General features: G+C 54.3%; 56 protein-coding genes, 1 tRNA gene and 1 other RNA gene (2 of these 58 running past the window's edge). 20 read left to right on the plus strand and 38 right to left on the minus strand.

Going from position 1 to position 57671, the window contains the following annotated elements; translation table 11 throughout:
- The 3 genes in view from ACQG22_RS19105 to ACQG22_RS19115 are tightly spaced (at most 13 nt apart) and all read left to right on the plus strand, a layout consistent with a single transcriptional unit that may run on beyond the window.
- Nucleotides 1-797, plus strand: the 3' portion of a protein-coding gene (locus ACQG22_RS19105) for a carbohydrate ABC transporter permease (protein WP_023620436.1). 106 nt of this gene lie to the left of the window's left edge; 797 of the gene's 903 nt are visible here — the last part of the coding sequence; the start codon falls outside the window, past its left edge; it ends in the stop codon at nt 795-797.
- 12 nt (nt 798-809) lie between these two features.
- Nucleotides 810-1934 carry an ABC transporter ATP-binding protein gene (locus tag ACQG22_RS19110; RefSeq protein WP_058679598.1) on the plus strand — a complete coding sequence of 375 codons (1125 nt, stop codon included), beginning with the start codon at nt 810-812 and terminating at the stop codon, nt 1932-1934.
- Between the two features lie 13 nt (nt 1935-1947).
- On the plus strand, nt 1948-3234 hold the full coding sequence (locus ACQG22_RS19115) for an ABC transporter substrate-binding protein (protein WP_148791271.1): 1287 nt from the start codon (nt 1948-1950) through the stop codon (nt 3232-3234).
- 69 nt (nt 3235-3303) lie between these two features.
- Here ACQG22_RS19115 and araE read toward each other — a convergent pair whose 3' ends face one another.
- The 3 genes from araE to kduI form a co-directional block, all read right to left on the minus strand.
- Complete coding sequence (gene araE / locus ACQG22_RS19120) at nt 3304-4737, minus strand: arabinose-proton symporter AraE (protein WP_286012102.1); 1434 nt, start codon at nt 4735-4737, stop codon at nt 3304-3306.
- 294 nt (nt 4738-5031) lie between these two features.
- The gene (kduD, locus tag ACQG22_RS19125; protein WP_013098575.1) at nt 5032-5793 is read right to left on the minus strand and encodes a 2-dehydro-3-deoxy-D-gluconate 5-dehydrogenase KduD; all 762 of its coding nucleotides are present in this window, start codon (nt 5791-5793) and stop codon (nt 5032-5034) included.
- A 63-nt stretch (nt 5794-5856) separates the two neighbouring features.
- Complete coding sequence (gene kduI, locus ACQG22_RS19130) at nt 5857-6693, minus strand: 5-dehydro-4-deoxy-D-glucuronate isomerase (protein ID WP_062730105.1); 837 nt, start codon at nt 6691-6693, stop codon at nt 5857-5859.
- Nucleotides 6694-6991: 298 nt separating this feature from the next.
- Here kduI and ACQG22_RS19135 point away from each other — a divergent pair, with 298 nt between their 5' ends.
- Entirely contained in the window at nt 6992-8167 is a 1176-nt protein-coding gene (locus tag ACQG22_RS19135; RefSeq protein WP_029883167.1) for an oligogalacturonate lyase family protein, read from the plus strand.
- Nucleotides 8168-8274: 107 nt separating this feature from the next.
- On the opposite strand, the gene ACQG22_RS19140 is transcribed toward ACQG22_RS19135, so the two are convergent.
- From ACQG22_RS19140 to ACQG22_RS19150, 3 genes are all read right to left on the minus strand, one after another.
- Nucleotides 8275-8958, minus strand: coding sequence for a porin (locus ACQG22_RS19140; protein ID WP_194500310.1), 684 nt, complete (start codon nt 8956-8958; stop codon nt 8275-8277).
- Nucleotides 8959-9201: 243 nt separating this feature from the next.
- On the minus strand, nt 9202-10380 hold the full coding sequence (locus tag ACQG22_RS19145) for an acetyl-CoA C-acetyltransferase (RefSeq protein ID WP_023620438.1): 1179 nt from the start codon (nt 10378-10380) through the stop codon (nt 9202-9204).
- A 93-nt stretch (nt 10381-10473) separates the two neighbouring features.
- Complete coding sequence (locus ACQG22_RS19150) at nt 10474-11340, minus strand: LysR family transcriptional regulator (protein WP_013098580.1); 867 nt, start codon at nt 11338-11340, stop codon at nt 10474-10476.
- A 105-nt stretch (nt 11341-11445) separates the two neighbouring features.
- On the opposite strand from ACQG22_RS19150, the gene ACQG22_RS19155 reads away from it, so the two are divergent.
- Nucleotides 11446-11907, plus strand: a complete 462-nt coding sequence (locus tag ACQG22_RS19155; protein ID WP_029883166.1) for a multidrug/biocide efflux PACE transporter — start codon at nt 11446-11448, stop codon at nt 11905-11907.
- Between the two features lie 120 nt (nt 11908-12027).
- Complete coding sequence (locus ACQG22_RS19160; protein WP_044157536.1) at nt 12028-13257, plus strand: amino acid permease; 1230 nt, start codon at nt 12028-12030, stop codon at nt 13255-13257.
- A 39-nt stretch (nt 13258-13296) separates the two neighbouring features.
- Here ACQG22_RS19160 and ACQG22_RS19165 read toward each other — a convergent pair whose 3' ends face one another.
- A complete protein-coding gene (locus ACQG22_RS19165; protein WP_013098583.1) occupies nt 13297-13749 on the minus strand; it encodes an Lrp/AsnC family transcriptional regulator in 453 nt (150 codons plus the stop codon).
- A 114-nt stretch (nt 13750-13863) separates the two neighbouring features.
- Here ACQG22_RS19165 and ACQG22_RS19170 point away from each other — a divergent pair, with 114 nt between their 5' ends.
- On the plus strand, nt 13864-14475 hold the full coding sequence (locus ACQG22_RS19170) for a LysE family translocator (RefSeq protein WP_029883164.1): 612 nt from the start codon (nt 13864-13866) through the stop codon (nt 14473-14475).
- Nucleotides 14476-14502: 27 nt separating this feature from the next.
- Here ACQG22_RS19170 and ACQG22_RS19175 read toward each other — a convergent pair whose 3' ends face one another.
- Complete coding sequence (locus ACQG22_RS19175; protein WP_013098585.1) at nt 14503-14775, minus strand: GNAT family N-acetyltransferase; 273 nt, start codon at nt 14773-14775, stop codon at nt 14503-14505.
- Nucleotides 14776-14785: 10 nt separating this feature from the next.
- Nucleotides 14786-15016, minus strand: a complete 231-nt coding sequence (gene yjdI / locus ACQG22_RS19180; protein WP_013098586.1) for a 4Fe-4S mono-cluster protein YjdI — start codon at nt 15014-15016, stop codon at nt 14786-14788.
- Nucleotides 15017-15261: 245 nt separating this feature from the next.
- Here yjdI and ACQG22_RS19185 point away from each other — a divergent pair, with 245 nt between their 5' ends.
- Entirely contained in the window at nt 15262-15660 is a 399-nt protein-coding gene (locus ACQG22_RS19185) for a hypothetical protein (protein WP_058683456.1), read from the plus strand.
- Between the two features lie 58 nt (nt 15661-15718).
- On the opposite strand, the gene ACQG22_RS19190 is transcribed toward ACQG22_RS19185, so the two are convergent.
- Together ACQG22_RS19190 and ACQG22_RS19195 are read right to left on the minus strand one after the other, a co-directional pair.
- Nucleotides 15719-16333, minus strand: coding sequence for an outer membrane beta-barrel protein (locus ACQG22_RS19190; RefSeq protein ID WP_029883162.1), 615 nt, complete (start codon nt 16331-16333; stop codon nt 15719-15721).
- A gap of 93 nt (nt 16334-16426) precedes the next feature.
- Nucleotides 16427-17056, minus strand: coding sequence for a helix-turn-helix domain-containing protein (locus ACQG22_RS19195; protein ID WP_013098589.1), 630 nt, complete (start codon nt 17054-17056; stop codon nt 16427-16429).
- Nucleotides 17057-17589: 533 nt separating this feature from the next.
- On the opposite strand from ACQG22_RS19195, the gene ACQG22_RS19200 reads away from it, so the two are divergent.
- On the plus strand, nt 17590-18402 hold the full coding sequence (locus ACQG22_RS19200) for a LecA/PA-IL family lectin (protein WP_230210013.1): 813 nt from the start codon (nt 17590-17592) through the stop codon (nt 18400-18402).
- 132 nt (nt 18403-18534) lie between these two features.
- Here the strand turns inward: ACQG22_RS19200 and ACQG22_RS19205 are convergent.
- Both ACQG22_RS19205 and actS read right to left on the minus strand, forming a co-directional pair.
- Nucleotides 18535-18608 (minus strand) — tRNA-Gly (locus ACQG22_RS19205).
- Between the two features lie 80 nt (nt 18609-18688).
- On the minus strand, nt 18689-19432 hold the full coding sequence (gene actS / locus ACQG22_RS19210) for an amidase activator ActS (protein ID WP_013098606.1): 744 nt from the start codon (nt 19430-19432) through the stop codon (nt 18689-18691).
- Nucleotides 19433-19594: 162 nt separating this feature from the next.
- Here actS and idi point away from each other — a divergent pair, with 162 nt between their 5' ends.
- Complete coding sequence (gene idi / locus ACQG22_RS19215) at nt 19595-20137, plus strand: isopentenyl-diphosphate Delta-isomerase (RefSeq protein ID WP_346720807.1); 543 nt, start codon at nt 19595-19597, stop codon at nt 20135-20137.
- 47 nt (nt 20138-20184) lie between these two features.
- On the opposite strand, the gene lysS is transcribed toward idi, so the two are convergent.
- The 5 genes from lysS to xerD all read right to left on the minus strand — a co-directional run bounded on the left by lysS (nt 20185) and on the right by xerD (nt 26278).
- Entirely contained in the window at nt 20185-21702 is a 1518-nt protein-coding gene (lysS, locus tag ACQG22_RS19220) for a lysine--tRNA ligase (protein ID WP_013098608.1), read from the minus strand.
- A gap of 9 nt (nt 21703-21711) precedes the next feature.
- A protein-coding gene (prfB, locus tag ACQG22_RS19225) for a peptide chain release factor 2 (RefSeq protein ID WP_095908218.1) occupies nt 21712-22810 on the minus strand; the annotation gives its coding sequence in 2 pieces (ribosomal slippage) (nt 21712-22734 and nt 22736-22810; 1098 coding nt in all).
- Nucleotides 22811-22900: 90 nt separating this feature from the next.
- Nucleotides 22901-24634: a single-stranded-DNA-specific exonuclease RecJ gene (recJ, locus tag ACQG22_RS19230; protein WP_029883158.1), complete on the minus strand. Its 1734-nt coding sequence runs from the start codon at nt 24632-24634 to the stop codon at nt 22901-22903.
- Between the two features lie 5 nt (nt 24635-24639).
- Nucleotides 24640-25353, minus strand: a complete 714-nt coding sequence (gene dsbC / locus ACQG22_RS19235; protein ID WP_013098611.1) for a bifunctional protein-disulfide isomerase/oxidoreductase DsbC — start codon at nt 25351-25353, stop codon at nt 24640-24642.
- 28 nt (nt 25354-25381) lie between these two features.
- Nucleotides 25382-26278 carry a site-specific tyrosine recombinase XerD gene (gene xerD / locus ACQG22_RS19240; RefSeq protein ID WP_040021689.1) on the minus strand — a complete coding sequence of 299 codons (897 nt, stop codon included), beginning with the start codon at nt 26276-26278 and terminating at the stop codon, nt 25382-25384.
- A gap of 101 nt (nt 26279-26379) precedes the next feature.
- Here xerD and fldB point away from each other — a divergent pair, with 101 nt between their 5' ends.
- Nucleotides 26380-26901, plus strand: a complete 522-nt coding sequence (fldB, locus tag ACQG22_RS19245) for a flavodoxin FldB (RefSeq protein ID WP_013098613.1) — start codon at nt 26380-26382, stop codon at nt 26899-26901.
- A 6-nt stretch (nt 26902-26907) separates the two neighbouring features.
- Here the strand turns inward: fldB and ACQG22_RS19250 are convergent, their stop codons facing one another.
- Together ACQG22_RS19250 and sdhE are read right to left on the minus strand one after the other, a co-directional pair.
- Nucleotides 26908-27321: a protein YgfX gene (locus ACQG22_RS19250; RefSeq protein WP_020687087.1), complete on the minus strand. Its 414-nt coding sequence runs from the start codon at nt 27319-27321 to the stop codon at nt 26908-26910.
- On the minus strand, nt 27302-27568 hold the full coding sequence (sdhE, locus tag ACQG22_RS19255; RefSeq protein ID WP_013098615.1) for an FAD assembly factor SdhE: 267 nt from the start codon (nt 27566-27568) through the stop codon (nt 27302-27304). The genes ACQG22_RS19250 and sdhE overlap by 20 nt, the downstream gene beginning before the upstream one ends.
- A gap of 294 nt (nt 27569-27862) precedes the next feature.
- On the opposite strand from sdhE, the gene ygfZ reads away from it, so the two are divergent.
- The gene (gene ygfZ, locus ACQG22_RS19260) at nt 27863-28843 is read left to right on the plus strand and encodes a tRNA-modifying protein YgfZ (RefSeq protein WP_114519398.1); all 981 of its coding nucleotides are present in this window, start codon (nt 27863-27865) and stop codon (nt 28841-28843) included.
- Nucleotides 28844-28952: 109 nt separating this feature from the next.
- Here the strand turns inward: ygfZ and trhA are convergent, their stop codons facing one another.
- Nucleotides 28953-29612: a PAQR family membrane homeostasis protein TrhA gene (gene trhA, locus ACQG22_RS19265; RefSeq protein WP_003863433.1), complete on the minus strand. Its 660-nt coding sequence runs from the start codon at nt 29610-29612 to the stop codon at nt 28953-28955.
- Between the two features lie 265 nt (nt 29613-29877).
- Here trhA and ACQG22_RS19270 point away from each other — a divergent pair, with 265 nt between their 5' ends.
- Together ACQG22_RS19270 and ACQG22_RS19275 are read left to right on the plus strand one after the other, a co-directional pair.
- Nucleotides 29878-30609 carry a MurR/RpiR family transcriptional regulator gene (locus ACQG22_RS19270; RefSeq protein WP_020687085.1) on the plus strand — a complete coding sequence of 244 codons (732 nt, stop codon included), beginning with the start codon at nt 29878-29880 and terminating at the stop codon, nt 30607-30609.
- A 116-nt stretch (nt 30610-30725) separates the two neighbouring features.
- A complete protein-coding gene (locus ACQG22_RS19275; protein WP_020687084.1) occupies nt 30726-32159 on the plus strand; it encodes a 6-phospho-beta-glucosidase in 1434 nt (477 codons plus the stop codon).
- A 69-nt stretch (nt 32160-32228) separates the two neighbouring features.
- On the opposite strand, the gene ACQG22_RS19280 is transcribed toward ACQG22_RS19275, so the two are convergent.
- From ACQG22_RS19280 to ACQG22_RS19315, 8 genes are all read right to left on the minus strand, one after another.
- The gene (locus ACQG22_RS19280; RefSeq protein ID WP_013098620.1) at nt 32229-32972 is read right to left on the minus strand and encodes an SDR family oxidoreductase; all 744 of its coding nucleotides are present in this window, start codon (nt 32970-32972) and stop codon (nt 32229-32231) included.
- Between the two features lie 72 nt (nt 32973-33044).
- Nucleotides 33045-35918, minus strand: coding sequence for an aminomethyl-transferring glycine dehydrogenase (gene gcvP, locus ACQG22_RS19285; protein WP_038420536.1), 2874 nt, complete (start codon nt 35916-35918; stop codon nt 33045-33047).
- Between the two features lie 122 nt (nt 35919-36040).
- Nucleotides 36041-36430: a glycine cleavage system protein GcvH gene (gene gcvH, locus ACQG22_RS19290; protein WP_013098622.1), complete on the minus strand. Its 390-nt coding sequence runs from the start codon at nt 36428-36430 to the stop codon at nt 36041-36043.
- A gap of 23 nt (nt 36431-36453) precedes the next feature.
- The gene (gene gcvT / locus ACQG22_RS19295; RefSeq protein ID WP_028028158.1) at nt 36454-37548 is read right to left on the minus strand and encodes a glycine cleavage system aminomethyltransferase GcvT; all 1095 of its coding nucleotides are present in this window, start codon (nt 37546-37548) and stop codon (nt 36454-36456) included.
- A 397-nt stretch (nt 37549-37945) separates the two neighbouring features.
- Nucleotides 37946-39148 carry an FAD-dependent 2-octaprenylphenol hydroxylase gene (ubiI, locus tag ACQG22_RS19300; protein ID WP_013098624.1) on the minus strand — a complete coding sequence of 401 codons (1203 nt, stop codon included), beginning with the start codon at nt 39146-39148 and terminating at the stop codon, nt 37946-37948.
- Nucleotides 39149-39160: 12 nt separating this feature from the next.
- Nucleotides 39161-40339: a 2-octaprenyl-6-methoxyphenyl hydroxylase gene (ubiH, locus tag ACQG22_RS19305; protein WP_020687080.1), complete on the minus strand. Its 1179-nt coding sequence runs from the start codon at nt 40337-40339 to the stop codon at nt 39161-39163.
- Entirely contained in the window at nt 40336-41649 is a 1314-nt protein-coding gene (pepP, locus tag ACQG22_RS19310) for a Xaa-Pro aminopeptidase (RefSeq protein ID WP_194500366.1), read from the minus strand. Before pepP ends, ubiH begins: the two co-directional genes overlap by 4 nt.
- A 31-nt stretch (nt 41650-41680) precedes the next feature.
- Nucleotides 41681-42259, minus strand: a complete 579-nt coding sequence (locus ACQG22_RS19315) for a YecA family protein (RefSeq protein ID WP_369706548.1) — start codon at nt 42257-42259, stop codon at nt 41681-41683.
- Between the two features lie 168 nt (nt 42260-42427).
- Here ACQG22_RS19315 and zapA point away from each other — a divergent pair, with 168 nt between their 5' ends.
- The 3 genes from zapA to ACQG22_RS19330 all read left to right on the plus strand — a co-directional run bounded on the left by zapA (nt 42428) and on the right by ACQG22_RS19330 (nt 43602).
- Nucleotides 42428-42757 (plus strand): cell division protein ZapA, encoded by a 330-nt coding sequence (gene zapA, locus ACQG22_RS19320; protein WP_006811891.1) that lies wholly within the window; start codon nt 42428-42430, stop codon nt 42755-42757.
- 41 nt (nt 42758-42798) lie between these two features.
- A non-coding RNA gene (gene ssrS / locus ACQG22_RS19325) (6S RNA) lies at nt 42799-42982 on the plus strand.
- Nucleotides 42983-43005: 23 nt separating this feature from the next.
- Nucleotides 43006-43602 carry a 5-formyltetrahydrofolate cyclo-ligase gene (locus ACQG22_RS19330; protein ID WP_057071752.1) on the plus strand — a complete coding sequence of 199 codons (597 nt, stop codon included), beginning with the start codon at nt 43006-43008 and terminating at the stop codon, nt 43600-43602.
- A gap of 66 nt (nt 43603-43668) precedes the next feature.
- Here ACQG22_RS19330 and serA read toward each other — a convergent pair whose 3' ends face one another.
- A complete protein-coding gene (gene serA / locus ACQG22_RS19335; protein ID WP_013098629.1) occupies nt 43669-44901 on the minus strand; it encodes a phosphoglycerate dehydrogenase in 1233 nt (410 codons plus the stop codon).
- A 268-nt stretch (nt 44902-45169) separates the two neighbouring features.
- Nucleotides 45170-45829 carry a ribose-5-phosphate isomerase RpiA gene (gene rpiA / locus ACQG22_RS19340; protein WP_013098630.1) on the minus strand — a complete coding sequence of 220 codons (660 nt, stop codon included), beginning with the start codon at nt 45827-45829 and terminating at the stop codon, nt 45170-45172.
- 127 nt (nt 45830-45956) lie between these two features.
- On the opposite strand from rpiA, the gene argP reads away from it, so the two are divergent.
- Nucleotides 45957-46850: a DNA-binding transcriptional regulator ArgP gene (gene argP, locus ACQG22_RS19345; RefSeq protein ID WP_008499727.1), complete on the plus strand. Its 894-nt coding sequence runs from the start codon at nt 45957-45959 to the stop codon at nt 46848-46850.
- 48 nt (nt 46851-46898) lie between these two features.
- Here the strand turns inward: argP and ACQG22_RS19350 are convergent, their stop codons facing one another.
- The 7 genes from ACQG22_RS19350 to tkt all read right to left on the minus strand — a co-directional run bounded on the left by ACQG22_RS19350 (nt 46899) and on the right by tkt (nt 55305).
- Nucleotides 46899-47639 carry an oxidative stress defense protein gene (locus ACQG22_RS19350; protein WP_013098631.1) on the minus strand — a complete coding sequence of 247 codons (741 nt, stop codon included), beginning with the start codon at nt 47637-47639 and terminating at the stop codon, nt 46899-46901.
- A 92-nt stretch (nt 47640-47731) separates the two neighbouring features.
- A complete protein-coding gene (gene argO, locus ACQG22_RS19355) occupies nt 47732-48367 on the minus strand; it encodes an arginine exporter ArgO (protein WP_045902713.1) in 636 nt (211 codons plus the stop codon).
- 145 nt (nt 48368-48512) lie between these two features.
- Nucleotides 48513-49367 (minus strand): small-conductance mechanosensitive channel MscS, encoded by an 855-nt coding sequence (locus ACQG22_RS19360; protein ID WP_013098633.1) that lies wholly within the window; start codon nt 49365-49367, stop codon nt 48513-48515.
- A 185-nt stretch (nt 49368-49552) separates the two neighbouring features.
- On the minus strand, nt 49553-50632 hold the full coding sequence (gene fbaA, locus ACQG22_RS19365; protein WP_013098634.1) for a class II fructose-bisphosphate aldolase: 1080 nt from the start codon (nt 50630-50632) through the stop codon (nt 49553-49555).
- 91 nt (nt 50633-50723) lie between these two features.
- Complete coding sequence (pgk, locus tag ACQG22_RS19370) at nt 50724-51887, minus strand: phosphoglycerate kinase (RefSeq protein WP_013098635.1); 1164 nt, start codon at nt 51885-51887, stop codon at nt 50724-50726.
- A 49-nt stretch (nt 51888-51936) separates the two neighbouring features.
- Nucleotides 51937-52956 carry an erythrose-4-phosphate dehydrogenase gene (gene epd, locus ACQG22_RS19375; protein WP_248725297.1) on the minus strand — a complete coding sequence of 340 codons (1020 nt, stop codon included), beginning with the start codon at nt 52954-52956 and terminating at the stop codon, nt 51937-51939.
- Nucleotides 52957-53313: 357 nt separating this feature from the next.
- On the minus strand, nt 53314-55305 hold the full coding sequence (gene tkt, locus ACQG22_RS19380) for a transketolase (RefSeq protein ID WP_038420542.1): 1992 nt from the start codon (nt 55303-55305) through the stop codon (nt 53314-53316).
- Between the two features lie 272 nt (nt 55306-55577).
- Here tkt and ACQG22_RS19385 point away from each other — a divergent pair, with 272 nt between their 5' ends.
- Both ACQG22_RS19385 and ACQG22_RS19390 read left to right on the plus strand, forming a co-directional pair.
- Complete coding sequence (locus tag ACQG22_RS19385) at nt 55578-56336, plus strand: M48 family metallopeptidase (protein ID WP_013098638.1); 759 nt, start codon at nt 55578-55580, stop codon at nt 56334-56336.
- 210 nt (nt 56337-56546) lie between these two features.
- A protein-coding gene (locus tag ACQG22_RS19390) for an OprD family outer membrane porin (RefSeq protein WP_062856364.1) crosses the window boundary here: on the plus strand, nt 56547-57671 show its 5' portion. 144 nt of this gene lie beyond the right edge of the window; the window shows 1125 of its 1269 coding nt (coding positions 1-1125); the start codon lies at nt 56547-56549; its stop codon lies beyond the right edge, outside the window.

The following is a 57671-nucleotide window of genomic DNA, read 5'->3' on the forward strand; positions in this document are numbered from 1 at the left end:
TGCTGTTTGTCGGCCTGCTGATGCTCTACCCGCTGGTGTGGATGTTCTCAGCGTCGTTCAAACCGAACCACGAGATCTTCACTACCCTGAGCCTGTGGCCGGCGCATGCCACCTGGGACGGGTTTATCAACGGCTGGAAGACCGGGACCGAGTACACCTTCGGCCATTACATGCTGAACACCTTTAAGTATGTGATCCCCAAAGTGATCCTGACCATTATCTCCTCCACCATTGTGGCGTATGGTTTTGCCCGCTTTGAGATCCCGTGGAAAAAATTCTGGTTCGCCACGCTCATCACTACCATGCTGCTGCCCAGCACCGTGCTGTTGATTCCGCAGTACCTGATGTTCCGTGAAATGGGCATGTTGAACAGCTACATGCCGCTGTACCTGCCGCTGGCCTTCGCCACGCAGGGGTTCTTCGTCTTTATGCTGATCCAGTTCCTGCGCGGCGTGCCGCGTGACATGGAAGAGGCGGCGCAAATCGACGGCTGTAACTCCCTTCAGGTGCTGTGGTACGTGGTGGTGCCGATCCTGAAACCGGCCATTATCTCCGTCGCCCTGTTCCAGTTCATGTGGTCAATGAATGACTTTATCGGGCCGCTGATTTACGTCTACAGCGTGGATAAATACCCGATTGCATTAGCGCTGAAAATGTCCATCGACGTTACCGAAGGTGCGCCGTGGAACGAAATTCTGGCGATGGCGAGCATCTCCATTCTGCCATCCATCATTGTGTTCTTCCTGGCCCAACGCTACTTCGTGCAGGGCGTCTCCAGCAGCGGAATTAAAGGTTAAGAGGGAAATATCATGGCTGAAGTTGTCTTCAATAAACTGGAAAAGGTTTACTCCAACGGCTTCAAAGCCGTACATGCTATCGACCTGAAGATCGCCGAGGGGGAGTTTATGGTGATCGTCGGTCCATCCGGCTGTGCCAAGTCCACCACCCTTCGCATGCTGGCGGGGCTGGAAACCATCAGCGGCGGTGAAGTGCGGATCGGCGATAAGATCGTGAACAACCTCGCACCGAAGGAGCGCGGCATTGCGATGGTGTTCCAGAACTACGCGCTCTACCCGCACATGACGGTGCGCGAAAATCTGGCCTTTGGTCTGAAGCTGAGCAAACTGCCGAAAGAGCAAATTGAGTCGCAGGTAAACGAAGCGGCCAAAATCCTGGAGCTGGAGTCGCTGCTTGACCGCCTGCCGCGTCAGCTTTCCGGTGGACAGGCCCAGCGCGTCGCGGTTGGCCGCGCGATTGTGAAAAAGCCGGACGTGTTTCTCTTTGACGAACCGCTGTCAAACCTTGATGCCAAGCTCCGTGCCTCGATGCGTATTCGTATTTCAGATCTGCATAAGCAGCTGAAGCAGTCCGGTAAACCGGCCACCACCGTCTACGTCACGCATGACCAGACCGAAGCGATGACCATGGGCGACCGTATCTGTGTAATGAAGCTGGGCCACATCATGCAGGTCGATACCCCGGATAATCTTTACCACAAGCCCAACAACATGTTCGTCGCAGGATTCATCGGTGCACCGGAGATGAACATTCGTAAAAGCCAGTTGGTGGAAAAAGCCGGGCAACTGCACATCACCCTCGGCAATGAAACCATGCCGCTCAATGCGCAAACGCAGGAAAAAGTCGCTGCTTACGCCGGTCAGGACGTGTTCTACGGCGTGCGTCCGGAATTTGTGTCGATCTCAGACTCGCCTTTCCCGGATGGGTGCAGCGGCGAAATGGTGCGCGTGGAGAACATGGGCCACGAATTCTTTGTGTACCTCAAGGTAGCAGACAACGAACTGACCGCCAGAATCCCTTCGGAAGAGGCTAAGCCGATGATCGCTAAAGGGCTTAACCGCAAAGTCTATTTCCGCTTCGACATGAATAAGTGCCATATTTTTGACGCAAAAACTGAACTGAACCTCTCTCTCTGATGGAGCAAGAAAAATGAAAAATGTGCTTTTAAGCGCAGCAATCTCCGCGACCCTGGGCCTTACTGCTTTGCCATCGATGGCGCAAAATACCGATTTACGTATGTCCTGGTGGGGCGGTAATGGCCGTCACCAGGTGACGCTGAAAGCGTTAGAAGAGTTCCATAAACAGAACCCGGACATTAACGTTAAGGCGGAATACACCGGCTGGGACGGCCATCTTTCCCGTCTGACCACCCAGATCGCAGGCGGCACAGAGCCGGATGTGATGCAAACCAACTGGAACTGGCTGCCGATCTTCTCGAAAACCGGCGACGGCTTTTACGATCTGAACAAAATGAAGGACGTGATAGATCTAAGCCAGTTTGATGCCAAAGAGCTCCAGTCCACAACGGTCAACGGCAAGCTGAACGGGATCCCAATCTCCGTGACCGCGCGCGTCTTCTACTTTAACGACGAAACGTGGAAAAAAGCGGGCATCAAGTACCCAAAAACCTGGGACGAACTGATGGCCGCCGGTAAAACCTTCGAAAGCAAGCTCGGCAAGCAGTATTATCCTGTCATACTGGAACACCAGGACACGCTGGCGCTGCTGAATTCTTACATGGTTCAGAAATACAACATCCCTGCCGTGGACGAGAAAACCAAAAAATTCACCTACAGCAAGGCGCAATGGGTGGAGTTCTTCCAGACCTACAAAAAACTGATTGATAGCCATGTGATGCCGGACACCAAATACTATGCGTCGTTTGGCAAGAGCAACATGTATGAGATGAAGCCGTGGATCCAGGGGGAATGGGGCGGCACCTATATGTGGAACTCCACCATCAATAAATACTCCGATAACCTCAAGCCACCGGCAAAACTGGTGCTGGGCAGTTACCCGATGCTGCCGGGTGCCACGGATGCGGGCCTGTTCTTCAAACCGGCACAGATGCTGTCGATCGGTAAATCGACCAAAAACCCGGAAGCGGCGGCAAAGCTGATTAACTTCCTGCTGAACAGTAAAGAGGGCGTGGAGACGCTGGGCCTGGAGCGTGGCGTACCGCTGAGCAAAGTGGCGGTTCAGTACCTGACTGAAGCCGGTACCATTAAAGAAAACGACCCGTCGGTTGCAGGCCTGCGTCTGGCGCAGTCGCTGCCTGCAAAACTCAGCGTGTCCCCTTACTTTGACGATCCGCAGATTGTGGCGCAGTTCGGCACCTCGCTGCAGTATATCGACTATGGTCAGAAATCGGTGGAAGAGACCGCTGCAGATTTCCAGCGTCAGGCTGAGCGTATTTTGAAGCGGGCGATGCGTTAAAAGTCGACGCCTTACCGGGCCGACAAGGTATTGTAGGCCCGGTAAGCGAAGCGCCACCGGGCAATAACATTACACGCCAATATTACGTAATTTCTCCCCGCTCATCAGCTTGCGTTCAATATGCTCCAGCGTCACGCCTTTGGTTTCAGGAATCAGCCAGAAGGTCACCCCGATAAACACCACGTTCAGTACCGTGTAGAGCCAGAACGTCCCTGCTGCGCCAATGGCATCCAGCAGCGTCAGGAAGGTTGCGCCGATGATCATGTTCGACACCCAGTTGGTGGTTGTGGAACAGGTGATGCCAAAGTCGCGGCACTTCAGCGGCTGAATTTCAGAGCACAGGATCCACACCACCGGTGCGGCGCTCATGGCATATCCGGCGATACACATCATGGTCATCCCGACAGAGAGCCAGGAGAGACCGCTCGAGGCGGTGCCATTATCAAACTGCATCAGACAGTAACCGAGGATCAGCGTACCGAGCGCCATTACGCTAAAGCCAATCTTCAGCGCCGGTTTACGACCGGCTTTATCCACGGTAAATACCGCGATAAACGTGGCAAACATAAAGGTCAGCCCGACCACCAGCGTTGCAATCATCTGCTGTTCAGTGGTGGTGAATCCGGCCATTTTGAAGATACGCGGCGCGTAATACATGATGATGTTCATCCCGGTGAACTGCTGCATCGCCTGCAGCAGCATGCCAAGGAACACCGCGCGACGCACGTTGCGGTTGGCTTTAAACAGCGACCAGCCGCCCTGCTTCAGCTTCAGGCTTTCGCGGATCTCGTTCAGCTCTTCACGCGCTTTCTCTGAGGTATCACGCAGCATGCGCAGCACCTCTTCCGCTTCCACGTGACGACCTTTCTGCGCCAGCCAGCGCGGGCTGTTCGGCAGGAAAATCACCAGCACAATCAGCAACAGCGCGGGCAGCGCCAGCACGCCCAGCATGGCGCGCCAGTTACCGCTGTAGCTGAAGTAAGTATCTGACAGAAACGCCAGTACGATACCCAACGTGACCATCAGCTGGTACATACTGATCATCTTGCCGCGCACGTTCTCGCTCGCCATCTCCGAGAGATACAGCGGCGCGGTGTAGGAGGCAATCCCGACCGCCACGCCCAGCAGGACGCGGGAGAGCAGCAGCACTTCCACGTTGGTGGCGAACGCAGAGCCAATGGAGCCTGCCACAAACAGAATTGCCCCGACCATCAGGCTATATTTGCGCCCGAGACGGAACGAGAGCCAGCCGTTGAATAGCGCGCCGATGGCCGCGCCAAGCATCATGCTGCTCACCACCCACTCCTGCAGGCGACTGCTCAGCGTAAAGTGATCGGTAATAAACGGTAATGCGCCAGCAATGACGCCGATATCCAGTCCAAATAACAAGCCAGCCACTGCCGCCGCAATGGAGACAAACTGGTTCATGCGGCGAGTATCGCGCAGCGCCGCGGGCATGAGGGTAGAGTCATTTATAGATGTCATAGTTTCCTGCCTGAACAGAGAAATTCGTTAAGTGAAATTACGAGATAGCGAAGAAAAGTGTCAGGCCGGAATTCGCGAAGATATGGATTATTTCGCTATGGCATGGCGATCTGTGATGGACATTACAATTTCAACTCACGGTGAAATATCGCCATTTTTTACTAATTGATTAATATTTAAGTAATAAAACTGTGATGCGCGTCATTTATGATTTTTTAGTATGGATTTTTCATCTTTGTCGATATGGATAATGACAATTTTTGAGCAAAAAAAACCTCCACCCGCAGGCAGAGGCTCTTTCGTCAGCGCGAATTAACGCGCCAGCCAGCCGCCATCAACCGCTACGGTATAACCGTTGATGTAGTCCGACGCCTTCGATGCCAGGAACACCACAGGTCCTTTCAGATCGTCCGGCAGCCCCCAACGCCCTGCCGGGATTCGGTCAAGGATTTCCGCGCTACGCTGCTCGTCCGCACGCAGCTGCTGGGTGTTGTTGGTCGCCATGTAGCCCGGGGCAATGGCGTTAACGTTGATATTGTGCTTCGCCCATTCGTTCGCCAACAGACGGGTGACCCCCATCACTGCGCTTTTTGACGCGGTGTAAGACGGCACCCGGATGCCCCCCTGGAAGGAGAGCATGGAGGCGATATTGATAATCTTGCCGCCATTCCCCTGAGCGATGAAGTGTTTCGCCGCCGCCTGAGACATAAAGAACACGCTTTTGATATTCAGGTTCATCACGTCGTCCCAGTCGCGCTCGCTGAAGTTAATCGCGTCTTCACGGCGGATCAGCCCGGCATTATTGACCAGAATATCGATATGACCGAATTCCGCCACGGCGCGATCCAGCAGGTCAGGAATGGCGTCGATTTTACGCAGATCCGCGGTCAGGCTCAGGAAACGGCGGCCCAGCGCGGTCACGCGCTCGATGGTTTCCGTAGGCTCGACGATGTTGATGCCCACGATATCGCAGCCCGCTTCTGCCAGCCCCAACGCCATGCCCTGGCCCAGACCGGTGTCACAACCGGAAACCACAGCCACTTTACCTTGCAGAGAGAATGCATCCAGAATCATGTTTGTTCCTTACTCTTTCGATGCCTGTCAGCAACAGGCAGATTTATACTTAACTGCCCGCGACTAGCGCAGATCTTTTACCGCGACGTGGTCCATGTCATCAAAGACCTGGTTTTCACCGACCATACCCCAGATGAAGGTATACGCCTTCGTCCCCACACCGGAGTGAATTGACCAGCTTGGAGAGATAACCGCCTGCTCGTTATGCATCACGATATGGCGTGTTTCCTGCGGTTGACCCATCATGTGGAATACGCAGGCATCCTCATCCATGTTGAAGTAGAAATAGACCTCCATGCGGCGCTCGTGGGTATGGCACGGCATGGTATTCCACAGGTTGCCCGGCGCCAGCTCGGTCAGCCCCATGCTGAGCTGGCAGGTCTCCAGCACATCCGGAACGAAGTATTTGTTGATGGTACGACGGTTGCTGGTGAGGTTATCGCCCAGCGTCACCGGGGCTACGTCTGCCGGGGTAACTTTTTTGGTAGGACAGGTGGTGTGAGCCGGGGCGCAGTTGTAGTAAAACTTCGCTGGCGTGCTGCCATCGGCGCTGGCAAAGACCACCTCTTTCGCGCCCTTGCCGACATACAGCGCGTCGCGGTGACCAATTTCGTAGCACTGGCCGTCAACCGTAATGGTGCCCGGCCCGCCAATGTTAATCACGCCCAGTTCACGCCGTTCCAGGAAATAGCTCACGCCGAGCTGCTTACCCACTTCCCCACCCACGGAGACAGTTTTGGTCACCGGCATAATTCCACCCACAATAATGCGGTCAATGTGGCTGTAGACCATGGTGTAGCGATCGGCTTCGAACACCTGCTCAACTAAAAATTCACTGCGCAGCCCCTGCGTGTCGAGGGTTTTGGCGTGCGCGCTGTGGATGCTTTGTCTGACGTCCACGATAACCTCCAGAATGGATCGTGCCCGAAGGCAGAAAATTAACGAAACGACGTTCCGTTTTAAGGATAAGCACAGTGTAAACGCCCATAATGGGGTTTTCAATTACATTTAAAACATCGTTTCATTTTTTGTGATTCTTTATACCAGAAATGGTGTTCCGATCACGGAAGCGTCAGGATTCGCCGCTTCATCTCCCTCAAACTGACAAACTGCGCGATAAGTCACACTTAATAAAACAGTGTTTTGATAATTTAACACCTACTTTTTAATCTTATTTTATTGCCGAAAGGAGCGCATTATGGCTAAAGGTATGCGGGTCAAGCTGAACTACGAGATCGGCCGGGATCCGGATACAGGCGTCGAAGTCACGCGTCTGACCCCGCCTGAAGTAACCTGTCATCGCAACTACTTTTACCAGAAGTGCTTCTTTAATGACGGCAGTCATCTGCTGTTCGCCGGAGCGTTCGATGGTCACTGGAACTATTACCTGCTGGATCTGCAGAACGCCGAAGCCGTACAGCTGACGGAGGGCGCAGGCGATAACACCTTTGGCGGATTTCTCTCCCCGGACGATCGCGCCTTCTACTATGTGAAGAACGATCGCACGCTTATGGAGGTCTCTCTTGAGACACGGGCAGAGCGTGAAGTATACCGCGTCCCGGATGACTGGGTCGGTTACGGCACCTGGGTGGCGAACAGCGACTGCACCAGCCTTGTGGGCATTGAAATTGCGAAACGCGACTGGACACCGCTGAACGACTGGCAAATTTTCCACGACTTCTTCCATAAAGGGCCACACTGCCGGCTGCTGCGCGTGGATCTGAAAACCGGCGAGAGCTCAATCATTCATGAAGAGAAGAAGTGGCTGGGGCATCCTATCTATCGTCCGTTTGATGACCATACGGTGGCGTTTTGTCACGAGGGACCACACGATCTGGTCGATGCCCGGATGTGGCTGGTCAACGAAGATGGCACCGACATACGTAAAGTCAAAACGCATGCACAAGGTGAAAGCTGTACCCACGAATTCTGGGTCCCGGATGGCTCCGCGCTGGTATACGTCTCGTATCTGAAAGGCCAGCAGGGTCGTTCCATCTGCCGCTTCGATCCACAAACCGGCGTGAATGAGACGATAATGCAGATGCCATCCTGTTCACATTTGATGAGTAATTTCGACGGCACGTTACTGGTGGGCGACGGTTCCGGCACACCGGTGGATGTGAAAGACACCCACGGTTACACCATCGATAACGATCCCTATCTCTACGCCTTTGACGTGGCCAAAAAGCGCTACTATCGCATCGCCCGTCATGACACCTCCTGGGCGACGGTAGAAAATAGCCGCCAGGTCACCCATCCGCATCCCTCCTTTACACCGGACGAGAAAGCGGTGCTATTCAGTTCCGATAAAGACGGTAAACCTGCCCTCTATATTGCGAAACTCCCCGCGCAACCGGATATGTTGTCTGCATGATTTAAAAATGTGTTTCTGTAACTGGCCTTGCCCTCCTTACGGAGGGCTTTTTTTGCTCTGAACGTTTTGCCCGGTGACGCTGCGCTCACCGGGCCTGGAGGGAAATATCAGAAGGAATACGCCACGCCTAAACGGAAGCGGGTCTGACGTTCATCGCTCTCTTTCACACCCACGTTACCCACCTCAACATACGGCGCCCAGTTTTTATCCCATTTATACGCCAGCTTCGCGTTATATTCGGTGGAATAATCTTTATTATTATTACGGACCATCCCTTCCGTACTTTTTGCATAAACATAATTCAGTTCGGTACGCCAGTCTCCCATGACCCAGCCGACCCAGGCATCACCACGGTTAACTTTGTCATCGTCTTTATTAGAGCTCGACGGATAACGGGTATATTCATAACGGTAACGCGCGGCCACGTAAAAGCCATTATCGAAACTGTATTGCATGTGCAGGTTCGGTTTATAAATGGTACGGCTGTCGTTACTCTCAAGCGTGAACGCGGGAGTCAGCGCAATATTCTCTGTCGCTTTCCAGCGCCAGCTAATTTGATCTTCATGACCGTTACCCACCACATCCGCAAACGGCTGGTCGGCCTTATCGCCACCCGATTTCCATTTCGCTTCTACAGAAAAACCGACGCCATTCGCAAAGCGATGCGAGACTGAAACACGGTCTGCATTTGCGCCGTTGTCGATGTATTCATGACGCAGATCGACGGTCACCGCCTGCGCGGCGAAAGAAGTACCAATAAGAGAAGCTACAACCAGAGATTTGTTAAACATGACAAAAACCCTCAATTAAAATAACGTTTCATTTTTATGAAATGGCAGTTTATTTTTTAATAAATGCTATTTTAGTGAGCAAGATCGTAATTATTTGTTTCATTTTTTTCGGTACAAATCGGCGTGATACACGTCAACAAACAAGTGGGATTTAGGCGAAATTAATGGAGGGAGATCACGTCAGGCAGGAATAACGCGCATAAAAAAACCTCCCATCGGGAGGTTTTTTTATGAAGGAAGGGATTAACGTTCGATAGCCAGCGCTACTCCTTGCCCACCGCCGATACAGAGCGTGGCAATGCCTTTACGGGCGTTACGCTTTTTCATCTCGTGAACCAGCGATACCAGAATGCGGCAGCCGGAAGCACCGATGGGATGACCGAGCGCAATCGCACCGCCGTTGACATTCACCCGCAGCGGATCCCACTCCAGCATTTTGCCCACTGAGATCGCCTGCGCGGCAAAGGCCTCGTTGACTTCAATCAGATCCACATCGGAAAGCTGCCAGCCCGCGCGATCCAGGCAGCGGCGGGTCGCATACACCGGCGCGATCCCCATTAATGCCGGATCAACCCCCACGCTGGCAAACGCCTTAATCCGGGCCAGCACGGGGAGATCCAGTTCCTGCGCTTTGCTTTCGCTCATCATCATCACCGCCGCCGCACCGTCGTTAATCGAAGAGGCATTTCCCGCCGTGACCGACCCTTGCGTTTCAAAAGCAGGATTGAGCATGGCCAGCCCTTCTGCGCTGGCATCGGTTCGCGGCTGCTCATCGGTGTCGACGACAATCGTCTGACCGTTCTGACGCTGGGTGCACACCGGGACAATTTCATCGCGAAAACGCCCGGAATCAATCGCGGCACGCGCTTTCTGCTGCGAGCTCAACGCGTAAGCATCCTGCAGCTCACGGCTTATACCGTACTCACGCGCCAGGTTTTCCGCCGTCACGCCCATATGATAATCATTAAACGCGTCCCACAGCCCGTCATGCACCAGGCTGTCGAGCAACTGGCTGTTACCCAGCTGCGCGCCGGTGCGGCTGTCGGTGAGGACATGCGGCGCGCGGCTCATGTTCTCCTGCCCACCGGCAATGACCACATCCGCTTCACCACACTGGATGGCCTGCGTGGCAAGATGCAGCGCCTTTAACCCTGAGCCACAGACGTCGTTGATGGTGATTGCCGAGACGGTGTTGGGCAGGCCGCCTTTTAGCGCCGCCTGACGGGCAGGGTTTTGCCCGGCGCCGGCCGTCAGGACCTGTCCGAGGATCACCTCATCGACTTCATGTGCCGGGATCCCGCTGCGCTCCACCAGCGCTTTAACCACTACGCTACCCAGTTCAACAGCCGAGTGACGCGCCAGCGCTCCCTGAAAACAGCCGATAGCTGTACGCAACGCACCCACTATAACGACATCTTTCATCACCACCTCTGCGTTAAAGGACATGACGATAGTAGAGGATTGTTACTGGCATTTATCTTAATTGTTTAAAAATAGTGAGTTTAATCACAAGGATCAGCGTGCGTCCTGCAGATACTGCCGCAGCCAGCTTCCGGCGACGCCGGGAGGGGATCGTTTATTCCACAGCAAATCAATACCGATCGCGCGAGGCCAGCCAGGGACATTCAACTGCACCAGCGATTTCGCGGCGGCAAATTCTTCCACCAGCGCACACGGCAACACGCACCAGCCAAATCCCTGCACCGCCATACTCAGCAGTAACAGGTAATTCGGTGCCGACCAGACCGGCCCCCGGGCGAGCGTTGCCTCACGCTCAAGGTAGGTGCTGAGCCGCAGTTCCCGCCAGCCGTGCAGCTCATCGGCCTGCACTTCATGTTGCCCGGCCAGAGGATGCGTGGTCGCGACATAAATCGCCATCCGGGTTTGCATCGGCAGCCGGGTGACGCCGATATCGGTCGGGTAAGCGTCACGCGCCTCCGTCAGGCCAACCTGCGCCCTCTCCTTTTGCAGCAGATCGATGACATCCTCTTCCTCGCCAATCAGGCACTCAAATTCCGTATGGGGAAAACGCTGGTCAAACTGGTTCATCAGATCTTCCAGCACGTCCGGGTTAAGCGTATCAGAGAGGACAAACGTCAGGCGCGCCTCCGTTTGCGCGGTCAACGATACCGCCAGTTCGTCCAGCCGCGTGCTGGCGGCGAGGATCGCCTGGACATAGCCCAGCACCTGCTCTCCCTGAGCGGTTAACACCGGCTGGCGCGCCGAACGGTCGAACAGATCAAAGCCGAGGTCAGCTTCAAGATTGGCAATCGAGGTGCTGATTGTTGACTGGCTTTTACGCAGCCGCCGTGCGGCAGCAGAGAAAGAGCCCGCTGCCACGGTTTCAACAAACGCGGTAAGGGCTTCAGGTGAGTAGCGCATAACCTATCTACTTTATCGATGGATACCATCTTTAATATATCACCTTTAGCGATAAAAATAGGCGCCATCAACGCCCATACCGGCGAATTAATGAGGTCGAAAGCTATGCAACATCAGGATGCACTCCAACGTAAACTGCCGGAGCGGATCTTCCACGCGGTCTGCTTTGAGGGGATTGCCACGGCGATCCTCGCCCCAACAGCAGCGTGGCTGATGCAGCGTTCCGTGGTGGAGATGGGTGGGTTGACCATTATCCTCGCCACTACGGCCATGCTCTGGAACATTATCTATAACTTCGGTTTCGACCGTTTCTGGCCTGTCCAGCGCGTAAAACGCACGGCAAAAGTCCGCGCGCTGCATGCCCTGGGGTTCGAATGTGGGTTTATCGTGATTGGCGTGTCGATTGTCGCTGCGGTTCTTGGCGTCACGCTGGTGCAGGCATTCACGCTGGAAATAGGTTTCTTCCTGTTCTTCCTGCCCTACACCATGTTCTACAACTGGGCGTATGACACGTTACGTGAGAAATTCCTGAAGCGCCGTCAGCAGCGACGCGCTCTGGCGGGCTAACTCCCCCCTGGCCGGACGACTGGTCCGGCCAAACTCCGTCGAAGCAACTGCGCTCTCAACGCATAACTATGGTAAATTGCACTCCATTCTGAATGGTTTGCTAGTTGATACGTTGCTCTAATGTCGAAAATTTGGTCAAAAGATGAGACTCTGTGGAGTTTCGCTCTCTATGGCACGGCCGTGGGCGCAGGAACGCTGTTCTTGCCCATCCAGCTGGGCTCCGCAGGCGCTATTGTCCTGTTCATTACCGCCCTTGTGGCCTACCCATTAACCTACTGGCCGCATAAAGCGCTGGCGCAATTTATCCTGTCGTCAAAAACGAAAGGCAATGAAGGGATCACCGGCGCGGTCTCCCACTACTACGGCAGGAAAATCGGGAATCTGATCACCACGCTCTATTTCGTCGCCTTCTTCGTGGTGGTGCAGATTTACGCCGTGGCCATCACCAATTCATTAACCGAGCAACTGGCAAAAAGGATGACGGTGGATACCGCCACTCGCGTGCTGGTCAGTTTTGGCGTGGTGCTGGTATTGAATCTTATCTTCCTGATGGGGCGACATATCACGATCAAAGTGATGGGCTTCCTGGTGTTTCCGCTGATCGCCTATTTCCTGTTTGTCTCCCTGTACCTGACCGGCAGCTGGCAACCCTCACTGCTCACCAGCCAGATGGCGTTTGATCGCCACACTTTGCATCAGGTGTGGATCTCAATCCCGGTGATGGTGTTCGCGTTTAGCCATACGCCGATTATCTCCACCTTTGCCGTCGATCGCCGCGAGAAGTTCGGTGACGCAGCCATGGACAAGTGCAAGAAAATCATGAAGGTGGCGTATCTGATCATCTGCCTGAGCGTGCTGTTCTTTGTGTTCAGCTGCCTGCTCTCGATTCCGCCGTCCTATATTGTGACCGCAAAAGAGCAAGGGGTGACGATCCTGTCAGCGCTGTCGATGATGCCCTCTTCTCCGGCCTGGCTCGGCATTTCCGGCATTATTGTGGCGATTATTGCCATGTCGAAATCGTTCCTGGGCACCTATTTTGGGGTGATTGAAGGGGCGACGGAAATCGTAAAGTCGTCGCTGAATCAGGTCGGCGTGAAGAAGAGCCGCGCCTTTAACCGTGCGATTTCTATTCTGGGCGTGTCGCTGATCACCTTTGCGGTCTGCTGCATTAACCCGAACGCCATTTCGATGATTTACGCCATCAGCGGTCCGCTTATCGCCATGATCCTGTTTATCATGCCGACGCTGTCGACGTACCTGATCCCCGCCCTGAAGCCGTATCGCTCCATTGGCAGCCTGCTCACGCTCATTGTTGGCGTGCTGTGCGTGTCGGTGATGTTTGTCGGCTAACCCTCGCGTGCCCGGCCTTCTGCCGGGCGCGTCTGATTTTTACAGTGGAAACGGTCTGTCCTGCACGACCGTTTTCATCACCAGCGTAGAGCGAAGATGCTGTACGCCTGGCATGGCAGAAAGTTTCTCGTCATACAGTTTCTGAAAAGCCGACAGATCGCGGGTGACAACATGCATCAGGTAGTCGGGATCGCCAAATAATCGCTGGGCCAGCACGATTTGCGGGATCTCTTCCACCGCCTCTTCGAACGCGCTGACCGCTTTCTTATCACCCTCTTTCAGGGTGGCAAACACAATCGCCAGGAAATTAAACCCCATTTTGGCGGGATCGAGATTGGCGCGATACCCCGTAATGGCTCCGCTCTGCTCCAGCGCACGTACGCGTCGGTGACACGGAGAGAGACTCAGGTTCACCCGCTCCGCCAGCTCCGTAAGAGATAAACGGCCATCAGCCTGCAGTTCAGCAAGAATTTTTCGATCGATGCTATCCATATGGAAGATTTTCTCAATTTTAGCGTTTTATGAGCATAACATTGAAAACTCATTTCGTACCGATACCGATATTCTTTCTCTCCGGGTAATTCAGGTACAGGAGTTTCACAGACGATGGAAATGAGTATTGTGGCCGGTTTTTGGGTGGTGTCCTTCCTGCTCATCATGACACCGGGTGCAGACTGGGCCTATGCGATCAGCGCCGGGATCAACGGGCGGCGCGTAGTGCCGGCGGTGATGGGGCTGATGTCCGGGCATCTGCTCGCCACGCTGGTCGTAGTGGCGGGCGTGGGTGTGTTGATGGCTCAACATCCACTGGCATTATCAGGGCTGACAATTGCGGGGGCGGTTTATCTGCTGTGGCTCGGCATCACGCTGTTACGCCATCCTGCTGCGCCGGAAAACACCGTACAGCATGCAGGAAACTGGAAACAGTGGGCGGTGAAGGGATTATGTATCAGCGGGCTCAACCCAAAAGTCTTCTTACTGTTTCTGGCGTTGCTTCCGCAGTTTACCGATCCAAAGGGAAGCTGGTCGATTGCCACGCAGATGTCAGCCTTGGGTGTGATGCATCTTATCACCTGCACACTAGTCTATTTGCTGGTGGGATATGGTTCGAAAGCGGTGCTGGCGACCCGTCCGCAGGCGGCACGTGCGGTGAGCATGGCCTCAGGGGGGATTATGGTGGCGATCGCGCTGGGATTGCTGCTGGAGCAGGTGAGATAAAAAAACACCGGCCATCGCCGGTGTGTTTTACGCCCGAATATCGTCATATTCCCGCGTGTTATCAAACTCATGCTTCGCAAACGGACACAGCGGGATAATTTTGCGATTCTCACCGCGCATTTTCTCCACCACCTTCGCCACCAGCTGCTTACCAACCCCTTGCCCCTTCAGGCTCGGATCGACATCAGTGTGCTCAATAATACTCAGATGCTCACCTGTGGGCACGAAGACAATCTCTGCAACCTGATTGCCGTTCGCATCGTTTACATAAAACTTGTTATGGCCTTCCAGAATATCCATGGTTCCTCGCTTATTTTTGGCGATACTGCAGCGCACCGCTCGGGCAGGTATCAATCACGCGTACAACGGTTTCCACGTCCACTTCATCAGGAATGATCCACGGTTTACGTTTCAGATTAAACAGCTTTGCGCTGCCGCGAACGCAGTTACCGGAGTGTTTGCAGATCCCGGTATTGAAGTAGACGTCAATTTTCTCCCCGGTATAGGCCCGGTAACCCGCATCCAGTAGTTCTTTATCCATGACATTGCCTCTGTAATTATTATCGTGCTGAATGAAGCATAGCCTTACGGGATCCTGATGGCTATAACGTATAGCGTTTTCTTGCCGGATTGTTTCCCCTGCGTGCATGACTGACGCAGACGGGGTGGCTGCGTCAGCCTGGCTGATTATTCCCGCCGGGATATTTAAAATTAAACAAGTTTAATCTGAAGATGTATCGGTTGTTTACGATAATGTCCGCTCTGCTTATTTAACACGAGTCCCCCATGAAGAAACGGTCATTATTACTGACTCTGCTCAGCCTCAGTTTATTAACCGCCTGCAGCGCTTCTGCGCCTGATAAGGTTGAACAAATCCATCATCTGCAGATCCCATTAGTTTTACCCGGAGAAAAACCGCCAGAAATTCCGGCATCGCATATCGCTGCGCTGTATCAGGAAAACAAATTTCAGATTGATCGTTTAACAGCGCAGTTGAAATCAGATTATTTACAACAGACTACCGCGAAAGATATTTTTACCGAAGATAGCCCTGTTCAGCCGGTCTTCGCCTCGCTGACTAAACTTGAGCAGCTGGAAATGGTTAATCAGCAGTACCTGAAAGATAAAAACGTCACGGGACTGCAAAAGATTAACATTGTCCTTCAACCTTTAGTCACCGGTTAAATGCCAAAAGCCCAACTGCTGAACAGTCGGGCTTTTGTAACGGAAAGGATGGCAAAGATTAATCGTGCTGTCCAAATCGCCATGTCAGACCTGCAGTCACAGAGCTTACGTCGCTGCTGACGCCAATCTGGTTGGCATTACCCACGTTGCTTACCCATTGATATTCCAGACGGCCCGCTAAATTTTTGTTAAACGCATACTCCGTCCCGACTGCGGCAAGCGGGCGAACGCCTGTTTCAAAACGATTGTGACCACTTACATCAGACTCAGCACGATAGGCCATCGCCCCGGCACGACCATAGATATCCCAGCTGTCAGTCACGGCATAGCTGGCTTTTAAGGACATCTGCAGCCCCTGGCTTTTCATTTGTGCCCCCGCGCTATGTTTGCCTTTGATCTGCATATTGCCTAAATAATCGTAACCGCCTTCCAGTGCCAGCCACGGAGTCATCTGATAACCCGCGTATACCCCACCACCGACATTATCATGATCGATATTATACTGGTTCGAGCCATTATTATTATCGCTCGCTTTCGATCCGGTGCTGGCGTCAAAATAGTGTGACCAGCCGAATTTAGCACCGCTATACCAGGTGCCTGTATCTGCCGCTGCAAATGCAGACGTTGCGGTAAAAGCGTTAGCCAGAATTAATGCAACAAGTGTCTTTTTCATAGAAATCCCGTTTACTCTGTTGAATATTTCAGTGAGCAAACGATATCGACAAACACGACGATCGCGAAATCATTTTCTGTTTATTTTTAAATTTTAAAATGACTCTGGCAAATGCCCTACCTCCAGTAAATATCCGCCACGTTTGAACGCGATATATTTACCTTGCTTAAGTGCAGATAATACATTGAGAATACTGCTGCGGGAAAGAAGCGTACGATCCTGAATATATTCCAGAATAGTTGTTCGCATCCGCACCTCATCGGGCAGTAATATCATCTCCTGCAGATAGCTGCGAATCACGGAATAGGTGCGCTGCTGCACAACCTGGGCATCACGATAAATGAGATAGGCCGTATGGTACGACAGCAAGGCTGCCACATCCTCCCAGACGCCCTGTTCACGAAATCGCGCGGCGGCTTCATCTGCATCAGCACGCAAAATCAGAGACTCCCGTTCTGCGCGTAGTATATGTCCTTGCGTCGGCTGGATCATCTCGGCAATGCCGAACAGATGAGGCTCAAAAACGCTAACTAACAGCAACCCGTCAGATGCCCGCAGCAAAGAAAGCTCTCCTTCCTGAAAAAGATACATTTGCTGGCGGCCTTTATGTTTCCAGGTAATCCGCTTACGCGGCGCGAGCTTCACTTTTTCCGCAATGGGTTCAAGTACCGCCGTCAGGCGTTCAATGGAGTGTTCAGGGCGAACAGGAGGCAATATATGCATGACACCACCTTTGGGTATTCGATAATGGCCAGTATAGACCACAGCGGCCATCACTCAGACTGGTATGAGGGAATGAAGGTATATCAGAGGGTATGGCATACGTAAAAAGATAATTTGTTTATTTTTGAACTTTACCCGCATGACACGTGATAAGTATGCCCGATTTCCTGAAGTGCTTACATGAATATCAACGTAAACAATGGGGAGAATAAACGATTTAAAAACCCTGCACTCACCCTCTTATTTCTTAAGATTATTCCTAATTCAGCGATAATTATTTTAATATTTTTAATTGATTACAAAATCGCAACCCTTAATAAAGCTTTTAGCGTTTTGAATTGTATATACCACCTGACTATTCTCATTCCTGCCGATAACAACCGGGTAATGATGATGAGAAGTTCGTGCTTCTCAGGATTTTATTTATTCAAATTATCAGGCGGTTAGCAGAACTGAGTGACTTAAATCACGCATTTCGTAAGGACTATCTTTCAATGGCGAAATTCTTCGCCACGCTGTCACAGGAGTCAGACATGAGCGAAAATTTAATCTGGTCAGGAAAAGTTGACGCAAAAAATGCCGAAGGGACAAATACAGGAGTTGCCCTCAAAGCGGGAGAGATAATTACTATTCTGGCCAGTGGTTGGGCCAGGAATGGAAGTGAAAATTTTGCGCTTACCGCACCACAGGGGCGTATTCCCCGAGAGGGTGAAACGCTAACGTTACGCAATCCTTCGCTTCAGGCACGCCTTGGTAACGAAAATTATCCGGTTGGTAATCATAAATACCGCTGGTCGGTTCCAGCTGAAGGGACGTTGACGCTGTTTTTTGCCGATGGCAAAGACCAGTACAAAGACAACGCCGGTGAATTCAGCGTTGAAGTGTATCGCGAGGCGGATATTTCCGTCGCGGCGCCAGCTCCGTTTGAAGATTTAACCAACTTTGAGCGCGATAACTGGAATAACTGGCAGGCCGGACCTGCCGGGCACGATCTTTACCTGGTTGACGCCAGCACCCGCGCTGTCGAGTTTATTACCAGACCTAATAAAAACCATGCTGGTGAGATCCTCAAAAAGACGCTGACAGGTCTGACTGCCGGGCATGAATATACCTGGACGGTGAAAATTGCGCGCATCATAGGAAAATATGAAGCGCCAAAGGTTTCGCTGCGTGCAGATGGCAAAGACATTTCCGCCCCCCTGGAACTGAAGCAGGCAAATGAATGGGTAACCCTGAGTGGAAAATTCAAAGCCACGGGCAGTCAGGCTGAACTCGCGGTAGTCAGCCATGTGTCAGCCAGTATGGGAAATGATTTCCGTATCAAGGAACTAAAAATAAAGGGTTAACGTCAAAAACGTCGGACTGCTATTTAGCGAGAATGCTGGTTGGCAGTGCGATGTTCAAAATTGCTTACAGTAAGTAAATCAGCCAGAAAGCTTTAAACAGAGTCGCTTAGGATTTAGTCTTTAAGAAAGGTCTGGAGCGGGCGAAGGGAATCGAACCCTCGTATAGAGCTTGGGAAGCTCTCGTTCTACCATTGAACTACGCCCGCTTTGAGGTGCGTAAAGCATTATAGACCTTACGCCTCTTCATACAAGCCTCTTCACAACTAAATGGCGATAAAATAATCACTTAGCACTTCGGCTTGCTGCCCTGTGCCGGAAGATAACGCTGCGGGTCGATGGCGGTGGCCTTATAACGGATCTGGAAGTGCAGCTTCACCGTATCCGTCCCCGTGCTGCCCATGGTGGCGATCTTCTGCCCCGCCTTCACGTTCTGACCGTTATTAACCAGCATTGTGTCGTTATGCGCATAAGCCGTGATGTAGTCTTCACCATGCTTAATCATGATCAAATTACCGTAACCGCGCAGCTGGTTGCCCACATACACGACCTTCCCTGCTCCGGAGGCATAAACCGGCGTACCGCGCGCGGCGGCAATATCGATGCCCTTATTGCCGCCTTCAGACAAGGAGTACGGCAACACAACTTTGCCGCTGGCCGGCCAAATCCAGCAGCGCTGTCCGACAGGCGGCCAGGAGGATTGCGGCACCGCATAGGATGGCGTCACTTTGGCGGTTTTGCCTTTCGACGAAGATTTTTTGCCCGAGGATGAACCGCCATTAACCTTCAGCTTCTGCCCCACTTCGATGGTATATGGCGGAGAGATATTATTCAGACGCGCCAGCTCCTTTACGCTGGTCCCCGTCGCACGCGAAATCCGGTACAGCGTATCCCCGCGCTTCACGGTATAGACCGCGCCGGAATAGCTGCCCATATCCGAAGATTTACTCCCTGAACAGCCTGCCAGTAATAGCGTCAGCATCAGGCAGAACACGGCAGTGATGGGGTTTCTCGTCAGGCTTCCTGCAAACAAAACAGATCCTCGGTCAGCGTGAATGGCGCCCTATAATACCAGCCCAAACAGATATGGGTCAGCCCTTTTCCGCTCTGTGGAACAAACCGTTCGTACCGGAATGCAGTATAATGACATCGCTGGTGGTGCTGAACCATCCGCATGGTTAGCACTGGAGCATCAATGAGTATTCAAGAACACGTTATTTTGGTAAATGACCAGGGAATGGTGATTGGCACTCAGGAAAAATACGCTGCACATACCTCCCATACCCCACTCCATCTGGCGTTCTCTTCCTGGCTCTTCAATGCCAAAGGGGAGTGTCTTATCACCCGTCGCGCATTAAGCAAAAAAGCCTGGCCGGGCGTCTGGACGAACTCAGTCTGCGGCCATCCGCAATCTGGTGAAGCGATTGATCAGGCCATTGTGCGCCGCTGCCGCTATGAAGTGGGAGCCGAAATTACCGGGATCACCCCTGTCGCCGCTGAGTTTCGCTACTGTGAAACCGATCCTTCCGGGATCGTCGAAAATGAGATTTGCCCGGTCTTTGCCGCCAGGATAACGAATGAACTGACGATCAACAGTGATGAAGTGATGGCATACGAATGGGTTGATCTGGAGGCGTTGTTCCAGGCTCTGGATGCCACACCGTGGGCCTTTAGCCCCTGGATGGTGATGGAAGCGACGGCGGCACGCGAAAAACTGCGGGCCTTCGCCGCCAAATAAAAAAGCCCCGGCGACTATCGCACGGGGCTTTTTACGATCTGCAGACGTTATTTAACCGGACGCATCGCCGGGAACAGGATCACGTCGCGGATGGTGTGGCTGTTGGTGAACAGCATTACCATACGGTCAATACCAATACCCAGACCCGCCGTTGGTGGCAGGCCGTGTTCCAGCGCCGTCACGTAGTCTTCGTCGAAGAACATCGCTTCGTCGTCGCCTGCCGCTTTTGCGTCAACCTGATCCTGGAAGCGCTGCGCCTGATCTTCTGCATCGTTCAGCTCGCTAAAGCCGTTGCCGATTTCACGGCCACCGATGAAGAATTCAAAGCGGTCAGTGATCTCCGGGTTCTCGTCATTACGACGCGCCAGCGGGGACACTTCAGCCGGGTATTCAGTGATGAAGGTCGGCTGAATCAGGTGCGCTTCTGCCACTTCTTCGAAGATCTCGGTCACGATACGGCCCAGACCCCAGCTCTTCTCCACTTTAATACCGATGCTTTCAGCGATCGCTTTTGCAGAATCGAAGTTATCCAGATCCGCCATGTTGGTTTCCGGGCGGTATTTCTTGATGGCTTCGCGCATGGTCAGTTTTTCGAACGGCTTGCCGAAGTCGAACACTTCTTCACCATAAGGTACCTGCGTGGTGCCCAGAATGTCCTGCGCCAGGGTGCGGAACAGGGATTCGGTCAGCTCGATCAGATCTTTGTAATCTGCATACGCCATATAGAGTTCCATCATGGTGAACTCTGGGTTATGACGCACGGAGATGCCTTCGTTACGGAAGTTACGGTTGATTTCGAACACGCGATCGAACCCACCTACCACCAGACGCTTCAGGTACAGTTCCGGCGCGATACGCAGGTACATGTCCAGGTCCAGGGCGTTGTGATGGGTGATGAACGGACGTGCGGAAGCACCGCCCGGGATCACCTGCATCATTGGGGTTTCCACTTCCATAAAGTCGCGGTTAACCATGAACTGGCGAATACCGGCCATGATCTGGGAGCGAATTTTGAAGGTTTTGCGGGACTCATCGTTAGAGATGAGGTCCAGATAACGCTGGCGGTAGCGCGCTTCCTGATCCTGCAGGCCGTGGAATTTGTCCGGCAGCGGGCGCAGGGCTTTGGTCAACAGACGCAGTTCGGTGCAGTGGATAGACAGTTCACCGGTCTTGGTTTTGAACAGTTTACCTTTCGCGCCCAGGATATCGCCCAGGTCCCACTTCTTGAACTGCTCGTTGTAGATGCCTTCTGGCAGATCGTCACGGGAAACGTACAGCTGAATGCGGCCGCCTACGTCCTGCAGGGTAACGAAAGAGGCTTTACCCATGATACGACGGGTCATCATACGGCCCGCAACGGCCACTTCGATGTTCAGCGCTTCCAGCTCTTCGTTTTCTTTAGCGTCGAAGTCAGCGTGCAGTTGGTCTGAGGTGTGGTCACGACGAAAATCGTTCGGGAACGGCACGCCCTGCTCGCGCAGCGCTGCCAGCTTCTCGCGGCGGGTTTTCAGTTCGTTGTTAAGATCGACTACCGCGTCAGCGCCCTGTGCTTGTTGTTCAGACATGTTGGTTCCTCATAACCCTGCTTTCAAACTTGCTTCGATAAATTGGTCCAGGCTGCCGTCCAGCACCGCCTGCGTGTTACGGGTTTCAACCCCGGTACGCAGGTCTTTGATGCGGGAGTCATCAAGGACGTAAGAACGGATCTGGCTGCCCCAGCCGATATCAGACTTGTTGTCTTCCATCGCCTGTTTCTCAGCATTTTTCTTCTGCATTTCCAGCTCATAAAGCTTCGCTTTCATCTGCTTCATGGCCTGGTCTTTGTTCTTATGCTGGGAACGGTCGTTCTGGCACTGTGTTACCAGCCCGGTTGGAATGTGGGTAATACGTACCGCTGATTCCGTACGGTTAACGTGCTGTCCACCCGCGCCAGATGCGCGGTAAACGTCGATACGCAGATCTGCCGGGTTGATTTCGATATCGATATCTTCGTCAACTTCGGGGTAAACAAACGCGGAGCTGAAGGAGGTATGACGACGACCACCGGAGTCGAACGGGCTCTTACGTACCAGGCGGTGAACGCCGGTTTCGGTACGCAGCCAGCCGTAGGCGTAGTCACCAATGATCTTGATGGTGACGGACTTAATGCCAGCCACTTCGCCTTCAGACTCTTCGATAATCTCGGTTTTAAAGCCACGTGCTTCAGCCCAGCGCAGATACATGCGCATCAGCATGCTGGCCCAGTCCTGCGCTTCAGTACCGCCAGAACCTGCCTGGATATCGAGATAGCAGTCAGCGCTATCGTATTCGCCGGAGAACATACGACGGAACTCAAGCTGCGCCAGCTTCTCTTCCAGCACGTCGAGCTCTGCCACGGCTTCGTTAAAGGTTTCTTCGTCGTCGGCTTCTACAGCCAGCTCCAGCAAACCGGAAACGTCTTCCAGCCCCTGAGCCATTTGATCCAGCGTATCTACGATAGCTTCGAGAGAGGAACGCTCTTTACCCAGCGCCTGCGCGCGTTCAGGCTCGTTCCAGACGTCCGGCTGTTCCAGCTCGGCGTTTACTTCTTCAAGACGCTCTTTCTTGGCATCGTAGTCAAAGATACCCCCTAAGAACGTCAGAGCGCTCCGTGAGGTCCTGAATACGGTTTTTTACCGGATTAATTTCAAACATGGTCTGTTTTCTTTTATGGACTTGTCAAAATGCGGTGATAAGAGCGGGATTGTACCGAATCCACGCCCTTTTTTATAGAGATTACTGCCGCTAAATTGGCCAGATATTGTCGATGATGATTTGAAGGGAGCGGTTACCGCGAAACTCGTTGATATCCAGTTTGTAGGCCAGTTCGACCTCGCGTACGCCATTGTCCGGCCAGACAGCGGTATCGACGTTAAAGGCAATACCATCCAACAGCGGGCCGCCGCCCACCGGTTCCACCATCACTTTCAAGTGACGTTCGCCCACGATGCGCTGTTGCAGCAGACGGAAGCGGCCATCGAACAGTGGCTCCGGGAACATCTGTCCCCACGGGCCTGCATCGCGTAGCATTTGCGCCACTTCCATGGTCATCTCCATCGGTGCGAGCTCACCGTCGGAAATCACTTCACCCTGCAGCAGAGCAGGGTCGATCCAGTCAGTCACCAGTTCGCCAAACAGACGCTGGAACTCGTCGAATTTCGCCTCTTCCAGCGACAAGCCTGCCGCCATCGCGTGACCACCGAATTTGAGCATCAGGCCCGGGTAGAGCGTATCCAGACGCTCCAGCGCATCGCGCATGTGCAGCCCCTGAATCGAACGACCGGAGCCCTTCAGCGTGCCATCGCCTGCGGGCGCAAATGCAATCACCGGACGGTGGAAACGCTCTTTAATACGCGACGCCAGAATGCCCACCACCCCCTGATGCCATTCAGGGTGGTACATCGCCAGCCCGCCCGGCAATGTTTCACCGCTGCGTTCAAGCTTTTCACACAGGGTTAGTGCTTCAGCCTGCATTCCCTGTTCGATCTCTTTGCGGGTCTGGTTCAGCGCATCCAGTTCATTCGCCAGCACGCGTGCTTCACCAATGTTGTCGCACAGCAGCAGCGCGACGCCGACGGACATATCGTCCAGCCTGCCAGCCGCATTCAGGCGCGGGCCGAGGGCAAAGCCCAAATCGCTGGCGGCGAGCTTGAGCGGATCGCGGTTCGCAATCTCCAGCAGCGCCTTAATACCCGGACGACATTTGCCCGCACGAATGCGGCTTAACCCTTGCCAGGTGAGGATACGGTTATTGGTATCGAGCGGTACCACGTCCGCCACGGTGCCGAGCGCAACAAGATCGAGATACTCGGCCAGATTGGGCACGGCGATCCCGCGGGACTCGAACCAGCCTTTATCCCGCAGCAGGGTGCGCAGCGCCAGCATCAGATAAAACGCCACGCCCACGCCCGCCAGTGATTTCGACGGGAAATCGCAGTCGCGCAGGTTCGGGTTAATAATGGCTTCAGCGGCCGGCAGCGTTTCACCCGGCAGGTGGTGATCGGTAACCAGCACCGGGATCCCCAACTGATGCGCGTGATCGACCCCCGCATGGGAGGAGATCCCGTTATCTACGGTCAGGATCATCTGCGCGCCACGGGCATGTGCCTGATCGACCACTTCCGGGCTAAGGCCATAACCATCTTCAAAGCGGTTAGGCACCAGATAGGTGACGTTTTCGCAGCCCAGCGCGCGCAGGCTGAGCACGCTCAGCGCGGTGCTGGTGGCGCCGTCGGCATCGAAATCCCCCACCACCACAATGCGCGTGCCTTCACGAAGCGCGTTGTAGAGCATTTCAGTGGCTTTTTCGATGCCGTTCAGCTGCTGCCAGGGCAGCATCCCTTTGACGCTGCGCTCAAGATCGCCTGCACTCCGCACGCCGCGGCTGGCGTAGAGCCGCTTTAACAGCGGCGGAAGATCGGCTGGCAAATCAACCTGTTCAACCGCGTCGCGGCGGCGCAATTTTATTGGGGCTTTCACGCGGATTATTTACCACCAAACTGTTTCTGGTGCGCGTCGAGGAACTCTTTCATCTCTTTTGGCCCCTGATAGCCCGGGACAACGTAGCCGTTGCTTAAGACAATGGCTGGCGTACCGGTCACGCCAAACTGCACGCCCAGCGCGTAGTGGTTGGCAATATCAATATCACAGGAAGCCGGCTGCACACCCTTACCGTTCATCGCGTCATCAAACGCTTTGTTACGATCTTTTGCACACCAGATGGCCTTCATATCCTGCTCAGGCTGGCTCTGCACACCCGCGCGAGGGAAAGCCAGGTAACGCACGGTAATACCCAGTGCGTTGTAATCTTTCATCTCTTCATGCAGCTTGTGGCAGTAGCCACAGGTAATGTCGGTAAAGACGGTTATAACGTGTTTTTCCTGCGCCGCCTTATAAACGATCATCTCTTTTTCGAGCGCATTCAGGTTTTTCATCAGCAGCTGGTTGGTCACGTTCACCGGCTGCGCGCCGCTTACGTCGTACATCGGCCCCTGAATAATGTGTTTGCCATCTTCGGTCACGTACAGCACGCCGCTGTTGGTTAAAACGGTTTTCATCCCCGCCACCGGCGCAGGCTGAATATCGCTGCTGGTCACGCCGAGTTTCGTCAGCGACTGTTTGATAGCGGCGTCATCCGCGTGGGCAAAACCGGTAAAAGAGGCTGCCAGCAGGGTGAACAGCGCAAAAGACTTTTTCATATAAGATCCTGTAACAATTCGTCGGCACTCACGCGCGAGGGTGGTGCTGTTGGTGTAGCTGCCGCAGGCGTTCCGTCGCGACATGGGTGTAAATTTGCGTCGTGGAAAGATCGCTGTGTCCCAGCAGCATCTGCACCACGCGCAGATCGGCGCCGTGGTTCAGCAGATGTGTCGCAAAGGCATGCCGCAACACGTGCGGCGACAGCTTTTCGCTGTCAATGCCCGCCAGTGTGGCGTAATGCTTGATGCGATGCCAGAACGTTTGCCGCGTCATCTGCTGCGCACGCTGGCTGGGGAACAAGACATCGATAGAAACGCCGTTCAGCAACCACGGACGACCGTGTTCCAGATACGTTTCCAGCCAGTACACCGCCTCTTCTCCCAGCGGGACCAGCCGTTCCTTGTTCCCTTTACCGATCACACGAACCACGCCCTGGCGCAAGCTGATGTCGCTCATCGTCAGGCCAACCAGTTCCGAAACGCGCAAGCCGGTAGCATACAATAGCTCAAGCATGGCTTTATCGCGTAACTCCAGCGGCAGGTCAACAGCCGGTGATTGTAATAATCTCTCAACTTGTGCTTCGCTGAGATCTTTCGGTAGCCGCTGCGGGAGTTTAGGCGATGCCAGGAGGGCGCTGGGATCGTCCGTGCGAATTTTCTCACGGTAGAGATGCTGGAACAGTCGACGCATTGCACTGAGCAGACGCGCGGAACTGGTGGCTTTGTAGCCCCCCTCCATACGCTCGCCCAGCAGCGCCTGCAGGTCGTCGCTTTGTGCGCTCTCCAGCGACAGTCCCCGGTGTGCCAGCCACTCCACCAGCATGGTGAGGTCCCGCCGATAGGCGCTCAGCGTATTTTGGGCCAGGTTTTTCTCCAGCCACAGCGCATCGAGAAACTGTTCGATGAGTGCGAGATCCTTTTCCACATCAGCCCCTTTGATTCTGCAATCCGGGCATTATGCCTGATTGCGAGCGGTTTCTGGTACACTACGCGCAAAGTCATAGCAAGAATTGAGATAGATACGCGATGAATATTGGTCTGTTTTATGGTTCCAGCACCTGCTACACCGAAATGGCGGCAGAGAAAATTCGCGACATCATTGGCCCGGAACTGGTGACGTTGCATAACCTGAAGGACGATGCGCTCACGCTGATGGAGCAGTACGACGTATTGATCCTTGGCATCCCGACCTGGGATTTCGGTGAGATACAGGAAGACTGGGAAGCCATCTGGGATCAGCTCGATACGCTCAACCTCGATGGCAAAATCATTGCCATGTACGGTATGGGCGACCAGTTCGGTTACGGGGAATGGTTCCTGGATGCACTCGGCATGCTGCACGATAAGCTGGCACCGAAGGGCGTCACGTTTATCGGCTACTGGCCAACGGAAGGTTACGAATTTACCAGTAAAAAACCGATTATCGCAGACGGCCAGCTGTTTGTCGGGCTCGCGCTGGATGAAACCAACCAGTACGATCTGAGCGACGAGCGTCTGCAAACCTGGTGCGAACAGATCCTGGGCGAAATGGCCGAGAAGTTCAGTTAACGCGTATTATTCCTGCGTCGGTTGCTGCTGCAGTAGCATCCGGCGCAGTTCCCGCCACTCCGCAATATCCATACTGTCGGCGGCCAGCCACAGATGCTGGCACTTACCGCCGCCCACCTGGCGTAACCGTAGCATCATGCCGGAACTGAGCATCCAGGGCATACCGAGGATATCCCACTCCTGACCCTGCCAGCGCAGGCGGGAGTCCATCAGTAATTTAATCTCACCCTGGCGGGCATTGATCCGGCGCTGGCTGCGCACGCTGTCAAAAACGACGAACGACAGCAACAACAGCCACAGCGGCGTATAGCTAAGCGGCCACGGCATCAGTAAAACAAATGCCGCGACCAGGCCGTGGAGCAATAACGACATCCACTGCGAGCGCCACGAGACGCGAAGATCAGATTGCCACAGGACCACGTTCCCGATTCCGTGTTTGAATTAATTGCACCATCCGTTGCAACTCGGTGTCGGCGGGCTTGCCGTGGTTCATCAGCCAGTTGAATAAATCGGGATCGTCAGACTCAAGCAGGCGAACAAACAGACGCTTATCCTCATCGCTTAAGCTGTCATACTCATATTCGAAGAAAGGCATGATGGAGATATCAAGTTCACGCATGCCGCGTCGGCATGCCCAGTGAATACGGGCCTTGTTGTTAATATCCATGTTCTGTTTCCTGCATTACGTTTGGCACAGTCGGTACCCCGTTCAGTCTTCTTTATTTCTCTGCGGGGACACTCGCTAGTGTAACGTGTTTTTGACCGTTTCTTTACTGGAATATTGCGAAGCTGAAGTGGGCTTCCAGAATAACCCCTATAAAGACAGCGGATTACACTATTTTGCGTGGCGCTACGCATTGCTGCGTTATGGCACGAATGGCCTGCTGAAAGCGCTTGCAATGGCTGTAGTCTCTTTTACCATTAGGCATTATCAAAGCGTTAAGCAATTCAGGATACCGTTATGGCATTTACACCATTTTCTCCTCGCCAGCCCGCCGCCTCTGCGCGTCTGCCGCTGACGCTTATTTCTCTTGATGACTGGGCACTGGCCACACTCGTTGGTGCCGACGCCGAAAAATACCTTCAGGGCCAGGTCACGGCAGACGTGAGCCAGATGACCGAACATCAGCACCTGCTGGCTGCGCATTGCGATCCAAAAGGCAAAATGTGGAGCAACCTGCGTCTGTTCCGCCGTCAGGATGGCTTTGCCTTTATTGAGCGCCGCAGCCTGCGTGATGACCAGCTTAAAGAGCTGAAGAAATACGCGGTCTTTTCCAAAGTCACGATTGCGCCAGATGACGAGCACGTGCTGCTGGGCGTGGCCGGTTTCCAGGCGCGTGCCGCGCTGAAAAACCTGTTCAACGAACTGCCGGATGCAGAAAAGCAGTTGGTTAGCGAAGGTGAGACCTCCATTCTGTGGTTTGAACACCCTGCAGAGCGTTTCCTGCTGGTGACCGACGCCGCGACCGCCGAGCGCGTAACTGAGGCCCTGCGCGGTGAAGCCCAGTTCAATAACAGCCAACAGTGGCTGGCACTGAACATTGAAGCGGGTCTGCCGGTGATTGACGCGGTCAACAGCGCGCAGTTTATTCCGCAGGCGACCAACCTGCAGGCGCTGGGCGGCATTAGCTTTAAAAAAGGCTGTTACACCGGCCAGGAGATGGTCGCGCGGGCAAAATTCCGCGGCGCGAATAAGCGCGCGCTGTGGACACTGGCGGGTCACGCCAGCCGTGTACCGGAAGCGGGTGAAGATTTAGAACTGAAGATGGGTGAAAACTGGCGCCGTACCGGCACCGTGTTAGCCGCCGTTCAGCTGGATGATGGCCGTCTGCTGGTGCAGGCGGTGATGAACAACGACATGGAAGCCGACAGCGTGTTCCGCGTGCGTGATGATGCCAATACCTTGAGTATTGAGCCGCTGCCGTATTCACTGGAAGAGTGATGCTGTATCGCCCGGTGGCGCTGCGCTTACCGGGCCTACGGTTTTGGTGTTCTCCCTCTCGCTGTGGGAGAGGGTTAGGGTGAGGGCAACAGGCCGCAAGATGTAAAAACTACACCTGCCCCACATACAAATAAATGGCCAGGAAGTGACACACGCTGCCCCCAAGTACAAAGCCGTGCCAGATGGCATGGTTATAAGGGATGCGCTTGCAGACATAGAAAATGACGCCCAACGAGTAGACCACGCCGCCTACGGCAAGCAAGGTCACGCCCCCTACCGCCAGCTTAATCGCCAGCTGATAAACCACTATCAGCGACAGCCAGCCCATCGTCAGGTAGGTCACCAGCGACAGCACCTTAAACCGGTGCGCAATGGTCAGCTTAAAGAGGATCCCCAGCAGCGCCAGGCTCCAGATCACAATCATCAGGCCACGCGACAGCGGTGAGTTCAACCCCACCAGCAGGAATGGCGTGTAGGTGCCTGCAATAAGAAGATAGATAGCGCAGTGGTCAAATTTTTTGAGCCATATCTTTGCCCGCTGATGCGGAATGGCGTGATACAGCGTCGACGCCAGAAACAGCAGGATCATACTCCCGCCATACAGGCTGTAGCTGGTAATGGCCATGGCACTGGCGTTGGTGTCCACCGCCTGCACCAGTAATAACACTAAACCGACAATCCCAAACACCAGGCCAATGCCGTGGCTGATGCTGTTGGCTACTTCCTCAGCCAGTGAATATCCCTGTGCGATTAATGGTCTGCTCACCATACAAAACTCCGGGAAAACGAAAGATGATTATTCATCGCATGACTATGCTAACTGAGAATGATTCCAGTGAACACCTGTTAGCTAAAATAATTTCAATCCATAATTTATATATAAAAATCATATATATAAAAAACAGTTTCACCTTACATTTGTTCACATTAAAATTTAATCATTATGAATCAAAGGTATAAAAATGGATCCTGCCCTCTGGCTGCATGTTATGATGGGTCAATGAGGTCTGAATGAGAGTTATGCCACTGTGAGTATGTTCACCCACGCCGCCATTGCCAGTCTCAATAATCTGGAGATGATGGTCTACAACTATGTCATCAAAAATCGTGACAAAGTGATGTACATGACTATCCGCGAACTGGCGGACGCGGCAGGTGTCTCCACCACCACTATCCTGCGCTTTTGCCGCAAACTCAACTGCGAAGGCTACTCTGAATTCCGCGTACGCTTTAAGCTCTATCTGGAGCAGAATGAGCCTCAGCAGATAAATTTTGGTGCCAGTGAAATTATCAGCTTCTTTAAAAGCGTTAATAATGAAGAGTTCGATACATTATTAGATGAAGCGGTGGAGATAATATTATCGTCCGAGCGAATTATCTTTGTCGGCGCAGGGACCTCAGGCTCGCTGGCAAAATATGGTGCACGCTTCTTTTCTAATATCGGTAAATTCAGCAACCATATCGACGATCCTTATTTCCCGGTGACCAATGATATGGCCAAAAATGCGCTGGCGATTGTACTGTCGGTATCCGGTGAAACGGAAGAGATCCTGCGCTTCGCCAGCCAGTTCAGCCTGCATCACTGCAAGGTACTCTCCATTACCAGCCATGAGCACTCGCGGCTGGCAAAACTGGCCGATTTTAATCTCTCCTGGCATGTTCCACAGACGCGTATTGCAGGCGTGTATGATATCACCACCCAAATCCCCGTTATTTATATTCTGGAGTCGCTCGGGCGTAAACTGGCGAAGAAATTAACAGAATAAAACATCCTGTTTTTTGCATGTGACAAATTACAATTCAGGCAAATTGTTATATCGTGACATTTAATGTCGCTTTGCTAGACTCGATTCCAATAAGTCATGAATTGAGAATAGCAGCGATGAAAAAATTAACCTTACCAAAAGATTTTTTATGGGGCGGCGCGGTTGCTGCTCACCAGGTGGAAGGCGGCTGGAACAAAGGCGGCAAAGGGCCGAGCATCTGTGACGTGCTGACCGGTGGCGCGCATGGCGTTCCCCGTGAAATCACCCAGGAAGTGGTACCGGGTAAATACTACCCAAACCACGAGGCCATCGACTTCCACGGCCACTACAAAGAAGACATCAAGCTGTTTGCCGAGATGGGCTTCAAATGTTTCCGCACCTCTATCGCCTGGACGCGCATCTTCCCGAAAGGTGACGAAACGCAGCCCAATGAAGAAGGGCTGAAGTTTTACGACGATCTGTTCGATGAATTGCTGAAGTACAACATCGAGCCGGTGATCACCCTCTCCCACTTCGAAATGCCGCTGCACCTGGTGCAGGAATACGGCGCCTGGACCAACCGTAAAGTGGTCGATTTCTTTGTCCGTTTCGCGGAAGTGGTCTTCGAGCGTTACAAAAACAAGGTCAAATACTGGATGACCTTCAACGAAATCAACAACCAGCGTAACTGGCGTGCCCCGCTGTTCGGTTACTGCTGCTCCGGTGTGGTCTATACCGAGCACGACAACCCGGAAGAGACCATGTACCAGGTGCTGCATCATCAGTTTGTGGCAAGCGCCCTGGCAGTGAAAGCTGCGCGTCGTATTAACCCTGAAATGAAGGTCGGCTGTATGCTGGCGATGGTGGCGCTCTATCCGTTCTCCTGTAAACCGGAGGACGTGATGTTTGCCCAGGAATCCATGCGTGAACGCTATGTCTTTACTGACGTTCAGCTGCGCGGTTATTACCCGTCTTATGTACTGAATGAGTGGGAGCGCCGTGGTTTTACCATTAACATGGAGCCGGGTGATGAGCAGATCCTGCGTGAAGGTACCTGCGACTACTTAGGTTTCAGCTATTACATGACTAACGCCGTCAAAGCAGAAGGCGGTACCGGCGATGCAATCTCAGGCTTTGAAGGCAGCGTGCCCAACCCGCATGTGAAAGCCTCTGACTGGGGCTGGCAGATTGACCCTGTGGGTCTGCGCTACTCTCTGTGTGAGCTATACGAGCGTTATCAGAAACCGCTGTTTATCGTCGAGAACGGTTTTGGCGCCTACGATAAAGTGGAAGAAGACGGCAGCATTAACGACGACTACCGCATCGACTATCTGCGCGCTCACGTGGAAGAGATGATCAAAGCCGTGACGCACGATGGCGTGGACCTGATGGGTTATACGCCGTGGGGCTGTATCGACTGCGTGTCGTTCACCACCGGCCAGTACAGCAAGCGCTATGGTTTTATCTATGTGAACAAGCACGACGACGGCACGGGCGACATGTCGCGCTCCCGTAAGAAAAGCTTCGAGTGGTATAAAGGTGTGATTGCCAGTAACGGCGAGACGCTTTAACTCTGTAACGCCGGGCGGCGCTCCGCTTGATCCCCTCTCCCTTTTGGGGAGAGGGTTAGGGTGAGGGGTTTACTTCCCGCCCGCTAACTCAATAAAACTGCCCGTCACGTACGACGCTTTCTCGCTCAGCAGCCAGACAATCGCCTGGGCTACCTCTTCAGGCTGGCCGCCGCGCTGCATCGGCAGCAACGACTTAACGCGATCCACACGTCCCGGCTCTCCACCGTCGGCATGGATGTCGGTATAGATAAGCCCAGGGCGCACGCAGTTAACGCGGATACCTTGCGCCGCCACTTCCAGCGCTAACCCGGTTGTCAGTGAATCCACCGCCCCTTTGGACGCCGCGTAATCCACATACTCACCCGGTGCGCCCAGTCGTGACGCCGCGGAGGAGACATTCACAATCGCCCCACCCTTGCCGCCATGTTTGTGCGACATACGCTTTACCGCTTCACGGCAGCAAAGGAAATACCCCGTGACGTTGGTTGCCAGCACGCGATTAATGCGTTCAGCCGAAAGATTTTCGATAGTGGATTGCTCAAACAGGATCCCGGCGTTATTCACCAGCGCCGTCAGCGGCTCAGCTTCTCGGTCAAGACTGTCAAACATCGCCAGTACCTGCGCTTCATCGCTAATATCTGCGCGCAGGGCAAAGGCTTTACCGCCCGCCCCGACGATCTGGTTGATAACGTCCGTCGCAGCCTTGATATTGTGGTGATAATTCACCGCCACGGTGTAGCCTTCGTTTGCCAACTGCAGCGCGGTGGCTTTACCGATACCGCGGCTGGCGCCTGTTACAAGTGCAATACCCATTCTTTTCTCCCAATAAAAAAGCCGGGTATGGCGGCTTCGCCATACCCGGCCTACGTTACTACATCAACACGATTACTGGTATTCGCTCATTGGTACGCAGGAGCAGAACAGATTACGGTCACCGTAGACGTCATCAAGACGTTTCACGGTTGGCCAGTATTTGTTTGCCACACCGGCCGGGAAGACCGCCAGTTCACGGCTGTAACCGTGATTCCACTCCGCCACCATTTCATGCTGCGTGTGCGGCGCATTGACCAGCGGGTTGTCTTCCAGCGTCCATTCGCCGTCCTGCACGCGGTCGATCTCCATGCGGATGGCCAGCATCGCATCAATAAAGCGGTCCAGCTCGGCTTTGCTCTCGGACTCCGTTGGCTCCACCATCAGCGTACCCGCAACCGGGAACGACATGGTTGGCGCATGGAATCCATAGTCGATAAGACGTTTGGCAATATCCAGCTCGCTAATGCCGGTCTGCTCTTTCAGCGGACGAATATCCAGAATGCACTCGTGCGCCACGCGGCCATCACGACCGGTGTAGAGCACCGGATAGGCTGACTTGAGGCGGGTCGCGATGTAGTTAGCGTTCAGGATCGCCACCTGGCTTGCCTTTTTCAGCCCTTCCGCGCCCATCATGCGGATGTACATCCAGCTGATTGGCAGGATAGAGGCGCTACCAAACGGTGCCGCTGACACCGCGCCCTGACGGGTCAGCATCCCTTCGATCTGCACCACGCTATGGCCTGGAACAAACGGTGCCAGGTGCGCTTTCACGCCGATTGGCCCCATACCCGGGCCGCCACCGCCGTGCGGAATGCAGAAGGTTTTATGCAGGTTCAGGTGCGAAACGTCCGCGCCGATGAAGCCCGGCGAGGTGATGCCCACCTGCGCATTCATGTTCGCACCGTCGAGATAGACCTGGCCGCCAAACTGATGCACCACTTCACACACTTCACGGATGGTCTCTTCGTACACGCCGTGAGTCGACGGGTAGGTCACCATGATGCAGGAGAGCTTATCGCCCGCCTGTTCGGCTTTTGCACGCAGGTCAGCGAGGTCAATGTTGCCGTTCTTATCGCACGCCACCACGACCACTTCCATCCCCGCCATCTGGGCGGAGGCCGGGTTGGTGCCGTGGGCAGAGCTTGGGATCAGGCAGATATCACGGTGGCCTTCGTTACGGCTCTCGTGATAGTGGCGGATCGCCAGCAGACCGGCGTACTCACCCTGCGCGCCAGAGTTTGGCTGCATGCAGAGCGCATCGTAACCCGTCAGTTTCACCAGCCAGTCGGAGAGCTGGTTGATCATCAGGTGATACCCTTCCGCCTGTTCGGCAGGGCAGAACGGGTGCAGCTCGGCAAATTCAGGCCAGGTGATAGGGATCATCTCCGCCGCCGCGTTCAGCTTCATGGTGCAGGAACCCAGCGGGATCATCGCCTGGTTCAGCGCCAGATCCTTGCGCTCCAGAGAATGCATGTAACGCATCATCTCGGTTTCGCTGTGGTAGCGGTTAAAGACCGGGTGCGTCAGGATCGCATCGTTACGCAGCATGCTTTCCTGAATTGAGCGGCTGTCGAGCGCGACCTCTTTGTCCAGCGTATCAATATCCAGACCGTGCGCGTCGCCCAGCAACACGTTAAACAGGTTGACGATATCTACACGGGTGGTGGATTCATCGAGGGTGATGCCGACCGCGTTATGGATGTCGCTGCGCAGGTTGATTTGCGCCGCATCAGCACGCGCCAGCACCGCCGCTTTGTCCGCCACTTCAACGCACAGGGTGTCGAAGTAGTGAGCGTGACGCAGTTTGAGGCCTTTCTGCTGCAGACCGCAGGCCAGAATATCGGCCAGACGGTGAATGCGGCTGGCGATGCGTTTCAGGCCAACCGGACCATGGAACACCGCATACAGGCTGGCAATGTTAGCCAGCAGAACCTGCGAGGTACAAATGTTGGAGTTCGCTTTCTCGCGGCGGATATGCTGCTCACGCGTCTGCATCGCCATGCGCAGCGCAGTGTTACCGGCAGCGTCTTTTGACACCCCGATAATACGGCCAGGCATGGAGCGTTTGAATTCATCTTTTGCCGCAAAGAATGCCGCGTGCGGGCCGCCGTAGCCCATCGGCACGCCGAAGCGCTGCGCAGAGCCGAAGACGATATCCGCACCCTGTTTGCCAGGCGCCGTCAACAGTACCAGTGCCATAAAATCAGCGGCGACGCTGACAACGACTTTGCGGGATTTGAGTTCGGTCATCAGCGTGCTGTAGTCATGCACTTCGCCGGTGGTGCCCACCTGCTGTAGCAGCACGCCAAAGACATCCTGGTGATCCAGTACTTTGTCGGCATCATCGACAATCACGTCGAAGCCAAAGGTTTCCGCACGAGTGCGTACCACGTCCAGCGTCTGTGGATGAACATCCGCCGCCACGAAGAAGCGGTTGGCGTTTTTCAGCTTGCTCACGCGTTTCGCCATTGCCATGGCTTCTGCCGCGGCGGTCGCTTCATCCAGCAGAGACGCAGAGGCGATGTCGAGACCGGTCAGATCCAGGGTCACCTGCTGGAAGTTCAACAGCGCTTCCAGACGGCCCTGGGACACTTCCGGCTGATAGGGGGTATACGCGGTATACCAGCCCGGGTTTTCCAGCATGTTGCGCAGGATCACCGGCGGTAACTGCACGTTGGTATAACCCATGCCAATGTAAGACTTATAGCGCTTGTTAAGGGCTGCAATGGCCTTTAATTCTGCCAGCGCAGCAAATTCAGTCGTCGCCTCGCCCACCTGTGGTGGCGTGGCAAGCTGGATGTCTTTTGGCACGATCTGGCCGATCAGTGCGTCTAATGAATCCGCGCCAACTGTCTTCAGCATCTCCTGCTGTTGCTGAGCATCCGGCCCTATGTGACGTTCAATGAAGGCGCCACGGTTTTCAAGCTGGCTTAAAGTCTGTGTCATGAGCGATGGTTCCTGAAACGTGCAGTGAATATAAGTTCCCTCTCCCACCGGGAGAGGGTTAGGGTGAGGGGAAGATGGGCACCCTCACCCCTGTCCTCTCCCGAAGGGAGAGGGATAATGGCTTACTCGTCTTCTAACAGGGCTTCGTATGCGGTGGCATCCAGCAGCGCAGCAACCTGTGATTCGTCGCTGGCTTTGATCTTGAAGATCCAGCCGCCTTCATACGGTTCGCTGTTGACCAGTTCCGGGGAGTCGCTCAGCGCGTCGTTGACGGCAATGATTTCGCCGCTCACCGGTGCATAGATATCGGATGCCGCCTTAACAGATTCCGCGACAGCGCAGTCATCGCCCGCGCTAACGGTCGCGCCCACTTCCGGCAGGTCAACAAACACCATGTCGCCCAGCAGCTCTTGCGCGTGCTCGGTGATCCCAACGGTATAAGAGCCGTCCGCCTCTTTGCGCAGCCACTCGTGTTCTTTGCTGTATTTCAGTTCTGCTGGCACATTGCTCATTGAAGTTCTCCTGATAAAAATGATTAGGCGACCGGCTTACCGGCGCGAACAAAAATCGGTTTGGTCACGTGGACCGGCATTTCGCGGTTGCGGATCTGTACCACCGCCGTTTCGCCAATGCCGGCCGGCACGCGTGCCAGTGCAATACTGTAGCCCAGCGTCGGGGAGAAGGTACCGCTGGTGATCACGCCTTCACGCGGATTGCCGTCTGCATCGGTAAAACGTACCGGCAGTTCGCCTCGCAGCACGCCTTTTTCCTTCATTACCAGGCCAACCAGCTGTTCAGTGCCCTTTTCGCGCTGCATCTCCAGCGCTTCACGGCCAATAAATTCGCGGTCAGCCGGTTCCCACGCGATGGTCCAGCCCATGTTAGCGGCCAGTGGAGAGACGCTTTCGTCCATCTCCTGACCATAAAGGTTCATGCCCGCTTCCAGACGCAGCGTATCGCGCGCGCCCAGTCCTGCTGGCTTGACGCCCGCTTCCACCAGCGCACGCCAGAAGTCGGCGGCTTTTTCATTCGGCATGGCAATTTCATAGCCCGCTTCACCGGTATAGCCGGTGGTGGCGATAAACAGATCGCCCGCCTGCACGCCGAAGAACGGCTTCATGCCAGCGGTGGCTTCACGCTGCTCGTTGTTGAACAGCGTGGCGGCTTTCGCCTGCGCGTTCGGCCCCTGCACGGCGATCAGCGACAGATCATCACGGACGGTGATGTCGATGGCATATGGTTCAGCGTGTTGGGTAATCCAGGAGAGGTCTTTTTCGCGGGTGGCGGAGTTTACAACGAGGCGGAAGAAATCTTCAGTGAAGTAGTAGACGATAAGGTCGTCAATCACGCCGCCAGAGGCATTTAGCATGCCGGTATAGAGCGCTTTACCTGGCGTCTTCAGTTTTGCGACGTCGTTTGCCAGCAGATAACGCAAAAACTCCCGGGTGCGGCTACCGCGCAGGTCGACAATTGTCATGTGGGAGACGTCGAACATACCGGCATCGGTACGCACTGCGTGGTGTTCATCAATCTGGGAGCCGTAATGCAGCGGCATCATCCAGCCATGAAAGTCCACCATACGTGCACCGCATAACACGTGTTGTTCGTACAAAGGAGTCTGTTGAGCCATCTTTTCCTCGTTGAAAAATTCACCGTGAATCCCGGTATCGGCCCCGTCATTCGGCACCGACGCAAACGTTCTCTTTTACCTGAACTTACCACCGAAACCGACGGTTAACCATAAGGTAAAACAGGTCATCACATTAGCTTATGACCAAAAAACGCTGAAAAGCCTACAGAGTTATTCACTGGTAAAATGCGATTAAACCCGCATAAAATTAACAACGATCTAACAATATTTAGCACATGGTGATATTTCATGCGGAAAAACGGGCCAAATTTCCGTAACGGAAAAATAGCCAGATTAGATTATCTAATGCGAAAAATGGCGTGAAATTAGATTATTTCAAACGAGGATATTTACCCGGCGCAGAGGCCGGGTAAATAAAGTGTGACGGGGATCGAGATTAACGTAACCAGTCGGGAAGATCGTTAAGACCCATCGCCTGACGAAGGAGTTGAGGTTTTACGCCCGGAAGGGTGTCGGCCAGTTTCAGGCCGATGTCGCGCAGCAGTTTTTTCGCCGGATTTGCCCCGGCAAACAGCTCGCGGAAGCCCTGCATGCCTGCCAGCATCACCGCCGCGCTGTGCTTGCGGCTGCGTTCGTAGCGACGCAGGTAGAGATGCTGGCCGATGTCTTTACCTTCGCGGTGCAGACGGCGCAGCTCATTCACCAGCTCTGCCGCATCCATAAAGCCAAGGTTAACTCCCTGTCCGGCCAGTGGATGAATGGTATGCGCCGCGTCACCCACCAGCGCGAGACGGTGCGCCGCAAACTGGCGCGCGTAACGGCCGGTCAACGGGAATACCAGGCGTTCGCTCTCAAGGGTGCACAGACCAAGACGGTTATCAAACGCCATGCACAGCGCCTGATTAAACGCCTCTGGCGTCGCCTCGCGCATCAGCTGTGCTTTTTCCGGCACCAGAGACCAGACGATCGAGCACAGGTGCGGATCGCTCAGCGGCAGAAATGCCAGAATACCGTCGTTATGGAAAATCTGGCGCGCAACGCCGCCGTGCGGCTCTTCAGTACGGATGGTTGCTACCAGCGCATGATGACGATAATCCCAGAAGGTCAGGGGAATATCCGCCTTGTTACGCAGCCACGAGTTTGCGCCATCCGCGCCTACCACCAGCCGCGCGGTGAGCATGTCGCCGCTCTGCAGGGTGAGAAACGCTTCGTTTTCGCCCCATGCCACCTGCTGGATTTGCGCGGGCGCCATCAGGTTGATGTCGCTGCAGGATTGCGCTTTTTGCCATAACGCATGGTGAATGACGGCATTTTCGATGATATGACCCAGATGGCTATAGCCCATACTTTCATCATCAAACGCGATATGGCCAAAGCTGTCTTTGTCCCACACTTCCATTCCGTGATAGCAGCTGGCACGCTGCGCCACGATATCTGACCAGACGCCAAGGCGCGTCAGTAGTTTTTCGCTGGCGGCATTGATTGCCGAGACGCGCAGTTCCGGCGGCGCATCGTGCGCAACGGGCTGAGGCAGATTTTGCTCCAGCACGGCCACGCGCAGACCACTGCCCTGTAAACCACAGGCCAGCGCCAGCCCTACCATTCCGCCGCCTACAATGGCGACATCAACATTTTGCACGGTGATAACTCCTTAACGCGCGACCCAACCAAGGGTCCGCTGCGCCAGCACGTCACGTGCCGGAATGAATAATTCCATCGCCATCAGCCCAAGGTTGCGGCCTGCAACCAGCGGTGCCCAGCGATTGGCAAACAGATGCACCAGGCCATCGGTGACGCCGATAGTCGCTTCTTTATCGGCCCGGCGTCGCTTCTGATAATGGCTGAGCACCGGATACGCGCCGCAATCTTTTTGCTCATGCCACGCCTGGGACAGAGTCTCTGCCAGGCTCATCACGTCGCGTAGCCCAAGGTTGAAGCCTTGCCCGGCGATTGGGTGCAACGTCTGCGCGGCATTGCCGACCAGCGCCACACGATGGGAGATGGACTGAGATGCCGTGGTCAGCGACAGCGGGTAAACAGCGCGTTTTCCCGCATGGGTAATACGCCCCAGCCGCCAGCCAAAGGCTTTTTGCAGTTCGGTACAGAAACGGTCGTCGGACCAGGCCTCAACGTCAGCCGCTTTATCCTGAGGATGACACCACACCAGCGAGCAGCGTCCGTTTGACATCGGCAGCATGGCCAGCGGGCCGTGCTGAGTGAAACGTTCAAACGCCCTGCCGTTGTGTTCTCCCGCCGTGGAAACGTTAGCAATAACGGCGACCTGTCCGTAAGGCTGGGCGCGCCATTCCACGCCGCACTGGGTGCCAAGCGCAGAACGTGAACCATCGGCGGCGACCAGAAGCTGGCCATCCAGAACCGTGCCGTTTTCCAGCGTCACGCTGACCGCCGCTTCGCTGCGGCTGAAGCTGGCGACGCGTGCCGGGCAATGGAGCGTCACGCCCGGGGCATCCTGCAATAAACGGAACAGACGCAGCCCGACGTCGTGAAGTTCAACCACCCGGCCTAAGGCATCAATGCGGTAATCCTGCGCGTCCAGCGTCACAAACCCGGCATGGCCACGATCGCTGACGTGAACGGTGTTGATTGCCGTCGCACAATCCGCAATCGCCTGCCAGATGCCAATTCGAGCGAGCTGCTGGCAGGTCCCCTGAGCCAGGGCAATGGCGCGGGCATCAAAACCGGGATGGTCGGACGCCTCTGGCGCCACGGCCTCCACCAGATGGACCGGAAGTTGCCCTTTCGTCAAATGCGAGATGGCCAGCGCCAGCGTAGCTCCCGTCATCCCCCCACCAACGATAATCACGCTCATGGGCGTGCCGCTGCCATCAGCGCCTCAATGTCATCGGCGTTTTTCACCACGCCCGCGGTCAGGTTTTCGTTACCGGTTTCGGTGATGACAATGTCATCTTCGATGCGAATACCAATTCCACGGTACGCTTCCGGCACGTCGGCATCCGGCGCAATGTAGAGCCCCGGTTCAACGGTCAGCACCATACCCGGCTCCAGCACGCGAGAACGTTCTGAACCATACGCACCAACATCATGCACATCCAGCCCCAGCCAGTGGCTCAGGCCGTGCATAAAGTAGGGGCGATGCGCATTTTCAGCAATCAGGGTATCCACATCACCGTTCAGAATCCCGAGCCTTACGAGGCCGGTAATCATGATGCGCACCACTTCGCCGGTTACTTCCTGGATGGAGGTGCCGGGGCGATAGAGCTTCAGCGCGGTTTCAAGAGATTCAAGAACGATGTCATAAATTTCGCGCTGCGCGGGGGTGAACTTACCGTTCACCGGGAAGGTACGGGTAATGTCGCCCGCATAGCCCTGATATTCACAGCCTGCATCAATCAGCACCAGATCGCCGTCACGCAGTTCACTTTCGTTTTCGGTGTAATGCAGAATGCAGCCGTTTTCACCGCCACCGACAATGGTGTTGTAAGAGGGATAACGCGCGCCGTGGCGGTTGAACTCGTGGTGAATCTCGCCTTCCAGCTGATATTCAAACAGGCCGGGATGGCACTTTTCCATCGCCCTTGTGTGTGCCAGCGCGCTGATTTCGCCTGCACGACGCATCACGTCCAGCTCTTCCTGCGATTTAAACAGGCGCATCTCGTGGACAACCGGGCGCCAGTCCGTCAGCGTGGCCGGGGCGGAGAGATTCTGCCGGGAACCTTTACGCAGCTTATCCAGCGCGGTGAAGACTATCTCATCGGCATACGCATACTCACCCTGCGCGTGGTAAAGCACATCCAGCCCGTTCAGCAACTGATAGAGCTGCTGGTTGATTTCGCTGAACGCCAGCGCACGATCCACACCCAGTTTCGCGGGCGCTGCCTCTTGCCCCAGGCGGCGACCAAACCAGATCTCCGCGGTGAGATCCCGTACGCGGTTGAAAATCACGCTGTGGTTGTGGGTGTCATTGCTCTTGATCAGCACCAGTACCGCCTCCGGTTCATTGAACCCGGTGAAGTACCAGAAATCGCTGTTCTGGCGATAGGGGTATTCACTGTCGGCACTGCGCGTCACTTCGGGCGCGGCAAAAATCAGCGCAACGCTTCCGGGCTGCATTTTTGCCAGCAGCGCCTGACGACGACGGGAATACTCTTGATGCGAGATAACCATGACACCCTCCTGTGCGTTATTTTTCTTAATGTAAGGTTGGCTTACGAACTTCCGGTGCGGTTGGCTGCGAGCGGGTGAAGTTATCGTGGCACAGCAGTGCCGCCACGCGAACGTACTCGATAATCTCTTCGAGAGACATCTCCAGCTCTTCCTGATCTTCTTCTTCGTCGTAACCCAGCTGCGCGATGTTACGCAGATCGTCGATCGCTTCACCCGCTTCACCGGTCACTTTATCAAGCTTAGGCTGCGTTACGCCCAGCCCCAACAGATAGTGGTTTACCCAACCGGCCAGCGCATCGGCGCGATCGAACACGCTGACATCGTCGCCTTCAGGCAGATAAAGCTGAAAAAGGAAGCCATCGTCCTCCAGCGAATCGCTGATTGCCGAGTGCATTTTTCGCAGCACTTCCGCCAGTTCATGACCAAACGCCAGCCCTTCGTTCGTCAGGTCGTGGATCAGCGGCTGCCATGAGCTGTCGCTGTTTCCGCCGCATAGCATGCCACTGATCAGACCGTGCATTTCGGCAGGGGTTAAACCCACACCCTGCTGGTTCAGTAACTGGTTTAAATCGTTGTAACCAGGCATTTCGTTCTGTATAGACATGAGCTTTCGTCATCAAAGGGAGGAATATTCATGATATGCTACCACTTTGGACCCTGGTGATACCAGAAAAGGGCTTGTATCTTCACATCAGGGTAGCTATAGTGTCGCCCCTTCGCAGCCCCCGGGGCAGTAAGCGAAGGCAGCGCAGTCAATCAGCAGGAAGGTGGCATGTCTGCACAACCCGTCGATCTCCAGATTTTTGGCCGTTCACTGCGAGTGAATTGTCCTCCTGAACAAAGGGATGCTTTGAATCAGGCTGCGGACGATTTGAATCAGCGGTTGCAAGATCTTAAAGAACGCACTAGAGTCACAAATACTGAGCAGCTGGTTTTTATCGCCGCGTTGAACATCAGCTATGAACTGACTCAGGAAAAAGCGAAGACCCGCGACTACGCGGCAAGCATGGAGCAGCGCATTAAAATGCTCCAGCAGACCATAGAACAGGCGTTGCTTGATCAAGGTCGCAATCCCGAAAGACCGGGACCAAAGTTTGAATAACACTTCTCAGTTGACTATGGTAGAGTAACTGTGAAGACAAAATTTCTCTGAGATGTTCGCAAGCGGGCCAGTCCCCTGAGCCGATATTTCATACCACAAGAATGTGGCGCTCCATGGTTGGTGAGCATGCTCGGTTCGCCCGAGAAGCCTTAAAACTATGACGACACATTCACCTTGAACCAAGGGTTCAAGGGTTACAGCCTGCGGCGGCATCTCGGAGATTCCCTCACTCTTCTTCTACCACTACCATGACTCAATTCCCTGAAGTTTCTGCCTCACGCCAGGATATTCGTCAACTCATTCGACAGCGTCGCCGGGCGTTAACCCCTGAACAGCAAGCGCATTTTGCCCAGCAGGCCGCGGCACGTATGATGGCGTATCCGCCTGTAGTAATGGCGCATACCGTCGCGCTGTTTCTCTCTTTTGATGGTGAGCTGGATACGCAGCCACTCATCGAACAACTCTGGCGAGCCGGAAAGCGGGTCTATTTGCCGGTGCTGCATCCGTTTAGCGCAGGGAACCTGCTGTTTCTGCACTACCACCCACACAGCGAACTGGTTGTGAATCGTCTGAAAATCACCGAGCCGAAGCTGGATGTGCGCGACGTGCTGCCGCTGTCACAGCTGGACGTGCTGATTACGCCGCTGGTGGCGTTTGATGAACAGGGCCAGCGTTTAGGAATGGGCGGGGGCTTCTATGACAGAACGTTGCAAAACTGGCAGCAGTACGGGTTGCAACCGGTGGGTTATGCGCATGATTGTCAGGCGGTAGAAGCCTTGCCGGTCGAAAAGTGGGATGTGCCGTTGCCGGCGGTGGTGACGCCATCGAAGTTGTGGGAATGGTGAAACAGGCGTGCAGTCGACGTAGGTCGGGTAAGGCGTAGCCGCCACCCGACACTACAAACCTCACCCTTAGTACAGCAGACGCGCGCGAATCGTCCCCGGAATGGCCTTCATGCTCTGCAGCGCTTTCTCGGCCACATCTTCATCTGCTTCGATATCAATAACCACATAGCCCATCTGCGAGTTGGTTTGCAGATACTGCGCGGCAATGTTGACGCTCTGCTCGGCAAAGATCTGGTTGATGGCGGTCAGCACGCCCGGACGGTTTTCGTGAATGTGCAGCAGACGACGGCCACCGTGCAGCGGCAGCGACACTTCCGGGAAGTTAACGGCAGAGAGCGTTGAACCGTTATCGGAGTATTTGCTCAGTTTACCCGCCACTTCCAGACCGATATTCTCCTGCGCTTCCTGAGTAGAGCCACCGATGTGTGGCGTCAGGATCACGTTGTCGAACTCGCACAGCGGAGAGTTAAATGGATCGCTGTTGGTTGCAGGCTCCGTCGGGAAGACGTCGATAGCCGCCCCCGCCAGATGCTTACGCTTCAGGGCATCGCACAGCGCGGGAATGTCGACAACCGTACCGCGTGCGGCGTTGATCAGCAGGGAACCTGGCTTCATCAGCGCCAGCTCTTCCGCGCCCATCATATTTTTGGTGGAGGCGTTTTCCGGCACATGCAGGCTCACCACGTCGCTCATGTTCAGCAGGTCTGAAAGATGTTGAACCTGAGTAGCGTTCCCCAGCGGCAGTTTGCTTTCAATGTCGTAGAAGTAAACATGCATGCCCAGGGATTCAGCCAGGATACCCAGTTGGGTACCAATGTGGCCGTAACCGATGATACCCAGTTTTTTACCGCGCGCTTCATAAGAGCCCGCGGCTAGTTTGTTCCACACGCCGCGGTGGGCTTTGGCGTTGGCTTCCGGAATACCGCGCAGCAGCAGCAGCAGTTCGCCAATCACCAGCTCGGCCACGGAACGGGTGTTGGAGAACGGGGCGTTGAAGACCGGGATACCGCGTTTTGCGGCAGCATTCAGGTCAACCTGGTTGGTACCGATGCAGAAACAGCCGATAGCGACCAGCTTTTCCGCCGCCGCAATAACATCTTCAGTCAGGTGAGTACGGGATCGCAGGCCGATGAAGTGGGCATCACGGATGGACGCTTTCAGCTCTTCAGTATCCAGCGCGCCTTTGTGAAATTCGATGTTGGTGTAACCTGCCGCGCGAAGGCTATCAAGTGCTTTTTGATGCACGCCTTCTACTAGCAGGAATTTAATCTTGTCTTTCTCCAGTGATACCTTTGCCATTTACCCGACCCTGTTTTTTTGTCTGAACTGATGTTGTGCTGGATTGAAATCCGCTTAGCCAACATATCAAAAAAAACTATTGCAGCAATATGAACGTTTGCGTCGGCACTCTGAAGAAAAGTCATACAGCGCAAAATAGCAGAGTAAAATGCTGTAAATATTTGTGAATGCGGAAGGTTCAGCAAGAGAGGGGCAAAAAACGTGACACAAGTCACCGAATTTAGCTTTTCAAAATTTTTTTAGCGGGGGGAGGACTCCCCCCGTCAGATCATTTTACGATGGTTTTCACGCCATCAGCCGTGCCGATCAGCGCAACATCCGCGCCACGGTTGGCGAATAACCCTACTGTTACCACGCCCGGAATGCCGTTGATGGCGTTTTCGAGCGCGATCGCGTCGAGAATTTCCAGGCCATGAACGTCGAGGATCACGTTGCCGTTATCGGTGACCACACCCTGACGGTATTCAGGACGTCCGCCGAGTTTTACCAGCTCACGTGCCACGGCGCTGCGCGCCATTGGGATCACTTCAACCGGCAGCGGGAATTTACCCAGAATATCAACCTGCTTGGATGCGTCCGCGATACAGATAAATTTATCGGCCACGGAGGCGATGATCTTTTCACGCGTCAGCGCTGCGCCGCCGCCTTTGATCATCTGCATATGCCCGTTGATTTCATCCGCGCCATCAACGTAGATCCCCAGACGGTCCACTTCGTTCAGATCGAAAACGGTAATGCCGAGGCTTTTCAGCTTTTCCGTGGAAGCATCGGAGCTCGAAACCGCGCCCTCGATTTGCCCCTTCATCGTGCCCAGCGCATCGATAAAGTGTGCCGCCGTCGACCCCGTACCCACACCGACGATAGTACCCGGTTGCACGTACTGGAGCGCGGCCCATCCTACTGCTTTTTTCAGTTCATCCTGCGTCATGATCGTTTTGCCTGTGGTATGAAAACTTAGGGCGCATTATAGAACACGTGAGGTGGAATTCGTCTGCCACAAAGGGAAAATTGTGTCATAGTGCAGATTAAGCAAAATTAAGGAGTAAGCCAGAGCAATGAAACGTCCGGACTACAGAACACTACAGGCACTTGATGCAGTTATTCGTGAACGCGGTTTTGAGCGCGCTGCGCAAAAGCTGTGTATTACTCAGTCCGCCGTATCACAGCGTATCAAACAGCTTGAAAACATGTTCGGGCAGCCACTGCTGGTGCGTACCGTGCCACCGCGTCCAACAGAGCAAGGACAAAAGCTCCTCGCCCTACTGCGTCAGGTTGAACTGCTGGAAGACGAATGGCTGGGTGATGAACAAACGGGTTCTACGCCGTTGCTGCTGTCACTGGCGGTGAACGCCGACAGTCTGGCAACCTGGCTGCTGCCCGCCCTCGCCCCGGTCCTGGCCGATTCCCCTATCCGTCTGAATCTTCAGGTTGAAGATGAAACCCGCACCCAGGAACGCCTGCGTCGCGGTGAAGTGGTCGGGGCGGTCAGTATTCAGCCTCAGGCACTGCCAAGCTGCCTGGTGGATCAACTGGGCGCGCTGGATTACCTGTTTGTCGGTTCAAAAGCCTTTGCGGAGCGCTACTTCCCCAATGGCGTCACCCGCGCCGCGCTGCTTAAGGCGCCTGCCGTGGCGTTCGACCATCTGGACGATATGCATCAGGCTTTCCTGCAACAAAACTTTGACCTGCCACCGGGCAGCGTGCCGTGCCACATCGTGAACTCGTCTGAGGCCTTCGTGCAGCTTGCGCGTCAGGGAACCACCTGCTGCATGATCCCGCACCTGCAGATTGAAAAGGAGTTGAAAAGCGGTGAGCTGATTGATTTGACGCCGGGGCTGTATCAGCGCCGGATGCTTTACTGGCACCGTTTTGCGCCGGAAAGCCGCATGATGCGCAACGTCACCGACGCGCTGCTGGCATACGGGCACAAGGTGTTGAGACAGGATTAATCGCTTGAATTCCCTCTCCCTGTGGGAGAGGGTTAGGGTGAGGGCAAATTACTGCGCCTTAGCCGTCTCAGTTTGCTGAGTTTGTGTCGGCTCCAGCTGGAACACCACATCAACCTGATCGTCGAACTGAATGGTCGGCTGCTCATAGCTTTCCTGAGCAGATACCGGCGCCGCATCGGCTTTCATCATCCGTACCATCGGGCTTGGCTGATAGTTAGAGACGTGGTAACGCACGCTATACACCGGGCCGAGCTTACTCTTAAAGCCAGCGGCCAGCTGCTGCGCCTGATGCATCGCATCGTCAATTGCCGCTTTACGCGCTTCGTCTTTGTATTTTTCCGGTTGCGCAACGCCCAGTGAGACGGAACGAATTTCGTTCAGACCCGCCTTCAGCGCGCCATCCAGAAGGGAGTTCAGCTTATCCAGCTGGCGGACGGTCACTTCAACGCTACGCACCGCGCGATAGCCTTTCAGGATACTTTTGCCGTTCTGGTAGTCGTAATCAGGCTGAGTACGCAGGTTCGCAGAGCTGATGTCTTTTTTGGCAACACCGTTCTGCTCCAGGAAAGAGAGATATTGCGCAACACGATCGTCAGCCTGCTTCTTGGCGGAAGCGGCATCCTTCGCGGCCACGTTGACTTCAATTGCCAGCGTCGCAACATCCGGTACCGCATCCACGCTGGCGGTGCCGGAAGTGACGATGTGCGGACCATTTGGCAATTCATTCGCCTGAACAGACACCGCACCCAAACTTACTAATGCCGCCAGGGCCATCACGTTAAACTTCACTGTCATTCCTCCATGTTGCGAAGAGTGCCCTAACAACAGGGCGCATGCCAGCAAGCTTAGCGGGTCCTGCTCAGTTGTCCATAAGACAACGCTTAGTTGAACAATCCCTGAACATGATGAATCCCCTCTTTCGCCAGCTGAAAGGCAATGACCCACATCACCACGCCCACCAGCGTGTTGATGATCCGCTGGGCTTTGGCGGTACGCAAACGGGGTGCCAGCCACGCCGCCAGAATGGCGAGGCCAAAGAACCATAGGAAGGAGGCGCTCACCGTGCCCAGGGCAAACCAGCGCTTCGGCTCAACGTCCAGTTGCCCACCCAGGCTCCCGAGCACCACAAACGTGTCGAGATAGACGTGCGGGTTAAGCCACGTTACCGCCAGCATGGTGACGATAATCTTCCAGCGCCCCTGCTTCATCACTTCGGCGCTGGCCAGCTCCAGGTTACTGCTCATTGCCGTTTTTAACGCACCGAATCCGTACCACAGCAGGAAGGCGACCCCGCCCCAGGTCACCAGCGTCAGCAGCCAGGGTGACTGCATCAGCAGCGCACTCCCGCCAAAAATGCCGGCACAAATCAGCAGTAAATCGCTTACCGCGCACAGCAGAGCAATCATCAGATGATACTGGCGGCGAATCCCCTGGTTCATGACAAACGCATTTTGCGGACCGAGGGGAAGGATCATGGCTGCGCCTAACGCAAGCCCCTGAAAATAATACGATAACATGACATTTATCTCGCAGAATTGTCTTTGGAGCAGACTATACTGCGAGAAGAACATTAGAGGAAATTGATAATATTAATTGGGTATTAGCATAGCTAATAAAAGATAAGCCCGGTGGCGCTAACGCTTACCGGGCCTACGGGAGACGTTATTCGGCTTCTTTTACTTTTTTGACGTTTACGTCCATCTGCGGATACGGGAAGCTGATGCCGTTGGCGTCAAACTCACGTTTGATACGCTCCAACACATCCCAGTACACGTTTTGCAGATCGCTGCTTTTGCTCCAGATACGCACCACGAAGTTAATAGAGGAAGCACCCAGCTCGTGCAGGCGCACGGTCTGCTCTTTGTCTTTCAGAATACGATCGTCGGAGGCGATGATGTTAGCAATCAGCGATTTCACCTGATCAATATCGGAATCATACGCCACGCTGATAATTAACTCGTTACGGCGCACCGGCTCGCGAGAAAAGTTAATAATGTTGCCCGCGATGATTTTCCCGTTCGGGACCACAACGATACGCCCGTCAACGGTACGCAGAGTGGTAGAGAAAATTTGTACCTGCAGTACGGTACCGGCAATGCCGCCCAGATCAACATACTCACCGGAACGGAACGGACGGAAGGTGACCAGCAGAACGCCTGCCGCCAGGTTTGAGAGCGAGCCCTGTAACGCCAGACCAATAGCCAGACCCGCGGCACCAAGCACGGCGATCACCGATGCCGTTTGTACCCCCACGCGCCCCAGTGCAGCAATCAGCGTAAACGCGATGATGCCATAGCGCACCAGCGCAGAGAGAAAGTCAGCCACCGTAGCGTCGATATGTCGCGCTACCATCACCCGGTTGACCGCATTCGATACAATACGCGCCACGATCATCCCGACGATGATGATGGCAATCGCCGCGACGATATTCACGGCGTAGCTCAGCAGCAGCGCCTGGTTGCGCACCAGCCAGTTACCGGCGTTATTGATGCTGTCTACAACATCGAGTTGTTCCATTTATTCTTCCTTTTGTTAAACCAAAACACAAATCCATCCCCCATGGAGACAGGCAGGTCCGTAAAGGGTAAACAAAAAGCGCAAGTTTTGCCAAACAGATCACAAAAACCGATCTGACAGGGTATTGAAAAAGCATAAAAAAAGGCCCGCGTTTGCGGGCCTCCTGATGCTGTCAGCAGCTCAAATTACAGAACGTCGATCGCGTTCAGCTCTTTGAATGCCTGCTCCAGACGGGTCACCATGGACGTCTGCGCTGCGCGCAGCCATACGCGTGGATCGTAGTATTTCTTGTTCGGCTGGTCTTCGCCTTTCGGGTTGCCCAGCTGGCCCTGCAGGTAAGCTTCGTTCGCTTTGTAGTACTGCAGGATACCGTCCCAGGTTGCCCACTGGGTGTCGGTATCGATGTTCATTTTCACTACGCCGTAGCTTACGGAGTCTTTGATTTCCTGAGCAGAAGAACCGGAACCGCCGTGGAAGACGAAGTTCAGGCTGTTGTGCGGCAGGTTGTGTTTCTTGGACACGTATTCCTGAGAGTCACGCAGGATGGTTGGGGTCAGAACCACGTTACCTGGTTTGTAAACGCCGTGTACGTTACCGAAGGACGCTGCAATGGTGAAGCGTGGGCTGATTTTGCTCAGCTCGGTGTAAGCGTAATCAACGTCTTCTGGCTGAGTGTACAGAGCAGAAGCGTCCATGTGGCTGTTGTCCACGCCGTCTTCTTCACCGCCGGTGCAACCCAGTTCGATTTCCAGGGTCATGCCCATTTTGGACATGCGCGCCAGGTATTTGGAGCAGATCTCGATGTTCTCTTCCAGAGACTCTTCAGACAGGTCGATCATGTGAGAAGAGAACAGTGGCTTACCGGTAGCCGCGAAGTGTTTTTCACCCGCGTCCAGCAGACCGTCGATCCACGGCAGCAGTTTCTTCGCGCAGTGGTCAGTGTGCAGGATAACTGGAACACCGTAGTGTTCAGCCATCTGGTGTACGTGGTGCGCACCAGAGATAGCGCCCAGGATTGCAGCACCCTGAGGAATGTCAGTTTTCACGCCTTTACCTGCGATGAACGCAGCGCCGCCGTTAGAGAACTGTACGATAACCGGTGCTTTAACTTTTGCAGCGGTTTCCAGTACGGCGTTGATGGAGTCAGTACCCACGCAGTTAACTGCTGGCAGAGCAAAGTTGTTTTCTTTAGCTACCTGGAACACTTTCTGAACGTCATCACCAGTGATCACGCCAGGTTTTACGAAATCAAAAATTTTAGACATGTTGCTTAGTCCTGTATCTTCGGCCGTTAGAAAAGGTGCGAGCTCTTAAAGCGCGCTGAAAATTGGGCAGGTTTCCCTGCCCTTGAATGGCTTACTTCTTAGCGCGCTCTTCGAGCATTGCTACTGCTGGCAGAACTTTGCCTTCCACGAATTCGAGGAATGCGCCGCCACCAGTGGAGATGTAGGAGATTTTGTCAGCGATACCGAACAGGTCGATTGCTGCCAGGGTGTCACCACCGCCTGCGATAGAGAACGCTTCGCTGTCTGCGATAGCGTTAGCAACAATTTCAGTCCCTTTACGGAAGTTCGGGAATTCGAACACGCCAACAGGACCGTTCCACAGGATAGTTTTTGCGTTTTTCAGGATTTCAGCCAGTTTCTGTGCAGAAACGTCGCCCAGGTCCAGAATCTGCTCTTCATCTTTGATGTCGTTTACAGATTTCAGTGTAGCAGTCGCCGTTTCGGAGAACTCAGTGGCAACGCGAACATCGGTTGGAACCGGGATATCACAGGTACCCAGCAGGCGTTTGGCTTCGTCAACCAGGTCTGCTTCATACAGGGATTTACCGACGTTGTGGCCCTGAGCGGCAACGAAGGTGTTCGCGATACCACCGCCAACGATCAGCTGGTCAGCGATTTTAGACAGGGAATCCAGAACGGTCAGTTTGGTAGAAACTTTAGAACCACCCACGATGGCAACCATTGGACGAGCAGGCTCTTTCAGTGCTTTACCCAGCGCATCCAGTTCCGCGGCCAGCAGAGGACCAGCGCACGCAACGTCTGCGAATTTACCGATACCGTGGGTAGACGCCTGCGCACGGTGCGCAGTACCGAATGCATCCATTACGAATACGTCGCACAGCGCCGCGTATTTTTTGGAAAGTGCTTCGTCGTCTTTCTTCTCGCCTTTGTTGAAGCGAACGTTTTCCAGCACCACCAGCTCACCGGCAGCCACTTCCACGCCATCCAGGTAATCTTTCACCAGGCGAACCGGGCTGGACAGTTTGTCTTTCAGGTAATTAACAACCGGCAGCAGAGAGAACTCTTCGTTGTACTCGCCTTCAGTTGGACGACCCAGGTGGGAGGTCACCATCACTTTCGCACCCTGCTTCAGAGCCAGTTCGATGGTTGGCAGAGATGCACGGATACGCGCGTCACTGGTCACTTTGCCATCTTTAACTGGCACGTTCAGATCCGCACGGATGAAAACGCGTTTACCAGCCAGATCCAGATCGGTCATCTTAATTACAGACATGGTGAATCCTCTCGTTGATTCTTAAAGTTTTGCAGACGCACGATGCGTCTTACCTGAAACCTTTGGCAGCCATTGCTAACGTGGTGTCAAGCATTCGGTTAGCAAAGCCCCATTCGTTATCACACCAGACCAGCGTCTTGATAAGGTGTGCGCCACTGACGCGCGTTTGCGTGCCATCAACAATGGCGCTGTGCGGGTCGTGGTTAAAATCCACTGAGACCAACGGTAATTCCGTATAGTCAACTATACCATGAAATGCCCCCTGTGCCGCTTTTTGCAGCAACAGGTTGACTTCACAGGCTTTTACCGGTTTTTTTACCGTCACGCTGAGGTCAATTGCGGTGACGTTTATCGTCGGTACACGCACGGCAATCGCTTCGAAACGGTCATTAAACTGCGGGAAAATTCGGGTGATCCCGGCAGCCAGTTTTGTGTCCACCGGGATGATTGACTGGCTCGCAGCACGCGTGCGTCGTAAATCCGGGTGGTAGGCGTCGATGACCTGCTGATCGTGCATGGCGGAGTGAATCGTGGTCACGGTGCCGGATTCAATGCCATATGCATCGTCTAACAGTTTAATGACCGGAATAATGCAGTTGGTGGTGCAGGAGGCGTTGGAGACAATACGGTGTGCGGCTTGCAGCTCATGCTGATTGACGCCGAAAACGACCGTTGCGTCGAGGTCGTTACTGCCGGGATGAGAGAACAGGACTTTTTTCGCGCCGGCGGTGAGATGCGCTTCGCCGTGTTCGCGGTTGCCATATACGCCGGTACAGTCAAGCACCACATCCACACCCAGTTCACGCCACGGTAGCGCGGCAATACTGCGCTCATGCAGTACGCGGATCGTATCGTCACCGACAAACAGCTGATCCCTTTCCTGGCGCACGTCCCAGGCAAAGCGTCCGTGGCTGGTGTCATATTTCAATAAATGCGCCATGCCCGCAGCATCCGCCAGTTCATTGATTGCCACCACGGTAATTTCCGCCCGACGCCCGGATTCATATAAAGCACGAACCACGTTGCGCCCGATGCGACCGAAGCCATTAATCGCTACGCGTACGGTCATAGATCTCCTGCAAAGCTATCCCTGAGTTCGAGGTGGCTGAAAGAGTAATCCAGCTACGCCCGAAGGGGAATCTTTGCTATCACAAACTGCGATTGATTGGTCAATTGTCGAACATTTAATCGACTGAAACGCTTCAGCAAGAATAAGCGAATCGGGGAATAAAAGGAATGTCTGTCCAGATGAATAAGCGAGCTATATGACTTGCGTCACATTTTGGATGGAATAATTTACAGAGCAGTTACATGTCTGAGGAATAGTGCCTACAAAAAAGCCGGGTGGCGCGCTAACGCTTACCCGGCCTACTTTCGAGCCATTTGTAGGCCCGGTAAGCGTAAGCGCCACCGGGCAAAACGGCAATTACAGCAGTTCTTTCGCCTTAGCGACAACGTTCTCAACGGTGAAGCCGAACTCTTCGAACAGCTGCTCTGCCGGAGCAGATTCACCGAAGGTGGTCATACCGACGATAGCGCCGTTCAGGCCCACGTATTTGAACCAGTAGTCAGCGATACCCGCTTCAACCGCCACGCGTGCGGAAACGGCTTTAGGCAGTACGGATTCACGGTAAGCAGCATCCTGCTTGTCGAACGCATCGGTAGACGGCATGGAAACCACGCGCGCTTTAACGCCTTCGGCAGTCAGTTTGTCCCAGGCTGCAACAGCCAGCTCAACTTCAGAACCGGTTGCGATGAAGATCAGCTCTGGCTGTCCCGCGCAATCCTTCAGCACGTAGCCACCGCGGGCGATGTTCGCCAGCTGCTCTTCGGTACGATCCTGCTGCGCCAGGTTCTGACGGGAGAGGATCAGCGCGGTTGGACCGTCCTGACGCTCAACGCCGTATTTCCATGCCACTGCAGATTCCACCTGGTCACATGGACGCCATGTGCTCATGTTCGGGGTGACACGCAGAGAAGCAACCTGCTCTACCGGCTGGTGAGTTGGACCATCTTCGCCCAGACCAATGGAGTCGTGGGTATAAACCATCACCTGACGCTGTTTCATCAGCGCAGCCATACGCACGGCGTTACGTGCATATTCCACGAACATCAGGAAGGTAGAGGTGTACGGCAGGAAACCACCGTGCAGGGAGATACCGTTCGCGATAGCGGTCATACCGAATTCACGTACACCATAATGGATGTAGTTACCGGCCGCATCTTCGTTGATTGGCTTAGAGCCAGACCACAGGGTCAGGTTAGACGGTGCCAGGTCAGCGGAGCCGCCGAGGAATTCTGGAAGCCATGGACCGAACGCTTCGATCGCATTCTGAGACGCTTTACGGCTGGCGATTTTAGATGGGTTCGCCTGCAGCTTAGCGATGAACTCGTTCGCTTTCGCGTCGAAGTCAGACGGCATTTCACCTTTCATACGACGGGTGAATTCAGCCGCTTCCTGTGGGAAGGCTTTAGCGTAAGCCGCGAACTTCTCGTTCCAGGCCGCTTCTTTCGCCTGACCCGCTTCTTTGGCATCCCACTGGGCATAGATTTCAGATGGGATTTCGAATGCAGGGTGTTTCCAGCCCAACGCTTCACGGGTCAGCGCGATTTCCGCGTCGCCCAGTGGCGCACCGTGGGAATCGTGGGTGCCCGCTTTGTTCGGAGAACCGAAGCCGATGATGGTTTTGCACATCAGCAGGGATGGTTTGTCAGTGACCGCACGCGCTTCTTCTACTGCACGTTTAATCGAATCAGCATCGTGGCCATCAACGCCACGCACAACGTGCCAGCCGTAGGCTTCGAAACGTGCCGCAGTGTCATCAGTGAACCAGCCTTCAACATGACCGTCGATGGAGATACCGTTGTCGTCGTAGAACGCAACCAGTTTGCCCAGCTTCAGGGTACCTGCCAGGGAGCACACTTCGTGAGAAATGCCTTCCATCATGCAGCCGTCGCCCATGAACGCGTAGGTGAAGTGGTCAACAATGTCGTGACCAGGACGGTTGAACTGCGCCGCCAGAGTCTTCTCAGCAATCGCCATACCCACTGCGTTCGCAATACCCTGACCCAGTGGGCCGGTCGTGGTTTCAACACCTGCGGTGTAACCCACTTCCGGGTGACCCGGGGTTTTGGAGTGCAGCTGACGGAAGTTTTTCAGCTCTTCGATAGGCAGATCGTAGCCAGTGAGGTGCAGCAGGCTGTAGATCAGCATTGAGCCGTGGCCGTTAGACAACACGAAACGGTCGCGGTCAGCCCATGCCGGGTTCTGCGGGTTGTGGTTCAGGAAATCACGCCACAGGACTTCGGCGATATCAGCCATACCCATAGGGGCCCCTGGGTGGCCAGATTTGGCTTTCTGTACTGCGTCCATGCTCAGCGCACGAATAGCATTAGCAAGCTCTTTACGTGAGGACATTTTAACTCCAGATCGGACTGTTAAAGGCCATGCCCTTGACGACAGCGCGTTTTGGGCTACGCCGGAAAAAAGTGCCAACAATGTAACCCAAGCGGCATGCCATGTACATGGAGCATTCTTTTGCCGCTTAAGAAATCTCTGGATCATGCTCTCATGTTGCGCAATCTGCTCGCCCGGGCCCGTCGATATTCCTTATACTTAGCCCGACCCCGGCTTCGCTGTCGGTGTACTTTTCGGATTTTATTCAGATTAACGAGTACGGAAGCAACCTCATGAAAATGCGTGCATTAGTGCTGGCCCTGGGTACAACGTTCCTGCTGAGCGGTTGTCAGAATATGGATTCTAACGGCCTGATGTCCTCAGGCGCAGAAGCTTTTCAGGCCTATTCCCTGAGCGACGCGCAGGTTAAAGCCCTGAGCGACCAGGCCTGTAAAGATATGGATGGAAAGGCTACGATTGCCCCGGCCAACAGTCCCTACACGCAGCGTCTGAATAAAATTGCCTCTGCGCTTGGCGATAACATTAACGGTCAGCCGGTGAACTATAAAGTGTACGTCGCGAAAGACGTGAACGCCTTTGCCATGGCGAACGGCTGTATCCGCGTTTACAGCGGGTTAATGGACATGATGACCGACAACGAAGTGGAAGCGGTGATCGGCCATGAAATGGGCCACGTTGCCCTCGGCCACGTGAAGAAAGGGATGCAGGTCGCCTTAGGCACTAACGCCATCCGCGCGGCGGCGGCTTCTGCGGGCGGTATTGTGGGCAGCCTGTCCCAGTCACAGCTTGGCGATGTGGGCGAAAAGCTGGTTAACTCCCAGTTCTCTCAACGTCAGGAGTCCGAAGCGGATGACTACTCCTACGATCTGTTGCGCAAACGCGGTATCAATCCAGCAGGTTTAGCCACCAGTTTTGAAAAGCTGGCTAAACTGGAAGCCGGACGTCAAAGCTCCATGTTTGACGATCACCCGGCCTCAGAAGCGCGTGCACAACATATTCGCGACCGTATGGCCGCAGACGGAATTAAATAATTTTGGAAGGAGGCAAATTTGCCTCCTTTTTATTTCGCATGAATTGCTAACTTAACCGCACATATCGGTAACACCCACAAAAGCCCCGTCACACCTGCCCTTCACCATTGAAATGTCTGGTCACATAATTATTGCAATCGGTTACTTTTCGGGTAATTATCGAATCCGCAGTAATTCAAATTAATATATTAAGACTGAGACGTTCCCTCCGTGAAAAAAGAATTATCGTTAGTTGCGTTAAGCATATTTGCCACATTACCTGCCGTTGCAAGCCAACAATCAGACAGCCAGGGTTTTATTAATGACAGCCATTTAGATCTGTTTTTACGCAATGCGTATATCAGCCGTGATTATCATCAGGGCCAGCAAGATAAAGCAGAATGGGGTCAGGGTATCATCGCCACCTTTGAATCAGGTTATACCGAAGGAGTGGTTGGCTTTGGCGTGGACGGCATTGCGCAGTATGGCGTGCGTCTGGACGGTGGCCGCGGTAAGAGCGGCGCAGGTGGCATTGACTTCTTTAAACAGGAAGACGACGGACGCGCAAAATCCGATCTGGCAAAATTTGGCGCGACCGCCAAAATGCGCATCTCGAATACCGTACTCAGCTACGGTAATCAGCGTCCCGAGCTGCCAATCATTAACGCCGACAGCTCCCGCCTGCTGTTTGAAAGCTACACCGGTACTATGCTGACTTCTAAAGAGATCGACGGTCTGGAAATCAACGCCGGTTATTTCACCGACGAGCAGCGTAAAAGTGACGATCGCCACGACAGCGGCCTCAAGGGTTTCTCCTTCGGCGGGGCGAGCTACCAGTTTAATGACCAGTTCAGCGGCGCGCTGTACGCCTCCCATAATGAAGAGGTGATGAACAAGCAATATCTGGGCATGAATTTCAAACAGCCGTTCAGCACCGGCCAGCAGCTGGTACTCGATTTTAACGGCTACAATTCGCGTCTGGATCAGGGCTACGCAGACAGCCTCGACACGGGCCGCAGCAACACCATCTGGAGCCTGGCGGCGAGCTACATCTGGGATATCCATACGTTCAAAGTGGCGTACCAGCAGAGCAGCGGAAGCACCGGCTACAACTATGGCGGCTACCGCGACCAGGGCGGTGTTGGTGACGGCGGCAACACCATCTGGCTGGCGAACTCCTACTGGTCTGATTTTAATGGTGAAGACGAACGTTCATGGCAGGCGTCTTACGGGCTGGACTTTGGCGGTCTCGGTTTGCCGGGTCTGAGCTGGACCACCGCCTACGTGCGTGGCGACAACATTAAAACCGCTGAAACCAGTAACGGCAAAGAGCATGAATGGTTTAACCAGATCCAG

It is taken from the genome of Enterobacter cloacae complex sp. 309I3 (assembly GCF_050031595.1).
GTDB classification, from domain to species: Bacteria; Pseudomonadota; Gammaproteobacteria; order Enterobacterales; family Enterobacteriaceae; genus Enterobacter; species Enterobacter cloacae.

Bases quoted from the DNA above. Each gene is read 5' to 3' on its own strand.
- yjdI (WP_013098586.1), bottom strand. From the start codon at position 15,016: ATGGATAAAGAACTACTGGATGCGGGTTACCGGGCCTATACCGGGGAG.
- ACQG22_RS19315 (WP_369706548.1), bottom strand. From the start codon at position 42,259: ATGTCTATACAGAACGAAATGCCTGGTTACAACGATTTAAACCAGTTA.
- ACQG22_RS19155 (WP_029883166.1), top strand. From the start codon at position 11,446: ATGCAACATCAGGATGCACTCCAACGTAAACTGCCGGAGCGGATCTTC.
- ACQG22_RS19195 (WP_013098589.1), bottom strand. From the start codon at position 17,056: ATGCATATATTGCCTCCTGTTCGCCCTGAACACTCCATTGAACGCCTG.
- idi (WP_346720807.1), top strand. From the start codon at position 19,595: ATGAGTATTCAAGAACACGTTATTTTGGTAAATGACCAGGGAATGGTG.
- ACQG22_RS19330 (WP_057071752.1), top strand. From the start codon at position 43,006: ATGACTCAATTCCCTGAAGTTTCTGCCTCACGCCAGGATATTCGTCAA.
- zapA (WP_006811891.1), top strand. From the start codon at position 42,428: ATGTCTGCACAACCCGTCGATCTCCAGATTTTTGGCCGTTCACTGCGA.
- serA (WP_013098629.1), bottom strand. From the start codon at position 44,901: ATGGCAAAGGTATCACTGGAGAAAGACAAGATTAAATTCCTGCTAGTA.
- fbaA (WP_013098634.1), bottom strand. From the start codon at position 50,632: ATGTCTAAAATTTTTGATTTCGTAAAACCTGGCGTGATCACTGGTGAT.
- ACQG22_RS19280 (WP_013098620.1), bottom strand. From the start codon at position 32,972: ATGGGTATTGCACTTGTAACAGGCGCCAGCCGCGGTATCGGTAAAGCC.
- ACQG22_RS19165 (WP_013098583.1), bottom strand. From the start codon at position 13,749: ATGGATAGCATCGATCGAAAAATTCTTGCTGAACTGCAGGCTGATGGC.
- gcvP (WP_038420536.1), bottom strand. From the start codon at position 35,918: ATGACACAGACTTTAAGCCAGCTTGAAAACCGTGGCGCCTTCATTGAA.
- sdhE (WP_013098615.1), bottom strand. From the start codon at position 27,568: ATGGATATTAACAACAAGGCCCGTATTCACTGGGCATGCCGACGCGGC.
- argO (WP_045902713.1), bottom strand. From the start codon at position 48,367: ATGTTATCGTATTATTTTCAGGGGCTTGCGTTAGGCGCAGCCATGATC.
- dsbC (WP_013098611.1), bottom strand. From the start codon at position 25,353: ATGAAAAAGTCTTTTGCGCTGTTCACCCTGCTGGCAGCCTCTTTTACC.
- epd (WP_248725297.1), bottom strand. From the start codon at position 52,956: ATGACCGTACGCGTAGCGATTAATGGCTTCGGTCGCATCGGGCGCAAC.
- gcvT (WP_028028158.1), bottom strand. From the start codon at position 37,548: ATGGCTCAACAGACTCCTTTGTACGAACAACACGTGTTATGCGGTGCA.
- trhA (WP_003863433.1), bottom strand. From the start codon at position 29,612: ATGGTGAGCAGACCATTAATCGCACAGGGATATTCACTGGCTGAGGAA.
- ACQG22_RS19115 (WP_148791271.1), top strand. From the start codon at position 1,948: ATGAAAAATGTGCTTTTAAGCGCAGCAATCTCCGCGACCCTGGGCCTT.
- ACQG22_RS19135 (WP_029883167.1), top strand. From the start codon at position 6,992: ATGGCTAAAGGTATGCGGGTCAAGCTGAACTACGAGATCGGCCGGGAT.
- lysS (WP_013098608.1), bottom strand. From the start codon at position 21,702: ATGTCTGAACAACAAGCACAGGGCGCTGACGCGGTAGTCGATCTTAAC.
- ACQG22_RS19360 (WP_013098633.1), bottom strand. From the start codon at position 49,367: ATGGAACAACTCGATGTTGTAGACAGCATCAATAACGCCGGTAACTGG.
- ACQG22_RS19385 (WP_013098638.1), top strand. From the start codon at position 55,578: ATGAAAATGCGTGCATTAGTGCTGGCCCTGGGTACAACGTTCCTGCTG.
- ACQG22_RS19110 (WP_058679598.1), top strand. From the start codon at position 810: ATGGCTGAAGTTGTCTTCAATAAACTGGAAAAGGTTTACTCCAACGGC.
- ACQG22_RS19140 (WP_194500310.1), bottom strand. From the start codon at position 8,958: ATGTTTAACAAATCTCTGGTTGTAGCTTCTCTTATTGGTACTTCTTTC.
- ubiH (WP_020687080.1), bottom strand. From the start codon at position 40,339: ATGAGCGTGATTATCGTTGGTGGGGGGATGACGGGAGCTACGCTGGCG.
- ACQG22_RS19175 (WP_013098585.1), bottom strand. From the start codon at position 14,775: ATGGATATTCTGGAAGGCCATAACAAGTTTTATGTAAACGATGCGAAC.
- ACQG22_RS19160 (WP_044157536.1), top strand. From the start codon at position 12,028: ATGTCGAAAATTTGGTCAAAAGATGAGACTCTGTGGAGTTTCGCTCTC.
- kduD (WP_013098575.1), bottom strand. From the start codon at position 5,793: ATGATTCTGGATGCATTCTCTCTGCAAGGTAAAGTGGCTGTGGTTTCC.
- gcvH (WP_013098622.1), bottom strand. From the start codon at position 36,430: ATGAGCAATGTGCCAGCAGAACTGAAATACAGCAAAGAACACGAGTGG.
- tkt (WP_038420542.1), bottom strand. From the start codon at position 55,305: ATGTCCTCACGTAAAGAGCTTGCTAATGCTATTCGTGCGCTGAGCATG.
- pgk (WP_013098635.1), bottom strand. From the start codon at position 51,887: ATGTCTGTAATTAAGATGACCGATCTGGATCTGGCTGGTAAACGCGTT.
- ACQG22_RS19145 (WP_023620438.1), bottom strand. From the start codon at position 10,380: ATGAAAGATGTCGTTATAGTGGGTGCGTTGCGTACAGCTATCGGCTGT.
- ACQG22_RS19150 (WP_013098580.1), bottom strand. From the start codon at position 11,340: ATGCGCTACTCACCTGAAGCCCTTACCGCGTTTGTTGAAACCGTGGCA.
- ygfZ (WP_114519398.1), top strand. From the start codon at position 27,863: ATGGCATTTACACCATTTTCTCCTCGCCAGCCCGCCGCCTCTGCGCGT.
- ACQG22_RS19185 (WP_058683456.1), top strand. From the start codon at position 15,262: ATGAAGAAACGGTCATTATTACTGACTCTGCTCAGCCTCAGTTTATTA.
- ACQG22_RS19275 (WP_020687084.1), top strand. From the start codon at position 30,726: ATGAAAAAATTAACCTTACCAAAAGATTTTTTATGGGGCGGCGCGGTT.
- ACQG22_RS19200 (WP_230210013.1), top strand. From the start codon at position 17,590: ATGAGCGAAAATTTAATCTGGTCAGGAAAAGTTGACGCAAAAAATGCC.
- rpiA (WP_013098630.1), bottom strand. From the start codon at position 45,829: ATGACGCAGGATGAACTGAAAAAAGCAGTAGGATGGGCCGCGCTCCAG.
- ACQG22_RS19170 (WP_029883164.1), top strand. From the start codon at position 13,864: ATGGAAATGAGTATTGTGGCCGGTTTTTGGGTGGTGTCCTTCCTGCTC.
- fldB (WP_013098613.1), top strand. From the start codon at position 26,380: ATGAATATTGGTCTGTTTTATGGTTCCAGCACCTGCTACACCGAAATG.
- ACQG22_RS19270 (WP_020687085.1), top strand. From the start codon at position 29,878: ATGTTCACCCACGCCGCCATTGCCAGTCTCAATAATCTGGAGATGATG.
- argP (WP_008499727.1), top strand. From the start codon at position 45,957: ATGAAACGTCCGGACTACAGAACACTACAGGCACTTGATGCAGTTATT.
- ACQG22_RS19190 (WP_029883162.1), bottom strand. From the start codon at position 16,333: ATGAAAAAGACACTTGTTGCATTAATTCTGGCTAACGCTTTTACCGCA.